We start from the raw sequence: 56212 nt of genomic DNA, 5'->3' as shown, positions 1-56212 counted from the left end.
GGCACATCGATGATGCTCGACTTGAAGTTGTTCGCCACCAGGCGGCCGATCTGGCCGGACTTGAGAATGTTGTCGCGCAGGTCATCCAGGCTTTCGGGGGAGCCGTCGTAGGTCTGGGGAATCACCTCGCCACCGGCGAAGCCCTCCTCGGTGACCTCGGTCCAGCGCACGCTGGGGCTCCACAGCGACTTCATATTGGAACGGTCGACACCATGGATGTAGAAGATTTCGTCATGGATCTGCCGCAGCGTCTCCATGTACTCCTTGGAGAAGATGTCGCCCTCCACCGCTTCCACGGAGATCCGCACGGTGTTGCCGAGGTTGGCCAGGTCATTCTGGTGCTCGAGCATCTTCTGGATGTACGGATGCCCCAGCGGAATCATCTTCTCGAAGCTGGTCTGCGGCCGAACCTGGGCCGCCTGATAGAAGAGGAACGCGCTGATCAGCAGGCAGAGTACGACGACTGCCGGCCGGTTGTTGAAGATCAGGCGCTCGAGGAACGACGCCGGCTTCTGTTGGTGCTTGGTCATGCAGACTCTCCCGGCTTTATTGTTTTGGGGCCAGATCCGCGCCCGATGGCGAGGCGATGCGAACACCACCCTGCCCTACCAGGATCAGGTTGCCTTGGGAATCGGAGGTGACACCCGACAGCGAACGGCGGTCGGGACGATTGAACAGTTTGAAGCTACGGCCCTGATCGTCGCTGGTGAGCACCGCGCCGCCATGGCCGACCACTACGATACGCCCGTCGCGCAACAGGTTGCCGTCGGCCAGCCCGGACTCCAGCATATTGCCGTTACCGTTGGCGAGTTCGATGCCTTCCCAGCTGTCGCCAGAATCGACGGAACGGAACAGGTGGCCGCGCAGGCCGAAGGCGATCACCACGCCTGGCTCAGAACCACTGACCACGCCGAAGAACGAGCCCTGATACGGCGACTCGACGCGCTCCCAGGTTTCGCCCAGATCGGTGGAGCGGAACATGCCGCCCAGTTCGCCGACGACGAACAGACCCGAGCCCTGAATATGGGCGATGGCGTTCAGGTGGTAACCGTCCTCGTTATCGAGACGCTCGCTGATGTCCTCCCAGCTCTGGCCGCCATCGATGGTTTCGAGCAGCGCACCGTAGGCGCCTACCGCGATGCCGTGTTGGGTGTCTTCGAACCAGACGTCCAGCAAGGGGGCTTCGCGCTCGCGATCCTCATACTGCACTGCCCAGCTCTCACCGCCATCGGCGGTAGTCAGGATCAATGCGTCATGGCCGACCGCCCAGCCGTGCTTGTCGTCGACGAAGTCGATGGCCGTCAGCAGCTGACGCGTCGGCACCTTGGCCTGCATCCAGCTGGCGCCATCGTCATCGGAGTAGAGAATGTGGCCTCGATCGCCCGCCGCAACGAGACGTTCGCCGGCCTGAGTGATATCGAGCAGAAGACTGGATACCGCCTTGGCCGACTCTATCGAGTATCGGGTCTGGCCATCGGTAGCGGCTTGGGCGGGTGCCGATGCTGCGAGCAGCAGCAGCGAGAAGGCGCCGCATAGCGAAAGCATGCCGGCAACCGATGAGTGAAAACGCGACGCCCTCGCCTGGTGTGGAACCACGGCGCGGCCGGATAGTGTGCGCCGCTGAACGGGCTCACTCATACATACCCCCTTTATTCTTATTAGGTAAGGCCTGTAAATACAGGCTCGGCCATCCTAGCCAGCTTACGCGGACAGACACAATTGGCCGGACGTTATGAATTGTTAACTCTCACGCAATGATTGACGCATGATCAGCCAGGCTGATTGGGCCAGTGGCCAGTATGGCGGACCGCCTCGTTCGCACGTGCGGTGACGATCCGACGCGAGACGCCAGAAGATGGTCACGACACGCAGGAAGCTTTGATCTTCTGGATAGCGGCTGGGAACAGGCTCTCGTAAAAGAAAGGCCGAGCGCATTGCACGATCGGCCTTGTCGAATCAGGCGAGGCTCTTGCTGACCACTTCGTAGACGTCGCTGGACAGCTCTCCGGACGCTAGGATGCGCTCCAGCTCGCCCTTCATCAGCGCCTGCCGGGCGCTGTCGTATTTGCGCCAGCGGGTCAGCGGTGCCAGCAGGCGCGAGGCGATCTGCGGGTTCAGCGCGTTGAGGGTGATGACTTGGTCGGCGAGGAAGCGGTAGCCGGCACCATCGGCGCGGTGGAAGTTGACCAGGTTCTGGTTGGCGAAGGCTCCGATCAGCGCGCGCACCTTGTTCGGGTTCTTCAGGGTGAATGCCGGGTGCTGCATCAGCGCCTGCACCCGCTCCAGCCCGCCGGGTAACGGATTGCCGGCCTGCACGCTGAACCACTGATCCATGACCAGCGGGTTGTCCTTGAAGTGCTCGGCGAAGGCCTGCAGCGCCTTGTCGCGCTCGGCCTCGAACGGCGAGTTGACCAGCACGGCCAGCGCGGTCAGGCGCTCGGTCATGTTGTCGGACTGCTCGAACTGTTCCAGGCAGGCTTCCACGACTTCCGCTTTCTCGCTCAGCATCAGGTATGACAGGGCGATGTTCTGCAGCGCGCGACGGGCGAAATGTTCGGCCGAGGCAACATAGGACGTGCTGCGCGAGGTTTCGCGATTGGCCTGGTAGCGCTGCCACAGCGGCTCGAACAGCGCGTCGGCGATACGCTTGCGGGCGAACTCGCGCGCGGCATGGATGGCGTCCACATCCGCCACTTCGCTGATTTCGGCCAGATAGGCCTCACCCGGCAGCGAGAGCATCTCGGCGACCATCGCCGCGTCCAGCTCGTCGTTCTGCAGCACGGTGCGCAGCGCCGAGATCAGACGCTCGTCCATCGCCAGCGCCTCACCACGCTGATGCTGGCCGATCAGCTCCTGCAGCACCTGCACCGACAACTGCTGACCCGCTTCCCAGCGGTTGAAGCCATCGGAATCATGCTGCATGAGGAACATCAGCTGGTCGCGGTTGTACGGGTAATCCAGCTTTACCGGCGCGGAAAAACCACGCAACAGCGATGGCTGCGGGCGCTCGGCGACGTCGACGAAGGTGAAGATCTGTTCGGCTTCGGTCACCGCCAGCACGCGGCTGGTGCCCGCAGCTTGCGGCTCGCCTTCCAGGCGCAGCGGCATGTCCGAACCATCGGCGGCGAGCAGGCCCAGCGCCACCGGGATCACGAACGGCTCCTTGGTCGGCTGGCCCGGCGTTGGCGGGCAGCTCTGGCGGAAGGTCAGACGGTAGTTCTTCTCCGCCTCGTCGTATTGCTCGCTGACGGCCAGGCGCGGCGTGCCGGACTGGCTGTACCAGCGCTTGAACTGGGTCAGGTCCGCACCGTTGGCATCCTCCATCGCCTTGACGAAATCGTCGACCGTCACCGCCTGGCCATCATGGCGCTCGAAGTAGAGGTCGCTGCCCTTGCGGAAGCCTTCTTCACCCAGCAGCGTCTGGATCATGCGCACCACTTCGGCGCCCTTCTCGTAGACGGTCAGGGTGTAGAAGTTGGAGATCTCGATAAAGGATTCCGGACGCACCGAATGCGCCATGGGGCCGGCATCCTCGGCGAACTGGTGGGTGCGCAGGTAGGCCACGTCCTCGATGCGCTTGACCGTCGGCGAATTCATGTCGGCGGAAAACTGCGAATCGCGGAAGACGGTGAAGCCCTCTTTCAACGACAGCTGGAACCAGTCGCGGCAGGTCACGCGATTGCCCGACCAGTTGTGGAAGTACTCGTGGGCGACGATCGCCTCGACGCGCTGGTGCGCGGCGTCGGTGGCGGTTTCGGCGCGGGCCAGCACGGCGCTGGAATTGAAGATGTTGAGGCCCTTGTTCTCCATGGCGCCCATGTTGAAGTCGTTGACCGCGACGATCATGAAGATGTCGAGGTCGTACTCGCGGCCGTAGGCCTCTTCGTCCCACTTCATCGACTTCTTCAGGCTGTCCATGGCGTGCTGGCACTTGTCGACGTTCTCCGGCTCGACGTAGATGCGCAGCGCCACGTTGCGCCCGTTCATGGTGGTGAAGCTGTCCTCGATGGCCCAAAGGTCACCGGCCACCAGGGCGAACAGGTAGGCCGGTTTCTTGAACGGGTCTTCCCAGGTCGCCCAGTGGCGGCCATTGTCCTCGCTGCCGCTGGCGATCGGGTTGCCGTTGGAGAGCAGCACCGGATAGGCCTTCTGTTCGGCGCTCACCGTGGTGGTGAACTTACTCATCACATCCGGGCGGTCGAGGTAATAGGTGATCTTGCGGAAGCCCTCGGCCTCGCACTGGGTGCAGAACATGCTGCCGGACTTGTACAGGCCTTCCAGCGCGGTGTTGGCTTCCGGGTGGATCACCACCGAGCTGTCGATGACGAAGCTGTCGCTGTCCGGCTGTAGGGTCAGGCAGTCTTCGCTGATCTGGTAGTCGCCCAGGCCCAGCGCGCGGTCGTTCAGCGCTATGGACAGCAGCTCCAGCTCCTGGCCGTGCAACTCCAGCGGCGGCAGCTTGCCGGCCGGGCGCTCGGGGTTACGGCGCATCACCAGTTGGGCATGCACCAGGGTGCGGTCCTCGTATAGCTCGAAGGTCAGGTGGGTTTCATCGATCAGGTACTCGGGGGCCTGGTAATCCTTCAGATGAATGACTTTCGGTTGTTCGGTGCGCATGGAAACCTCGTCGGCTGAGCTTCAAGCGGCTAGCTTCAAGCGAAATGTGCGATGGATTGCAGCCCCTACGGGCTGCGGATGAGTTCGAGCTTAGCGTCTGTCGCGGAGGACTTGTAGGGTGGAAAACGGCGCAGCCTTTTCCACGCGATTGCCCTGGCCGCTCATCCTTGAGCCCGCCCGCCGTAAGCGGTGGATAAGCGAAGCGTTATCCACCCTACGCCGTAGCGCTGGCGGCGACCTGATAGGCGGTGAACTTGCGGATGTTGATCACGCCGGTGTCGAGAATCAGGTACTGGCCCTTGATGCCCTTGAGCGCGCCCTCGACCACGGGTGTCTTCTCCAGATCGAGGCTGACCACCTTGGTCGGATAAGCCTCTACCGGATAGCGAATCTCCAGCACCTCGGCATCCGCCACCGGCTGGATCGCCTGCAGCCCGTAGCGCTGCTGCAAGTCGCGCACCCCCTCGGCACAGGCATCGAAGATCTGCTCGCGCATTTCGATCAGGTCGATCGGCTCGGCGTCACCTTTGAGCAGCGCCCGCCAGTTGGTGCGATCGGCCACCTGAGTGCGCAGCAGGTCTTCGACCATGCCCGACTGCTGGCGCGTGGCGACCCGCATGATCGGCAACGCCTGGCTGGCGCCCTGGTCCAGCCAGCGCGTCGGCAACTGCGTGGCACGGGTAATGCCCACCTTGATGCCCGACGAGTTGGCCAGGTAGACCACGTGGTCGGTCATGCAGAACTCCATGCCCCACTGCGGATCGCGGCAGGTACCGAAATCGTGATGGCACTTTTCCGGGCTCATGATGCAGACATCGCACTGTGGCAGCTTCTTGAAGCAGGGATAGCAGTATCCCTGGCTGAAGCTCTTGTTGGTTTTGCGCCCGCAATGGGTGCAGTTGATGGCGCCGAGGTATTCCAGCCGCAAGGTCTTGCCGATCAGCGGATTGACCGGCACCAGTTCGTCGTTCAGGCGGAAGGAATACTGCGCCGGTGCGCCGAGCTGAATCGACATCTTGCTCAGCGCACCGCGTCCCAATTCGAGCATCAGTGGCGGGTTCCCGAGGCGGGAGCGAACAGGCTGGTATCGATCGCCGGCTCGGCCTTCTTGCTCTTGGACGCACATTCCTGGCCGCCCATGAAGCCGGTGCGCTGCTCTTCCGGGAGGTTCTTCATCTCCCAGGCGATCACCGCCTGCATGCAGGTTTCCTTCTGCTCGGGGGTCAGTTTGCGGCCGTCAGCCCATTTGCCGAGTTCGAGGGCCTGTTTGAGATTCAGGTAGATTTCGGGGGTGATGTTTTCGGCGGTTTGGATAAAGGTCGACATGGCCAGCTCCGAGGGAAACGAACCGGCATTCTAGCGGAATAAGCAGCCATAAGCCTCAAGCTGCAAGCCACAAGCTTCAAGCTTCAAGCTTCAAGCTTCAAGCTTCAAGCTTCAAGCTTCAAGCTTCAAGCTTCAGAGCATTCGCCCTCACCGCGTTTACTTGCGGCTTGTAGCTTGCCGCTACCCCCTGCGCGCCATCGCCCCGCCGATGATGCCGGTGACGCAGCCGGCGACCAGCCCGCCGACATGCGCCGCGTTGGCGATGGCCAGCGCCCCGAAGCTAAGCACCTCGATGACGCCGCTCAGGCACACCACCAGCCACACCAGCATCAGCACCACCACCCCCGGCGGCAGCCGGTAGGCCTCGCTTGGCGCGAGCTTCTGGTACAGCCAGCAATGCCCGAGCAGCCCGTACAGCACGCCGGAGAGCCCTCCAAAAATGCCCGGACCACCGAACAGATACTGGGCGAAGTTGGACACCAGACCGAACAGCAACGTCAATGCCAGCAACATCCAGGCACGCTGAAGGGCCTCGATGCGCCGCCCCAGTTCCCAGAACCACATGCTGTTCATGGCCAAATGGAGGATGCCGAAGTGCACGAAGATCGGCGTGATCAACCGCCACCATTGCCCGGCAGCTAGCGTCTGCTCCAGTGAGGCGAAGTAGGCGTAGTCGCCATCGACCCGGAAGTCGACGAAATTCAGCCAGCGGATCGTCGCGAAGTTCTCGCCGAGCAGGGTGACGGCCGCTACGACCAGGGTGATGACCAGCACCGCCGCGGTCAGCGGGCTGGCGCGCAGAGCGGCGACGAAACCGCCGCGCCGCCGCGGCTGCTCGATGACGACGCTGTCATCGCCATGGGGATGCCGTGCGTACAGGTCACGAACCTGCTCGACGACTTCAAGCGGTACGCGCAGTACCTGCTGATCGCCCTCCTCCGACACCCGGCACGGCACCCGCAGGCGACGCAGCAAGGCAATGAAACCGCTCAGATCCTCCGACAGTGGCAGGCGCAGGGCCTCGGCAACGGCCACGCTCATCGGAACACCGCCTGCACATCTACCCAGACGAACTTGGCCGGGTCCAGCCGGGTTTCGCCATCCAGCCGATACGCCACCAGCTTGCCGTTCTTCACCGCGCTGTAGTCCAGACAGGCCAGATTGTCGCGAAGCGGTCCCGGACGGCCACGACGCCAGTAGTGACCGACGAACAGCAGCGGCTCGTTCGGGCCGTAGAGGAACAGGCGGCTCTTCTGCTGTTGCGACAAGGGCATGCGCGCCGCGTGATCCGGCAGACCGTCGGGCTGGAACACGACATCACCGTAGGTTTGCGGGTTCTCTTCCCAGAACTTGGTGCGGAAGAAGGTCCGCACGAAGCCTTCCTCGCTGGTCAGGGTCATGCCTTCGGGCAGCGGCATGTCGGTGCCGCGCAGCAGACGATCCAGCGCCTGGCAGATGAAGGTCCCCGGCAGGCCGGCCTCGTGCAGTATCGCCGGATTGATGCAGGCGTCGTTGAGGAACGGGCGCAGGCGCGCGATCACGCGGCTGTCCCAGCAGGCATGCACGACGCGGAAGCGCTCCGTTTCGAGAAACAGCGGCAGGCCGTAGAACCAGTCGCGAAAGGCTTTCCACTCCTCGGGATAGGGTTCGAACTGCTGGAAGGTTTCCTGCAGCAGCCGGGCGAAACGCGGCGAGTGCTCACGGACGAAATCGCGACCGCTGCCCGGCGGCGCCGGCATGTACCAGCCCAAGGCATTGAACTCGTGGTTGCCCATGATGCAGTAGGCCTGGCCACGGTCGACCATGTCATAGACCAGATGCAGTGCCTCACGGATGTGCGGCCCACGGTCGATGATGTCGCCGAGGAAGATCACCTGCCGCCGCGGATGACGCCAGACACCGCCCTGCAGGTGGTAGCCCAGCTGATCCAGCAGCCGCGCCAGCGCATGGCCGCAGCCGTGGATATCGCCTATCAGGTCGTAGCCGCGCTCGGGATCAAGCTGCATCAATCGCCTCCGCCGAGGCGGCTGCCCCAGCCGAGCTTGGTCCGGCAGACCTCATAGTAGTTGTGGTCCAGCGGATGGATCAGGTGCAGCTTCTGCGGCTTCTTGCGCACCGTCACGGTATCGCCCGGCGCGCAGGTGAAGTGGTTCTGGCCGTCGCAGGACACCTGCGGGTAGATCTGCATGTTCGGCGACACCACGATCTTCAGCTCGCTGTTGCCATCGACCACGATCGGGCGGCTCGACAGCGTGTGCGGGTACATGGGCACGACGACGATGGCGTCCAATCGCGGATGCATGATCGGCCCGCCCGCCGACAGCGAATAGGCAGTGGAGCCGGTGGGGGTCGCCACGATCAGACCGTCGGCCTTCTGGCTGCAGACGAACTGGCCGTCGATGTACAACTCGAATTCAATCATGCGCGTGGATTTGCCCGGATGCAGCACCACATCATTGAGCGCGTCGCCCTCGCCGATCGGCTCATCGAAGCGTCGCGCCTGGGCCTCCAGCAGAAAGCGATTTTCCAGGGTGTACTGGCCGTTGAGCACTTCGGCGACTTTCTCTTCCAGCTCATCCGGACGGATGTCGGTGAGAAAGCCGAGGCTGCCACGGTTGATGCCGAGTACCGGCACCCGGTGCTTGGCCATCGCCCGGGCGGCGCCCAGCAGGCTGCCGTCGCCGCCAACCACGATCACCAGGTCGCAGGATTCGCCCAGCCGCTGCCGCGACGAGGTCTGCATGCCGTGTCCCGGCAGCACCTCGGCGATGTTCTCTTCAAGAATCACATGCAGATGGCGTTCGACGAGGAATCGCTTCAGCCGGCGGATGGTATCCAGCACCTGGGAGCTACCCAGGCGGCCGATGATGCCGATATTGCGGAATTGCTCCATTGACGTTCCCTGGTGTGGCTGAGCGGATGGTTGCGGGCAGTCGCAGCGCTCGAAAATAACACGCAGCACGCAGGCGACGACGCCGATACGGATCAGCGATGCGCCTGAATTCCAGCACAGGCGTTAGAGCCCCTGGTCCGCGTGGTGTTCAGCGGCAGCGGATTATCAGCGAAACGCCGGACCATCAGCAAACCGACAGCTATGCTGCATTCATGAGACTGTGCAGTCTTTCCGCCCTCCCCAACCGCCTCCAGCATCCGCAGGTGCGCGATCTCGCCTGGACGATCCTCTCGCCGCCGCTGCTGAGCGAGGCACCGCAGTGTCAGCGTCACCCGCTGTCCGCGAGCTGCTGGAACAGCGACCCGGAGCGGCTGGCCAACTGGTTGCGGCAACAGGATGCCGAGCCATCGATTCTCGAAGCCTGGCTGTCGCTGCACCGCATTCGACGACTGGGCCTGTACTACGAGCGGCTGTGGCAATACGCGCTGTCCCACGCACCCGATATCCAGCTGCTCGCCGCCAATCTGCCGATCCGGCAGAACGGCAGCACCCTCGGCGAGCTGGACCTGCTGTTCTGCGATGACCAGGGCGTGCATCACCTGGAGCTGGCCGTGAAGTTCTACCTGGGGCTCGCGCAGGGCGATGGCAGCCGGCACGCGCATTGGCTTGGTCCCGGCAGTCACGATCGACTCGATCTGAAACTCGACCATATGTGCCAGCGACAGCTGCCGCTGTGTACCCAGCCAGCAACGCTGGCGGTGCTCGCTGAACTTACCGGCCGCCCGGTGCAAAGCAGCTTTTGGCTCAGCGGGTACCTGTTCCGCCCCTGGCCGCAGAGCTGCACGCCGCCACTCGGCGCCAACCCGCACCACCTGCAGGGCAGATGGCTGCGCCAGGCCGACTGGCCGCGCTTCCAGTCCGAGACGCCCGACGCCGTCTGGCAACCCATCGCTCGCTCGGCCTGGCTCGCGCCAGCACGTGTTACGCAAGCCGAACTGTGGACTGCCAACCGGTTCGCCGACTGGCAGGCCGCCAATCCGGCACAGGCGCGGGCGCAGCTGCTGGCGCGGCTCGAACCGGATGCATCGGGCGTCTGGCTGGAGCAGGAACGGCTGTTTCTGGTTGCCGATGATTGGCCCTGCAACGGCGCCGCAGCGCGTCCGCTGTCATCCACCTGACACCTTGAACAGCTAGACTGCCTGCCCGACTCGACCCTACAGATCGATAGCCGACAGACCCGCATGCCCACCGACTCGCAGCATCATTCGACACCCTCCCGACTCGACGCTTGGACCATTTTTCTGGTGTTCCTGCGCCTGGGCCTCACCTCCTTTGGCGGTCCCATCGCGCATCTCGGCTATTTCCGCGAGGAGTTCGTCCAGCGTCGCCGCTGGCTGGACGAGCGCAGCTATGCCGATCTGGTCGCGCTCTGCCAGTTTCTTCCAGGCCCGGCCAGCAGCCAGGTAGGCCTGGCGATCGGTTTGCTGCGCGGCGGTTACCGTGGCTCGCTGGCGGCCTGGGCAGGCTTCACCCTGCCATCGGCGATCGCGCTGACGCTGTTCGCGCTGGGAATCGCCACATGGGGCGACGCGCTGCCTGCTGGCGTCCTTCAGGGTCTGAAGATCGTCGCCGTGGCCGTGGTTGCCCAGGCCGTCTGGGGCATGGCACGAACGCTGTGCACCGACGCGCCGCGAATCGCCATTGCGCTGGCGGCGGCGAGCACCGTGCTGCTGCTCCCGTTCATCTGGAGCCAGGTTGCGGTCATCGCCGCGGCGGGTCTGATCGGGGTGGTTTTCTTTCGCCCTGCCACCACCGAAGCACATGTCGTATTGCCCGTTGCGGTGAAGCGTCGGGCCGCGCTCACAGCACTGGCGCTGTTCTTTGCGCTGCTCATGCTGTTGCCGCTACTCGCCAGCGGCACGGACAACCCGTTGCTGGCGTTGCTCGATGCGTTCTACCGCGCTGGCGCGCTGGTGTTCGGCGGCGGCCACGTGGTGCTGCCGCTGCTGCAGGCCGAAGTGGTGCAGCCAGGCTGGGTAGACCGCGATACGTTCCTCGCTGGCTACGGCGCGGCCCAGGCGGTACCCGGCCCGCTGTTCACCTTTGCAGCGTTTCTCGGCGCCTCGATGAATGAGTCGTCCAGCGGCTTGCTGGGCGCGGCGGTGTGCCTGGTCGCGGTGTTCGTGCCGTCGTTCCTGCTGGTCATCGGCGTGCTGCCGTTCTGGGAGCGTCTGCGCAGCAACCGGCGCACACAGGCAGCCCTGGCGGCGGTCAACGCGGCGGTAGTCGGGTTGCTGCTGGCAGCGCTGTACGATCCGGTATGGACCAGCGGCATCAAGGCACCAGGGCATTTCGCCCTTGCCCTGCTCGCCCTCGCCGCACTGATGTACTGGAAACTACCGCCCTGGCTGGTGGTGATCGGTGGTGCTGTGGGCGGTGGCCTGATCGGCCTGACGGGCTGAACGACTGGCGGGATCGCGCCGATCAGCTTTCCATCGCCAGCAGCACGGCGCTTGCCACCAGAAAAACACTGAACAGCAGTCGCAACAGACGCTCCGGCAAGGCGTGCGCCAGTCGCACGCCCAGGCTGATGCTGAGCAACCCGCCTACCGCCAGCGGCAGGCCCAGCGACCAGTTGACCTGATGATGCAGCGCATAGGTGACCAGGGTGACACCGGTGCTCGGTGCCGCCAGTGCCAGCGACAGGCCTTGGGCGACCACCTGCGAAGTGCCGAATACACTGGTCAGAATCGGCGTGGCGATGACCGCGCCACCGACACCGAACAGCCCTCCCAACGCTCCGGCACCCGCGCCGAGCAGGCCCAGCCATGGCCAGGGATGACGCAGCTGTCCGTCGCCGGTGGCCGGGCGCAGAAACACCCGTAGCAGGGTGTAAGCCGCCAGCGCCAGCAGGAAGCCGACGAACGCCATGCGCATGCGCCCGGCATCCAGCGACACGGCAACGGCCGCACCGGCGATGGCGAACACGAAACTGGCGCTGCCCAGCGCGAGCGCATGCCGCCAGTCGATGCGATTGCGCTGGTGATAGCGCCAGATGGCGAGCAGTACGTTGGGCACGACCATCACCAGCGCGGTGCCTTGCGCCAGTTGCTGATCCAGGCCGAACAGCACGCCCAGCACGGGAATCGCGATCAATCCGCCGCCGATACCGAACAAGCCGCCCAGCGTGCCTAGCGCCAATCCGAGCAGTACGTTCAATCCGATATCCAGCAGCATTCCGACGCTCCAGTTCATGGGGGGCTCATCGTACGCCGCTGCTGCTGGCGCCGGTACGCATAGCCACGCACAATGGCTTTGCGAAAATCGCACAAGCAAGGAATTCGAATGCTGCCCGACGCCCTTTCCGCCCAGCTCAGCCTGTTCATCGATGTGCTCGACGCTGGCAGCTTTTCTGCCGCCGCGCGCCGCCATGGCCTGACACCTTCGGCGGTGGCGCGCCGCATCGATGCACTGGAACAGGCGCTGGGCTGCCAGCTGTTCAGCCGCAGTACCCACGCGGTTCGCCCAATGCCCGCCGCGTTGGCATTCGCCGAACGCGCCCGGCGCATCGTGCAGGAACTGCATCTGGCGCGCGCCGAAGCGACGTCGCTGGACAGCGCACCGGAAGGCCGCATCCGGATCGACGCGCCGGCCCCCTTCGGTCGACGTCACCTGGCGCCGGCCCTGGCCGAATTTCTCCAGGCCTATCCGGGAGTCGATATCCAGCTGCGCCTGATCGACAGCTTCGTCGACCTGCACGGCGAGCATCTGGGTGAGGTCGATCTGGTACTGCGCATCGGCCCGCTGGCCGACACCCGTCTGGTCGCCACACCGCTGGCACCGATGGTACGAGTGGTCTGCGCCAGCCCCGCCTACCTGGAACGTCGCGGCGTGCCGCTGCGACCGGAGGATTTGCCCGACCATGATGGATTGGACTGGGATGCGCTGGCGCCGCCCCATGCGTGGCGTTTCGAGCGCGACGGGCGACCGCAACTGCTGCGCCCGGGCCGCCTGCGCATGGTGGCGAACAATGCCGAAGCGCTGCTGGCCGGGGCTTTGGCGGGACTTGGCATCGCCCACCTGCCGACCTGGCTGATCAGCGACCAGTTGCTGCGTGGCGAACTGCTGCCGCTGTTCTGCGAAGGGGGATTGCCGCAGCCGGAAGCCAGCGGCATCTATGCGCTGCGATTGCGGCGCGAGGCCGACTCGCGGAGCCGCCTATTGCTGGAGTTTCTGAAAAACCGCTTCGGCCCGGTCCCTCCCTGGGACCAGGCACTTCAGAGTGGCTTCAAGCGGGAGTGAGGATAGGACGGTCAGGTGTCCTGACCTTCGATCTCCTGGGTGACGCCCCAGCCATCGAGCACCCCACCGAGGGGTTCGACCAGGTATTCCAGATCCTGCTCGAAATCGCCGATGCCATCGAACGTCGCGTACATCACCTTGCTTACCTGCAGATTCCAGCTTCCGTCCTCACGCGGAAACACCTGGGTATTGATGGTTTCGCCGCGAAAGTTCTGCGCGGCTCTCTGGGCGCGGTCCTGTTCAGGGAATACCGCATAGAAGTCGATTGGATGGACTCGGGCGAAATCGAAACCGCCCTCCTTCATCCGGCGCAGAACGGTGCTGCTGACATCCTCGTGGAAGGTGGTACTCATGAAATCAACCTCCTCTCGAGCGTGGATGGTGGTTGCCGCGTACCCGACGGGAGACCGGCTCCGGCGTCGAGGCATCGGCAGACGGGTCACGACTGCGTGAGTGAAACGGCGCGGGCATCCTCCATGCCCACGATGACAAGCTAGCAGGCCGCCAGCCCGGTTGCACGGACAGGCCGCAAGGCGGCCTCTCAATCCAGATAGAACCCCGGTGCGGCCGGCAGTTCAACCAGCATGCGCCGCAGGTTGCTGCACCATTGCTCGCGGATGTCCTCGTAGTAGGCGTCGCCCTCCTCCACCCGGTAGCCGTCGGGCACCTGCAGGCTGTCCTTGCGGTAGACCAGCACGTCCAGCGGCATGCCCACCGAGAGGTTGCTGCGGATGGTCGAGTCGAAGGAGATCAGCGCGCAGCGCAGGGCCTGCTCCAGCGCCGTCGAGTGGCGCAGCGCGCGGTCGAGGATGGGCTTGCCGTACTTGCTCTCGCCGATCTGGAAATAGGGCGTGTCGACCGTCGCGCAGATGAAGTTGCCCTGGGGATAGAGGTTGTACAGCTGCGGTTCCTCGCCCGCGATCTGCCCGCCGACCAGGAACGAGCTGCTCATGTCGATCCCCGAGGCCATGCTCGGCGAGGCGTCGTGCTCGATCACCTCGCGCAGCGTATCGCCCACCAGGCGCGCCGCGGCGAACATCGTCGGCACGTTGTGCAGGTTCGCGCCCTCGCCCAGCAGGCGATGGCGCAGCAGGCTGACCACGGCCTGGGAGGTGGCCAGGTTGCCGGCCGTCTGCAGTACGATCAGCCGCTCGCCGGGGATGCCGAAGCGGTAGAGCTTGCGAAAGGTGGCGATGTGATCGACGCCGGCGTTGGTTCGCGAATCGGAAACGAACACCAGCCCATCGGCCAGGTTCATGGCGACACAGTAGGTCATGGTTCGTGTGGCTCTAGTGGATGAGGAGCTGCCGCAGGCGGCGCGCGGATGGTAACCCAACCGCCGTCCGTCGCAAGCCCGGACGGCACGCGATCATTGCTGGCCCATCTGCATCGGCATGACCTGCACCCGGGCGTGCATCGATTCGCCGCCACCGCCGCGGCGCATGCCGCGCACCGGGCAGGCATCGAGGTAGTCCAGGCCCACCGCCAGCTTCAGGTGGCGGTCCGGCCGCAGCAGCCGGTTGGAGACGTCGAAGCTGTACCACTGCCCGTCGATCCAGGCCTCGACCCAGGCATGGCTGGCCAGGTGGTCGCTGTCGTCGGTCAGCAGGTAGCCGGAGACGTAGCGCGCCGGGATGCCCAGGCTGCGGGCGCAGGCGATGAAGGCATGGCTGTGGTCCTGGCAGACCCCGGCGCCGCCGGCGAAGGCCTGCGCCGCGGTGCTTTCCACCCGGGTCGCGCCGGGGGTATAGAGCATGTGGTCGGCCAGCGCGTGCATCAGTTCGGCCAGGCCGTCGCGTGTGCGCCGGCTGCCGCACTGGCAGCGGGCGAACTCGGCCAGGGGCTCGTCGGCCTGGGTCAACGGGCTGGAACGCAGGAACGGCAAAGGCGAGCCGTCCTCGGCCTCGCATTCGCAGGTTTCGTCGATTTCCACCTGGCCGCGGGCACGGATGACGATCTCGTCGTGCGGTTCGTCCAGGGTCAGCACGTGCAGCACGTTGCCGTAGGGGTCGCGCTGCGCCCGCGCCGGGCGCGGCAGCTCCAGCTCCCAGCTGAACACGCGCTGGCGCTGGCTCTGCTGGGGCGTCAGGCGCAGGTACTGGATGCTCGCGCGCACCTGGTCCTGGTAGCGGTAGCTGGTGTCGTGGCTGATGGATAGCTTCATGCGGCCTCCAGGTAGGCAGAGTGAATGGCGTTGCCCAGCCGGCCGACCTGCTCGACGTAGGCGGTGATCCAGTCGTGCAGGCCGATTTCCAGCACTTCGTCGATGCTGGTGTAGCGCAGGCCCGCCTCCAGCTCGGAGGCCAGGCGCTGCGCCGGGCGGCCGTTGTCCCCCGGCAGGCTGGCGAGGATCAGTTGCAGCTCCACCAGGCAGGCGCGCAGCGAGCGCGGCACGTCGGCGCGCAACAGCAGCAGCTCGGCGACCTTGGCCGTGCGCGGCGAGCCGCGGTAGATCTCGGCGAAGGCCTCGAACGAGGACAGCGCCCGCAGCAGCGCGCTCCACTGGTAGTAGGCGCGCGCCGAGCGGTCGTCGAGGTTCTCGCTTTCCTCGCCGAGCAGCTCGTGGCGGGCGTCGAGCAGGCGCAGGGTGTTGTCGGCGCGTTCGATGAAGGTGCCCAGGCGGATGAAGCGGTAGGCGTCGCTGCGCATGATGGTGCCGACGGTGGCGCCGCGGAACAGGTGCGAACGCTCCTTGACCCATTCGCAGAAACGGCTGATGCCATAGCGCCCCAGGCCCTGCTCGGCGATGCCGCGCATCTCCAGCCAGGCGGCGTTGATGTTCTCCCACATGTCCGAGGTGATGCGCCCGCGCACCGCGTGGGCGTTGCTGCGCGCCAGGCGCAGGCAGTTGAACAGGCTGGCCGGGTTGCCTTCGTCGAGGGCGAAGAAATGCAGCATGCGCTCGGCGTTGAGCTGGCCATGGCACACCAGGTAATCGTCCAGCGTGCCGGTGATCAGCAGCGGCATGGCCAGTTCGTCGAGGCCGTCGCCACGGCCGTCCTGCGGCATCAGCGACAGCGAATAGCTGACGTCCAGCATGCGTGCCATGTTCTCGGCGCGCTCCAGGTAGCGGGACATCCAGTACAGATCGGCCGCGGTTCTACTCAGCATTCAGCAATCCTCCACGATCCAGGTGTCCTTGGTGCCGCCGCCCTGCGACGAGTTGACCACCAGCGAGCCCTCGCGCAGCGCCACGCGGGTCAGCCCGCCGGGCATCAGGCGGGTTTCCCGGCCGCTGAGCACGAACGGCCGCAGGTCGATATGGCGCGGGGCGATGCCGTTCTCGACGAAGGTCGGGCAGGTCGACAGGCTCAGGGTCGGCTGGGCGATATAGGCGCCGGGATTGGCCTTCAGCCGCGCGCGGAAGGCCTCGATCTCCTTCGCGCTGGCCGCCGGGCCGACCAGCATGCCGTAGCCGCCGGAGCCCTGGGTTTCCTTGACCACCAGCTGCGGCAGGTGCGCCAGCACGTGGGACAGTTCCTCCGGCTTGCGGCATTGCCAGGTTGGCACGTTGGCGAGGACCGGCTCCTCGTCCAGGTAGAAGCGGATCATGTCCGGCACGAACGGATAGATCGACTTGTCGTCGGCCACGCCGGTGCCGATGGCATTGGCCAGCACCAGGTTGCCCGCCCGGTAGGCCGACAGCAGGCCGGGTACGCCCAGCGCCGACTCCGGGTTGAACGCCAGCGGGTCGAGGAAGGCGTCGTCGAGCCGGCGGTAGATCACGTCGACCTGGCGCGCGCCGGCGGTGGTGCGCATGTAGACGCGCTCGTCGCGCACGAACAGGTCCGCGCCCTCGACCAGTTCCACGCCCATTTCGCGGGCGAGAAAGGCGTGCTCGAAGAAGGCGCTGTTGAAACGTCCCGGCGTCATCACCACCACGCAGGGATTGTCCAGCGGGCTGGAATGCTTGAGCGTTTCCAGCAACAGGTTGGGATAGTGATTGATCGGCGCGATGCGCTGCGCGGCGAACAGCTCGGGGAACAGCCGCATCATCATCTTGCGGTCCTCGAGCATGTAGCTGACGCCGCTGGGCGTGCGCAGGTTGTCCTCGAGCACGTAGTAGGTGCCATCGCCATCGCGCACCAGGTCGACCCCGGCGATGTGCGCATAGGTATCGCGGTGCAGGTCCAGCCCCTGCATCGCCGGCTGGTAGCCTTCGTTGGTCAGCACCCGCTCCGGCGGGATGACGCCGGCCTTGAGGATGCGCTGCCCGTGGTAGAGATCGGCGAGGAACAGGTTGAGCGCCTGTACCCGCTGGATGCAGCCGCGTTCCACCATCCGCCATTCGCTCATCGGGATGGCGCGCGGGATGGTGTCGAAGGGAATCAGCCGTTCGGTGCCCTGCTCGTCGCCGTACAGGGTGAAGGTGATGCCGGCGCGGTGGAACAGCAGATCCGCCTCGCGCCGACGTTGCGCCAGCACGTCGGATGGCGTATCGGAAAGCCAAGCCGAAAAGGCCCGGTAGTGCGGGCGGCATGCGCCGTGCGCGTCGTGCATCTCATCGTAGAAAACGCGGTCCATGCGGAGCCCTCGGACAGAAACCTGCCCAACGACAGTGCAAAGCTCGCGCCACGCCGGATAACCCTTGTAGAACAAGGCGTTGGAGATGAAACGAAAGCGGCCCGCACCGTTTCCGGGCGGGCCGCGAGGCCTGGTTCGTCTGAATGCCCCGTTATGAGACAGCCATCACAGGCGGATCAGTCGTTGCTGGGCTTGGCGATCGCATGCAACACGTATTGCGGCAGTGCGAAGGCGCCAAGGTGCACATGCGGGTTGTAATACCGAGTAACGATGCCGCTGCCGGCGAAGCGCTGCATCAGGGTTTCCAGCGGCAGCTTGCGGCTCTCCACGCTGCACGCGCCCCAGGCGAAGGACATGGCACCACCGATATAGGTCGGCACAGCCGCCTGGTAGAAATGCCAGTCGGCGAACAGCCCCTGCATGCGTCTGGCAGTGGTCTGCAGTTCGCCCAGTTGCATGAACGGCGTACCGTTCTGCGCGACGAGGATCCCGCCTTCATTCAGACAGCGGCGACAGGCCTGGTAGAAGTTCTCAGAGAACAACACTTCACCCGGGCCGATGGGATCGGTGGAGTCGGAGATGATGACGTCGAACTTCTCTTCAGTGGTCGCCACGAAGCGCATGCCGTCGTCGATCACCAGATTCAGCCGCGGATCCTCGAAGGTGCCGGCGGAATGGTTCGGCAGGAACTCCCTGCACATTTCCACCACCGTGGCATCGATCTCGACCATGGTGATGCTCTCGATATCGCGGTGGCGCGCCACTTCACGAAGGATGCCGCCGTCGCCGCCACCGATGATCAGCACGCGACGCGCCAGTCCATGGGCCAGGATCGGTACGTGGGCAAGCATTTCGTGGTAGATGAATTCGTCGGCTTCGCTGGTCTGGACCACGCCGTCCAGGGCCATGACCCGGCCCATGCGCGGGTTCTCGAAGATCACCAGATGCTGATGCGCGGTGCGCACCTCGTGCAGCAGCTTGTCGACCTGGAACCGCTGCCCGTATCCCTCGTAGAGAGTTTCCTGAAAGTCGCTCATGGGGTATCTCCCTTGACCGGCGACGAAGCAGCGCTCCGCCGCATGATGGCAATCTGGCTTGACGGGCGATGCAGCCTGCCCACCGAAAAGAGGCGCATTCTACGTTGGCCAAGATGACAGCGGAAACCGCAGGCAGCAAAAGCACACTTCGGGACGACAAGGCCATCGGGAGATCCTAGAGTCGGGTCATGAGCGAAATCATCCAATTGCCCTACCTCGAACCCTGGGAATGGCAGCAGTTTCACCACCACTTCGCCCTGCGTCTGTTACCCGGCGTGGAACTGCTGGACACTGACGGCTACTCGCGCACGCTGCGCGTTGGCGAAGCCAGCGGCTGGCTCCGCGTGCGCGCGCAGGCCGACCGCCCGGCGCTCGAACTGATGCTCAGCGACTCTTTGCAACATGCCACCCAGCCACTCGTCGGACAGGTTCGCAAGATGTTCGATCTGGATGCCGATCCGCAGGCCATCGCCACGCATTTCGCTAGCGATCCCGCACTCGGGCCGCTGATCGCCGCGCACCCCGGCCTGCGCCTGCCGGCCGCCTACGACCCGTTCGAACAGGCGGTGCGGGCGGTGGTCGGCCAGCAGGTCACGGTCAAGGCGGCGGTGACCATTACGCGGCGCCTGGTGGAACGCCTCGGCGAGACGCTGCGGGACGCCCCGCCGGGGCTGGAGCGGCTCTTCCCTAGCGCACAGGCCATCGCCGATGACCCGCTGGAGAACATCGGCATGCCATCCAAGCGAGCCCAGGCGCTGCGCCGCCTCGCGACCGCGGTGGCCGAAGGCGCGCTGCTGCTGCACGTGGAAGATGGTGCCGATGCGCTGGTGCGACGACTCTGCGAATTGCCGGGGATAGGTCCCTGGACAGCCGAATACATCGCGCTACGGGGCTTCGGCGTCGCGGACGCCTTTCCCGCTGCCGATCTGGGATTACTGAAAGCGCCACTGTGGGGTGCAGACGGCATCAGCGCCAAGGCGCTGGCCGAACGCGCCGAACCCTGGCGTCCGTGGCGCGCCTATGCGGCCATCCATATCTGGGACAACTATTCCAAAACGGCCAAGGGTGGCTAAGGCGGCGCGATGCGCGTTAGCACCCTGGGCGGACTCGTTAGCGGGCGCTCCAGAATCAATCCCTCGCCCGACTGCGGGAAGATGCCCGTCAGTGCGGTGATGTTGACCTGGTGAGTGACCAGCACCGCTATCTCACCGACCGGCAATTGCTCGACGGCCTCGCGCAAGGCGTCGGTATGCCACTGCTCGTTTGCCGGCGATGTGAAAAACGAATCCAGCGCAGGCAGTGGCTCCACCGGGCCCAGCGCCATGTGCTCGGCGGTCTCCAGCGCGCGGCACCAGCGACTGCTGAACAAGCGCACTTCATTCAGCCCCGCTTCGCGCAGCCGCGCGCCCCAGCGCCGGGCCTCATCCCGGCCGCGCTGATTCAGATTTCGCTGGGTTTTGCAGTCTTCGAGAACGAAGCCTTCGGGATCACCGAAGCCAGGCGCGCTGGCGTGACGCATGACAAGTACCGCCCGCCCCTCGCGCAATGCCTGCCAGGCCACCGCGTCGTCAGCCAGGAGCGGCTCAACAGCAAAGGCCAGCAGACCGATCAGCAGGCCGCAGCGCCACATGTGTCACAACCGCGCCTTGCCGAACGGCCCGGCCGCTACCGCCCACATGATCAGACCGACCACGGGCAGCAGCAGGATCACACATGACCAGACAACCTTGCGCCCGACCTCGATGCGACTGCGCCAGACATAAGCGATGGCGAGGATGTCGAGCACGAGCACCGCGATGGCCAGCGGGCCGCTGAGGCTTTCCATCGACGGCTACCGATGTGGCCCGCGCGCGTCGGGACGATTGCCGCGCGGCCCCATGATTCCCCAGATGATCAAGCCGAGCACTGGCAGCAGAACGATCAGAAGCACCCAGAGCACCTTCTTGCCGCCGGTGCTGTCGCTGCGAACAATGCTGATGATCGCCCAGATATCCAGTATCAGGATGAGCAGGCCGAAAATACCGCCGAAGGCATCTCCCATGGGTTCGCTCCTGTTTGGGTGAGTACCTAAACTAGGATGCCAGCGCGGCGGCAGGGTTCAGTAATCGCCTGGCGGCTCAGTAACGCCGCGGGTCGATCTGCGCAAAGCTGGCGACGGTTTCATGCTCACCGAGCGCACCGCCATCGCGGCCCAGCCCGCAGACGTGCATGCCGGCCTGCTGCGCGGCATCGAGTTCTTCGACCACGTCGGAGAGGAACAGCACCTCGGCGGCCGGCACGCCGATGGCTTCGGCGATGCGCTGGTAGGAGGCCACCTCGCGCTTGTGCCCGCTGGTGGTATCGAAATAACCGGAGAACAGCGGCGTCAGGTCGCCGGCCTCGGAACAGCCGAAGATCAGCTGCTGCGCCTGGATCGAGCCGGAGGAATACACATACAGCGTATAACCCTGCGCCTTCCACTCCCGTAGCGCGGCTACTGCGTCCGGGTAGACGTGGCCCTTGAGCTGACCGGCTCGATAGCCCTGGGCCCAGATCATGCCTTGCAGCGCCTTGAGCGAGGTAGCCTTGCGATCACTGGCGATCCAGCCGAGCAGTATCTCGATGACGCGCTCGATATCCGCATCGGCCTCACCGCTTTCGCTACGCACCGCCTCGAGCTGCGCGGCGACCGCAGGCTCGTCGGCGTGGCTGCGGATGTAAGCCGGCAAATGCTCGCGGGCATAGGGGAACAGCACGTCGAAGACGAAGGCGACGGCGCTGGTGGTGCCTTCGATGTCGGTGAGGATCGCCTTGATCGGCATCTCAGTCGTCCAGCCGCGGGAACTGATCGGCGATGCTTTCGCCAGTGAATTCCGCGACCCAGCCGTCCGGATTGTTGAACAGGCGGATGGCGACGAAGTGCGGCTCTTCGCCCATGTCGAACCAGTGGCGCGTGCCGGCGGGCACGGAGATCAGGTCGTTCTTTTCGCACAATACGGCGTAGACCATGTCGTCGATATGCAGGGTAAACAGCCCGCGCCCGGCAACGAAGAAGCGCACTTCGTCCTCGGCGTGGCGATGCTCATCAAGAAACTTCGCGCGCAGCTCGTCCTTCTGCGGGTGATCGCGGGTCAGGCTGATCACATCCACCGTGACGTAGCCACGCTCGGTCATCAGCTTGTCGATCTGCGGCCGATAGGCGGCGATCACCTCTTCCTGGCTGGCTCCGGCGGCGATTGGTGCGCTGGCCTCCCAGCGCTCCAGCTGCACACCGACCTTGGCCAGCGTCGGGGCGATGTCTTCGAGGTGGGTCAGCACCTTGAGCGGTTGGTCGGGGCGGGACTCGTGATAGACGCTGAGGACACTCATGTTCGGCTCTCCGAAAAGGTCGTCTGACCGGTCGCTACCGGGCAGGCTGGAATTTATCTGGGCTGCAGGGCACGCATCTTCAGGTCGCATTCGAACAGAAATTCGAACGCCTCGATCTGCCGCAGCGCATCGCTCATCGCCTCGCCCCAGGTGTACAGGCCGTGACCGCGAATCAGGTAGCCGACGCAATCGGGATGCTCGTCGAGCCACGGCTGCACCCTGGCGGCCAGGGCGGCGATGTCCTGATCGTTGTCGAAGATCGGCACCAGCACCTGCGATTCATGGCTGGAGATACCGCTGAAGGCCTTTTGCAGCTCGTAATCGGCGAACACCAGCGAATCGGCCAGGGCGACGCGGGACAGCACCGTGGCATTGACCGAATGGGTGTGCAGCACCGCGCCGATCTCCGGCTTCCAGCGATACAGCTGGGTATGCAGCAGCGTTTCCGCCGACGGCCTCTTGCCCTCTTCCAGGCTGTTGCCGTGCATGTCCACTGCCAGCAGGTCATCGGCAGTCAGCGCGCCCTTGTGCCGGCCGGAAACGGTCAGCAGCAGTTCGGCGCTGGTCAGGCGCGCCGAGTAGTTGCTACTGGTCGCCGGCGACCAGCCACGGCCATACAAGAAGCGGCCGGCGTCGATGATCGCCTGGCTCAGGTGCTGACGTGTGGCAGTCATGCGCGATCCTCCTGCAAACGGAAGGCAATGATAGCGGCTGCGGCCAGCGCCGCCAGACTGGCGATGGCGAACGACCAGGCCGGCCCCAGGCCGGACCAGGCATAGCCGGCGTAGAGTGCACCCAGCGCTCCACCGATGCCGGACAGGCTGGCATACAGCGCCTGACCCTGGCCCTGCTGGCGGTGGCCGAAACTGCGCTGGACGAAGTGGATGGCGGCCACATGGAAACTGCCGAAGGTCGCCGCGTGCATCAGCTGCGCGATCAGCAGCACGGCGAGGTGCTCGGCGAACTGCCCGAGCAATACCCAGCGCAGCGCGGCAATCAGGAAGCTGGCCAGCAGCACCTGACGCAGCGAGAAACGCTCGAGCAAACGCGCCATCACCAGGAACAGCAGGATTTCCGCGACCACGCCCAGCGCCCACATCAGCCCGATAAAGCTGCGGCTGTAGCCCAGTGCTTCCAGGTGAATGCTGAAGAAGGTGTAGTACGGCCCATGGGCCAGCTGCATCAACGCCACGCAGCCGTAGAAGGCCAGTACGCCAGGTCGGTGCAGTTGGGTGAGGAACCCGCCCTGCCCGGCCGTCTCGGCGCGTTGCCGCGGCTGAGCGTTGGGCACCCAGACGCTGCTCAGCACGATGCCGACCATCACGAAGGCCACTGCAGTCGGGTAAAGATCGAGGCTCAGCTGCTGGAACAGCAGCCCGAGCCCCACCACCGCGAAGATGAAACCGATGCTGCCCCACAGCCTGACCTGACTGTAGCGCTCGGTCTGCTCGTGCAGATGCGCCAGGGTGATGACTTCGAACTGCGGCAACACCGCGTGCCAGAAGAACGCATGCAACGCCATCACCAGCGCCAGCCAGGCAAAGCTCTTGTCGAAGAAGATCAGCCCGAAGGAGAGCAAGGTGCACAGCGCACCGAGACGGACGATTTCCAGCCGGCGACCGGTTGCATCGCCCAACCAGCCCCAGAGGTTCGGCGCCACGCAGCGCATCAGCATGGGAATGGCGATCAGCTCGCCGATCCGCTCCGGAGAGAAACCCAGATGATCGAAGTACAGGCCGAGAAACGGCGCGGTCGCCCCCAGCAGGGCGAAATAGAAGAAGTAGAAGCCGGAGAGGCGCCAGTATGGCAAAGAAACAGTCATAAGCTACAAGCAGAAGCATCTGGTAGGTTGGGTTGAGCGCAGCGAAGCCCAACGTTCCCGGATCAGCCATTAAGCAGGCCGAACCCTTGCTCGTTGGGCTTCGTCGCTGCGCTCCTCAACCCAACCTACGACTTCAAGCTCATCGTTGCCCCAACACCGGCGTGCTCACGCGTACGTCGGCATTCTGCGCGCGGTGGCGCAGCAGGTGGTCGAGCAGCACGATGGCCATCATCGCCTCGGCGATCGGCGTGGCGCGGATACCGACGCAGGGGTCATGGCGCCCCTTGGTGATGACCTCGACCGGCGCGCCATTCACATCGATCGACTGCCCTGGCGTGGTGATGCTGGACGTAGCCTTGAGCGCCAGGTGGGCAATGATCGGCTGTCCCGAGGAGATGCCACCGAGAATGCCGCCGGCATTGTTGGAGAGGAACCCCTGCGGCGTCAGCTCGTCACGGTGTTCGGTGCCGCGCTGGGCCACCGAGGCGAAACCGGCACCGATTTCCACGCCCTTGACCGCATTGATGCTCATCAGCGCGTGGGCCAGCTCGGCGTCCAGACGGTCGAAGATCGGCTCGCCAAGGCCCGGCGGTACGCCATCGGCAACCACGGTGATCTTCGCGCCCACCGAATCCTGGTCGCGGCGCAGCTGATCCATGTAGGCCTCGAGTTCCGGCACCTTGTCCGGGTCGGGGCTGAAGAAGGCGTTCTGCTCGACGCTGTCCCAGGTCTTGAACGGGATCTCGATCGGCCCGAGCTGGCTCATGTAGCCACGCACCTGGATGCCCAGGGTCGCCAGATATTTCTTGGCGATGGCACCGGCGGCGACGCGCATGGCGGTCTCACGCGCCGAGGAACGGCCACCGCCGCGGTAGTCGCGCAGGCCGTACTTGTGGTGGTAGCTGTAGTCGGCGTGAGCCGGACGGAACAGGTCCTTGATCGCCGAGTAGTCCTTGGACTTCTGGTCGGTGTTGCGGATCAGCAGGCCGATCGGGCAACCGGTGGTCCTGCCTTCGAACACGCCGGAGAGGATTTCCACCTCGTCGGCTTCCTGGCGCTGCGTGGTGTGCCGGCTGGTGCCCGGCTTGCGACGGTCGAGGTCGCGCTGCAGATCGTCCAGCGACAGCTCCAGCCCGGGCGGACAGCCGTCGACGATGGCCACCAGCGCAGGACCATGGCTTTCGCCGGCAGTGGTGACGGTGAACAGCTTGCCGTAGGTATTGCCGGACATGCAGGACGCTCCGCGATCGACCGAAAAACAGGGGCCGGAAGTATACCTGAGGCCGCTACGCTGTCATCGCTCCTGTTGCCGGCGCATACTGACCTTTGCGTCGATTGCCGCGTCCAACCTGCTCCGTGACCAACGAAATCCTTCCATGCGTGCCCTGCTGATACTGCTGCTACTGACCATGTCCCCTTCTTTCCTGCAGGCGCAGACCCTGCTCAATCAGACCCTGAACCTGGACACCGGCAGTGGCGTGCTGCAGGGCAGTCTGTTGCTGCCCAAAAGCGACCAGCCGGTACCGGTAGCGCTGCTGATCGCAGGTTCCGGCCCGACCGACCGCAACGGCAACAACCCGGCCGGACGCAACGACAGCCTCAAGCGCCTGGCCCAGGGCCTGGCCAAACTGGGCGTGGCCAGCCTGCGCTACGACAAGCGCGGCGTCGGCGCCAGCCTGGCGGCCGCAGCGGACGAGCGCGACCTCAGCGTCGAGGCCTATGTCAGCGATGCGCAGGCCTGGAGCACGAAGCTCAAGGATGACCCCCGTTTCAGCCAGCTGATCCTCGTTGGCCACAGCGAAGGCGCGCTGATCGCCAGTCTCGCCGCGCCGAAGTCGGACGCCGCGGCGCTGATCAGCATCGCCGGCAGCGGCCGGCCGATCGACGAGGTGCTGCGCGAGCAACTGCAGGGGCGCCTGCCGCCGGCACTGCTCGCCACCAGTCATTTTCTGATCGATGAGCTCAAGGCCGGCCAAACCCACGCCGAAGTGCCGGAGCCGTTGCAGGTGCTGTTCCGCCCCAGCGTGCAGCCGTACCTGATTTCACTGTTCGCCTACGACCCCGCCGAGGCCTTCGCAGCCGTCGAGACTCCCGCACTGATCATCCAGGGCCGCCACGACATCCAGGTCGGCATCGAGGACGCCGAAGCCCTGCAGCGTGCCAAGCCCGACGCCGAGCTGGCGCTGATCGATGGCATGAACCATGTGCTGCGCATCGTGCCGGCGGATGCGCGACAGCTGGCCTCCTATGACGACCCCGATCTGCCGCTCGCCTGGGGCTTGCAGGAGCGTATCCGGCACTTTCTGCAGGCCAATGGCATCCTGCCAGCCTCCAGTTAGGCGCCGCGCTGCCGATAGCCCGCTTGACGAGGGCCCGATCGGCTCCTGAACGAGCCGCCGCGCAGGCCCAGGAACGCGCAGATGACCGACAGCGAAACCACCCAGAGCACTGAAAAAGACCAGCCGGCAGTAGCGAAGCATCCGTGGGCAGAGCTCAAGCCCGACCGTTTCCGCCTGCTGCGCCTGGCGCAACAGCCCACTGAGCGCGACGGCGGCGCGCGCCCGCTGCGTTTCGTCGAACTTGCGCAACTGGAACGGCATACCCCGGAGCAGAGCCTGCTGCGAATGTTCATCAACATTCCCGGCCAGGTGCGCTCGCGCAAGAACAACGTGCTGGAGGTCTGGGCGGACCACCGCAGCAAGGAGCTACGCCTCGGGCCGGATTCGGGCCTGCGGCTGGAGCCAAGCAATCGCGGACTTGGCCGCTTTCTGTTGGCGCAGGGCGCGGCATGGGCCCAACGGCGTTGGGGCCATTATCTGGTCGAGGGCGGATCGCTGCCCAAGGACGTGTCGAGCGACGACCAGCGCTTGCGCCGTGACCATTGCCTGCGCACCCAGGGCTTCGACATCGACTACCCGAAGGATCAGGCGGCCAAGCCAACCTATGGCGCACCGAGGGTCAGCGCCCTGCGAGCGGACTGGAACAGCGAGAAGGTGCAGGTGGTGGAACTGCAGGAGGCGGCGGCGATGCTGGAACAGGCCGACCGCAACCTGCAGGCGCAGGAAAACCAGATCCGCGACCTGCAGGAGCGCATCGCCCGCTTCCGCCGTGAGGACGGTGCGCTGCGCTTCACCATCGTCTGTTTGATTGCGCTGGCGCTGTTCCAGGCCGGCCTGCTGATCTGGATGGCGACGCGCTAGCCGGTCACCACCAATGTTCGACCTGCACGCCGAAGTTCAAACCATGGCGGGCATTGCCGAACGCACCGGTGTCCGACAGCGCCGTGCCTTCGGCCATCAGGTTGGCCGCACGCTGCGCCGCCTCGTTCCAGCTGGCATAGGTGTAGTACAGACGGAACTCCGGCCGCGCCCAGAAGCCAGGGCCAGCGGGTGACCAGGTCGGCGCGATGGTGAACTTCGTCAGTTTGCGCGTGCCGTCGGTGGCGTCGATCTGGTCGTGGCCGACCTCGGCGACGAGCTTGAACTGCTCGCTGAACGCATAGACCGGGCGGGCCCCCACCGACCACCAGTCCTGATCGCCGCCGTCGGCGCGCTTGTCCTTCTGATAGACCAGCTGGGCCTGGCCGCCGAAGCGCGGCGTCACCTGCCAGTCGAAGTACTCCACCACCCGCCAGCTCTTGGCGCTGTCATCCAGGGTCACGTCGCCGGTGTAGCCGAGGCCGGTGCCCGGCCCTTCGCCGTACTGCAGCGCCAGGGTGTTCTTGCCGCCGAGAAAGTCGGACTGCACGTGCTGCACCGTCACCGCCCAACCGCTGTTGGCGTCATCGCGACTGGGTTTGTCGAGATAGCTCAGGCCGAGCTCCAGCTCACCGCCCGGGTTGCTGTCGAAGCCACCGACGTTGAAGTCATGGCGGGTGACGTAGTCCTTCTGGAACACGTTGTCCTTGCGCGAGAAGGCGTAGCTGTACTTCAGCCCGCCGATCTCGATGTCCTCGACACCGGCGCCGGTGGCGCTCTGGTTCCAGTAGTAGAAGTCGGAGATGTGGATGTCGTTACGCTTGTAGAAACGGCGGCCCGCCCACAGCGAGCCGTTATTCAGCGCCGGCACCTTGCTCCATTCGGCATAGGCCTGGACCATTCGCGCCCAACCGTGGTCGCCGGTGAATTCCGGGGTGTGGTTGTACTGGTTGTACAGCGCTGCCATGCCTTCCAGGCTCAGTACCGAGCCATCGGCGAAGGTGTAGAGGTCCTGGCGCAGGTCGAGCTCGGCGTATTGCTCGCACTCGTTACCCAGGCGGTACTTGCTCGGCGCACCGGGCAATTGGAAGCAGGACTGCGAATCGCTGTTGACCGATTCGCCGACCCCGCTGCGCATGTAACCGGTGAACTCCAGGGCATGGGCGCCGAGAGGCAGGCTCAGACCCGCAATGGCGCTGGCAACGCCCAGGGCTGTCAGTGTTTTGTTCATATCCACTCCGCTTTTGTTGTTATTGATCGCTGGATCGAGCCGAGACGGCTCTGTTCATTCCTGTAACCATCCACTTTCATCGACCGCCTGCTGGCAAGGCAGGCGGCTGTTCACTGCGCTGTGCCCGTTCCGTTGGAAACCAGCCGGGTGACCTTGCTCTCGCGCACCGGCTCCGGCTGCACGACGCCAAGCCGCTCGCCGGTCTGGGCATCGAAGAGCAGCGCCTTGCGCGGGTCGAACTGCAGATTGAGCGTCTCCCCCACTCGCGGAGCCTGGTCCGGTGTCAACCGGCAACAGGCCTTGACCTGATTCAGCGTGAACACCACCAAGGTGTCTGGCCCGGTGGGTTCCACCACTTCGATGTCGACCGCCAGCGAAAAATCAGCTGTTCCGACTTCGGCGAGGCCGATCTGTTCAGGGCGAATGCCGAGGATGAGTTCGCGATCACGCAGGCCGTCGTCGCTGGTGATCGGCAGCGGCAGTTCGCAGCTGCCCTGTTCGCTGTTGAGCACCCCGACCCAGCGCCCGTCGCGCTGGCGGATGCGCAGCGGTACGAAGTTCATCGGCGGCGAGCCGATGAAGCTGGCGACGAACAGGTTGGCCGGGTCGTTGTAGATCTCGTGCGGCGTACCGAACTGCTGGATCACGCCGTCCTTCATCACCGCGACCTTGTCGCCGAGGGTCATCGCCTCGATCTGGTCATGGGTGACATATACCGTGGTGGTCTTCAGGCGCTGGTGCATCAGCTTGATTTCGGTGCGCATCTCCACCCGCAGCTTGGCGTCGAGGTTCGACAGCGGCTCATCGAACAGGTAGATCTTCGGCCGCCGCGCCAGCGCCCGGCCCATGGCCACGCGCTGCTGCTGGCCGCCGGAGAGCTGCGCCGGCTTGCGCTCGAGCAGTGGCTCGATCTGCAGCAGCTTGGCCACCCGCGCCACTTCCTCCTCGATCTTCGCCGCCGGCACCTTGCGCATCTTCAGGCCGAAGGCGATGTTGTCGCGCACGCTCATGGTCGGATACAGCGCGTAGGACTGGAACACCATGGCGATGTCGCGATCCTTCGGGCTGGCCTGACTGATGTCCTCGCCGTCGACGAGAATCTCGCCGCCGGTGATGTTCTCCAGCCCGGCGATGCAGTTCATCAGCGTGGATTTACCGCAGCCTGAGGGGCCGACGAGGATCAGGAACTCACCGGCGTCGATCTTCAGCGCGATCTCCTTGAGCGTTGCGATCTGGCTGTTGCCATAACTCTTTTGAACGTTGCGCAGTTCCAGGGAAGCCATCGTTGTTCTCCTCAACCCTTGACGGCGCCGGCAGTCAGCCCGCGCAGGAAATATTTGCCGGCGACCACGTAGACCACCAGCGTGGGCAGGCCGGCGATCATCGCTGCGGCCATGTCGACGTTGTATTGCTTGGCGCCAGTGCTGGTGTTGACCAGGTTGTTCAGCGCCACGGTGACCGGCTGGGTATCGCCACTGGCGAACACCACGCCGAAGAGGAAATCGTTCCAGATCTGGGTGAACTGCCAGATCAGGCAGACCATGATGATCGGCACCGACATCGGCAGCAGGATGCGTCCGAAAATGGTGAAGAAGCCGGCGCCGTCCAGCCGCGCCGCGCGAACCAGTGCATCTGGCACACTGACGTAGAAGTTGCGGAAGAACAGCGTGGTGAAGGCCAGCCCGTAGACCACGTGGACCAGCACCAGACCGGTGGTGGTGTTGGCCAGGCCGAGCTTGCCGAGGGTGAAGGACGCCGGCAGCAGGATCACCTGGAATGGCAGGAAGCAGCCGAACAGCAGCAGGCCGAAGAACAGCTGCGAGCCGCGGAAGCGCCACATCGACAGCACGTAGCCATTGATCGCCCCCAGCGCAGTGGAGATCAGCACAGCCGGGATGACGATCTTCACCGAGTTCCAGAAGTAGCCGCCGATGCTGTCCCAGGCCGTCAGCCAGCCCATGGCGCTGAACGCTTCCGGCCAGCTCAGCAGATTGCCGGTACGGATGTCTTCCGGGGTCTTGAAGCTGGTCAGCAGCATCACGATCAGCGGCACCAGGTAGACGGCGCAGGCCAGCAACAGGGTGGCATGGATGGTCAGGCGCCCGAGGGTCAGGCGCGGTTGCGCGAAGTCAGACATGGCGCTTGTTCCTCAGCTCGGAATACAGGTACGGCACGATGATCGCCATCACCGCGCCGAGCATCAGCATGGCGCTCGCCGCCCCCAACCCCATCTGGCCGCGGGTGAAGGTGTGGGCGTACATGAACATCGCCGGCAGGTCGCTGGAGTAGCCGGGGCCGCCAGCCGTCATCGCCGCCACCAGGTCGAAGCTCTTGATCGCGATGTGCGCGAGGATCATCAGCGCGCTGAAGAACACCGGGCGCAGGCTCGGCAGCACGATGCGCAGGTAGATGGTCGGCAGGCTGGCGCCGTCGACCTGGGCGGCGCGGATGATCGACTGATCGACGCTGCGCAGACCCGCCAGGAACAGCGCCATGACGAAGCCCGAGGCCTGCCACACGGCGGCGATCACCAGGCAGTAGATGACCCGGTCCGGGTCCACCAGCCAGTCGAAGCGAAAACCTTCCCAGCCCCAGTCGCGCAGCAGCTTGTCCAGGCCCAGGCCGGGATTGAGCAACCACTGCCAGGCGGTGCCGGTGACGATCATCGACAGCGCCATGGGGTACAGGTAGATGGTGCGGATCAGCCCCTCGCGACGGATGCGCTGGTCCAGCAGTACGGCAAGCACCACACCGATCACCAGGCTGATGACGATGAACAGGCCGCCGAAGACCACCAGGTTCTGGCTGGCGACCCACCAGCGGTCGTTGTCCCACAGGCGCTCGTACTGTTGCAGGCCGGCCCACTTGTAGCTGGGCATGAAGCGTGAGTTGGTGAACGAGAGCAGGAAGGTCCAGCCGATGTAGGCGTAGAAGCCGACCAGCACGATCAGCATGCTCGGCGCCAGCACCAGCTTGGGCAGCCAGCGCTGCAGGGCGTCGAGCGGCGAGGCCTTGGCGGGCCTGGCTTGAAGCGCGATGGAACTCATGGATGTGATCCCTCGTGGAAATCCGGGATGTCGTTGCCCGCAGCACATGCCGAGGCATGTACCGGGACGCACGTTTCGGGAACCGGGCGGAGCGGTCCGCCCTTGGCGTTACTGCACGGCCTGGATCGCCGCCGCCAGTTGCTTGGCCGCCTTTTGCGGGTCGGCCTTGGGGTCGTTGAAGAAGTTGGTGACGACGTCGAACACCGCGCCCTGCACATAGCTCGAAGCGGCCATGCCATGGGTCAGGCTGGGTTGCAGGCCGCTGCCCTTGGCGGCCTCCTTGAAGTCGGTCATCGACTGCTGGGCGCAGGCGTCGAACTCGCTCATGTCCTGGTCCTGGCGAACCGGAATCGAGCCCTTGTTCTGGTTGAAGAAGGTCTGGAATTCCGGCTCCAGCACCGTGCGCGCCAGGTCTTCCTGGGCCTTACGGTTGTCATCGTCGCTGAGCTTGAACATCGCCAGGGAGTCGATGTTGTAGGCGAAGCTGCCCTGGGTGCCGGGGAACGGCAGGCACTGGTAATCCTCGCCAGCCACCTTGTTGGCAGCGGTGAACTCGCTCTTGGCCCAGTCGCCCATGATCTGCATGCCGGCCTTGCCGTCGATAACCATGCCGGTAGCACGGTTCCACTCCCGGCCAGCGGCGTCGGCGTCGATGTAGTCGCGCAGCTTCTTCAGGGCAGTGAAAGCCTGGACCATCTTGTCGCCGGTCAGGGTGTCGTTATCCAGCTCGACGAAGGCCTTGTGGTAGTCGTCCGGGCCGAGAATGCTCAGCACGAAGCCCTCGAACACGGTGCCGTCCTGCCAGGGCTGGCCACCGTGGGCAACCGGGATTAAGCCGGCGGCCTTGAGCTTGTCGGCCGCGGCGAAGAATTCGTCGAGGGTCTTCGGCGGCGTGGCGCCAGCCTTCTCGAATACCTCCGGGTTGATCCACAGCCAGTTGACCCGATGCACGTTGACCGGCACCGCGACGTAGGAGCCGTCGTACTGCATGATCTTGCGCACCTGCTCGGGCAGCAGCTCGTCCCAGCGCTCGGCCTTGGCGGTGTCATCGAGGTTGGCGAGCAGACCGAGTTCGCCCCACTCCTGGATGTCCGGGCCCTTGATCTGCGCGGCGGACGGCGGGTTGCCGGAAACCGCGCGAGTCTTCAGTACGGTCATGGCAGCCTCGCCGCCACCACCGGCGACGGCGAAGTCCTTCCAGGTATGGCCTTTCTGCTCGACCAGCTTCTGCAGGGTGTCGGCGGCGCGCTTCTCGCCACCCGAGGTCCACCAGTGCAGAACTTCGACCTCGCCGGCATGGGCGAACATTGGCAGGGCAAGGGAGACGGAAAGAGCGAGACGATGGATCGCTTTCATGTAGAGGCACCTTCTTGTTTTTATCCGGCAAGTCGAGGTCGCTTGCGATGGATCGAGTCTATGCGCAGGAAAATGGACACTGGGTAACGAAGGGATGGGCGATGGTCACAAGGCCGTTACAAAGTCGCAGCGATGGTAACGAGGCACGCTGAGCCGGATCAGCGCGGTAGCGTCAGGGTCACCCTCAGCCCTCCCTGCTGCAGGTTGCGTATGCTCAGCTCGCCGCCGTGGGCATGGGCGATGTTGCGCGCGATACCCAGGCCCAGCCCGTAGCCCTGCTGCTGGCCGGAGAGCCGCACGTGGGGTTCGAAGACCTGCTCCAGGCGCTGCTCGGGCACGCCTGGGCCCTCGTCATCGACGTGCAGCACCAGCGCTTGCTTGCCATCCTCGACATGCAGGTGGGCGCGCTCGCCGTATTTGAGGGCATTGTCCAGCAGGTTACCGATGCAGCGCTTGAGCGCCAGCGGCTTGCCGGGGTAGGTCGCCAGCGCGCGCCCATCCAGGGTCACGCGGGTCTGGTCGCAGGCCTGGTAGGGCTCGACGATGTGCTCGATGAGCAGATTGAGGTCCACCGCCTCGATGTTCTCGTGGATGTCGGTGTCCTTCACGCATTGCAGCGCGCCCTTGACCAGCAGCTCCAGCTCGTCGAGGTCGCGGGTGAACTTGATCTGCTGCGCTTCGTCTTCCAGCAGCTCGACACGCAGACGCAGGCGCGTGATGGGCGTGCGCAGGTCATGGGAAATCGCGCTGAACAGCTGGCCGCGTTCGGTCAGATAGCGGCTGATGCGCTGGCGCATGTTGTTGAAGGCTCGGCTCACCTCGACGATCTCGCTGGCACCGGCCTCGGTCAGCGGCTGCATCTCGGCGCCCAGCGACAACTCTCGTGCCGCCTTGGCCAAGCGCTTCAGCGGCCGGCTCTGCCAGCGCACCAGCAGGCCGATGAACAGCAACAGAAAGGCGCTGGTGAGCACGATGAACCACAGCTGCTGGGTCGGCAGTCCCTCGTCCTCCAGGCTGACGTAGGGTGCCGGCATCAGCGAGGCCAGATAGAGCCATTCCTGCGGTGCAATCTGGATCTGCGTCACCAGCACCGGCGGTGACAGCGGTTCGAGGCCCAGCGCGTAGTGCGCCCAGGAACGCGGCAACTCATCGAGCTTGATGCCGCTGTTGAAGATACGCAGGTCGTCCGGGCTGACGAACTCGATGGTCAGGTCCACCGCGCCGCCCAGACGCTGGCGCAATACCTGCTCCACTTCGTGCAGCACCGCACGCTTGCGCGGCGTCTCCGGGAGGATTTCCATGTCCAGCGGCTTGTCGTTGAGCGACACGAAGAAACGTGTACCGCCCATGCTGCGCAACTGATCGAGCACCAGCGGGCGATAGCCCAGCGGCAACGAGCGGAAGTAGCTGACGCTGGCCGCCATCGACTGCGCCAGGCTGCGGGCGCTGGTGAGCAAGCCTTCCATCTGGCTGGCACGCAGCTGAGACAGCCAGATCAGGCTCGACAAGCCCTGGGCCAACAACACCGCCAGCAGGGTCAACAACAGCATGCGCCCGAGCAGCGAACGCGGCACCAGCCGCAGGCGCCGCTCAGTGCGCAGGTTCATGGTGCGGCGTTACCTGGGTTGCCAATAAGTAACCGCTGCCACGTACCGTGCGGATCAGCCGCGGCGACTTGCCGGTGTCGCGCAGACGCTGGCGCAGGCGACTGACCGCCATGTCGACGATGCGCTCCAGCGGCATCACCTCGCGGCCACGGGTGGCATTGGCGATGGTGTCACGGTCGAGGATCTGCTGCGGATAGTCGAGGAACAGCTTGAGCAGGGCGAAATCGGCGCCGGAGAGAAAGACCTCCTCGCCGTCGACGTGGAACAGGCGATGGCTGATCATGTCCAGCCGCCAATCATCGAAGGCCAGCACATCGCTGCCGCGTTCCTGGGCGAAGCTGACCCGCCGCAGCAGTGCCTTGATCCGCGCCAGCAACTCGCGCGGGCTGAACGGCTTGCCCAGGTAATCGTCGGCGCCCAGCTCCAGCCCGACCACCCGATCGGCTTCGTCGGAACTGGCGGTGAGCATGATGATCGGCATCGAAGCCAGCCGCTCGTGCTGGCGAATCCAGCGGCACAGGCTGAAGCCGTCCTCGTCGGGCAGCATCACGTCAAGAATCACCAGATCGGCCGGCTCGGCGCACAGCGCCGCGCGAAACTGCCCGCCGTCCGGCACGCCGCGCACATGAAAGCCCGAGCGGCTGAGGTAGGCCTGCAACAGTTCGCGGATTTCCTGATCGTCGTCGACCAGAAGGATGTTCTTACCTGCTTGGCTCACGTCACGTCCCTTTTTCTTGTTGTTATCCGATCGCCCGTCGCCTTTCCCTGCCAGCCGGCTAGACGCCCTCCAGCAGCGATTGCAACGCCACACCGGCGCCTTCCAGGCCCGGGTAAGGTGCGGTCACCAGCCATATCGGCAAGCGATCGAAATAGTCGCTCATCTGGCCCTTCTCGCACAGGGCATCACGAAAGCCGCTGTGCATGAAGAACTCGACGAAGCGCGGTACCACCCCACCGACGATATATACCCCGCCGCGTGCGCCGAGGGTCAGCACGTTGTCGCCGACGATGCGTCCCAGCCAACGGCAGAACTGTTCCAGCACCGCCGTGGCATAGGGCTCGCCGGCCAGCGCAGCCTTGGTTATTTCCGCTGGCGAGTCGAGCGTGGCCGATCGGCCATCCAGCACGCAACAGGCGCGATAGAGCGTCAACAAACCCGGCCCGCTGAGCACGGCCTCGGCCTTCACATGGCCCTGTGCGCGATGCAGGTGTGTCCAGATCGCCGCTTCGCGCTCGCTGCCGATCGGCAGGCAGATATGCCCGCCCTCACCCGGCAAGGCGCGCCAGCCGCCACCAGACAGCGGTAGCAACCCCGCGACTCCCAGCCCGGTGCCGGGGCCTATGACCAGGCGTGGCCGACCGGGTTCAGGCGCGCCCTCACGGATCGTGATGCGCTCGTCATCGCGCAGCCGGGTCATGCCGAGGGCCATCGCAGTGAAGTCGTTGATCAGCAGCAGGTCCTTGAGGCCCAGTTCGTGGCAGAACGCCTGCCGGCTAAGCTGCCAGTGGTTGTTGGTGAAGCGGAAGTGATCGCCGCTCACCGGCCCGGCGCAGGCCAGGCACACCGCTTCCAGTGCATCCAGCGGCTGGCCCACCTCGTCGAGGTAGGCACGGATTGCCAGTTCTGGCCGCGCATGGTCTGCCGTGGGCAGCACACGGATCTGCTCGATCCGCTGGTCGCGCCACAGCGCGAAACGTGCATTGGTACCGCCGATGTCGCCAACCAGCGCCGTCTTCACTTGAGCGCCTCCAGACTCTCGGTAAATGCACTGGCGCCCTGCTCTGCCGTGCTGAACGAGGCGCGCATGAAGGCGAACAGTTCGCGGCCACAACCGATGCCCATGTCTTCAGGGCGAATCGCCGGTTCCCGCGCGTCCCACTCGGCCGGTTCGACAAGCGCCCGCAACTCGCCGGTCTCACCATCGACGCGGATGATATCGCCATCGCGCACCCGCGCCAGCGGGCCACCATCCAGCGCCTCGGGGCAGACATGGATCGCCGCCGGCACCTTGCCGGAGGCGCCGGACATGCGCCCGTCGGTGACCAGCGCCACCTTGTAGCCACGGTCCTGCAGCACACCGAGGAAGGGCGTGAGCTTGTGCAGCTCAGGCATGCCATTGGCTTTCGGCCCCTGAAAACGCACCACGGCGATGAAGTCGCGCTCCAGCTCGCCGGCCTTGAACGCCGCCGCCAGCTCGCTCTGATCGATGAATACCCGCGCCGGCGCCTCGACCACGCGGTGCTCGGGTGCCACGGCGGAAATCTTGGTCACGCCGCGGCCGAGGTTGCCCTCCAGCACGCGCAGCCCGCCTTCCGGCGAGAACGGCCGCTCGGCCGGACGCAGGATGGCTTCGTCCAGGCTCTGCGTCGGGCCGTCGCGCCAGACCAGCTTGTCACCGTCGAGAAACGGCTCCTGGATGTAGCGGCGCAAGCCCTTGCCGGCGACGGTATGCACGTCCTCGTGCAACAGCCCGGCGTCGAGCAACGTGCGCACCATGAACGGCACTCCGCCACAGGCGTGGAAATGGTTCACATCGGCCTGGCCGTTGGGGTAGACCTTGGCCAGCGTCGGCACCACCTCGGAAAGATCGGCCATGTCCTGCCAGGTCAGCTGGATACCGGCGGCGCGGGCGAACGCAGGGATGTGCAGGGTGTGGTTGGTCGAACCGCCCGTGGCATTGAGTGCGACCACCGAGTTGACGATGGATTTCTCGTCGACCACCTGACACAGCGGCGTGTAGTTGCCGGCCTGATGGGTCAGGCGCGTGACCTGGTGCGCAGCCTCCCGGGTCAGCGCATCGCGCAACGGCGTGTAAGGGTTGACGAACGATGAGCCCGGCAGGTGCAAGCCCATGATTTCCATCACCACCTGATTGGTGTTGGCGGTGCCGTAGAAGGTGCAGGTACCGGGGCTGTGATAGGACTTCATCTCCGATTCCAGCAGCTCCTCGCGGCTGGCCTTGCCTTCGGCGTAACGCTGGCGCACCTCGGCCTTCGCCTTGTTCGGAATCCCCGAGGGCATCGGTCCACCCGGTACGAAGATGGTCGGCAGATGGCCGAAACGCAGCGCGCCGATCATCAGCCCCGGCACGATCTTGTCGCAGATGCCGAGCATCAGCGCGGCGTCGAACATGTTGTGCGACAGCGCGACCGCCGTGCTCATGGCGATCACTTCGCGGCTGGCCAGGCTCATTTCCATGCCCGCCTCGCCCTGGGTCACGCCGTCGCACATCGCCGGAACGCCGCCGGCAACCTGGCCGACCGAGCCGATCTCGCGCAGCGCCTGGCGAATCATTTCCGGGAAGTGCTCGTAAGGCTGATGCGCCGAGAGCATGTCGTTGTACGCCGAGACGATGGCCACATTGGCCGAGTTCATCAGGCGCAGGCTCTGCTTGTCCTCGCCGGAATTGCAGCCGGCGACACCGTGGGCGAAGTTGGCACATTGCAGCTTGCCCCGCTGCGGACCCTCACTGGCGGCGGCGGCCATCATCGCCAGATAGCGCTCGCGGGTCTTGCGGCTACGCTCGACCAGGCGCTCGGTGACTTCTAGAACTCGCGGATGCATGCCTCACTCCTGCTACAAAATTCAACTGTAAAGTTGAAAGCTCAACGTTTGGTTGAAAGCTCAGACAACCATAAACCATCCAGGGTCGGTTGGCGTTCGGACACGACACGATGCCGGCATGAAGGCGGCGACCCAGGCGCCTGTGGTTTGGCCGGCTGGGAGCAGGCTTGGCGCTTACTGCGCGGGCTCGTCTCCGCGCGGCTCGTCCGCCGATGTTTCTTCTTCAGCTTCCAGCAGGTCGTCGAAGTCGGTCTTCAGGCCCTGCTCCATACCATCGAGCTCGGCCAGCAGGCTGCGGAAGCTGGTCTGCTCACGCAGCGGCGCCTGCGGCTCGTCTGCAACTTCATCAGCCCGCGCCTGCAAGGCGGCAGGTACGGCGGCATCCTCGTCGTCGAGCACCGGGCGCAGCTCGGGCTCCATCTCGCGCAATACGGCGAGCGGCGGCAGTTCGTCGAGGTTCTTCAGGTTGAAATGGTCGAGGAACTGGCGGGTGGTGGCGAACATTGCCGGGCGTCCGGGCACGTCGCGATGGCCGACCACGCGAATCCACTCACGCTCCTGCAGCGTCTTGACGATCTGGCTGTTGACCGCGACGCCGCGGATGTCCTCGATCTCGCCACGGGTGATCGGCTGGCGGTAGGCGATCAGCGCCAGGGTTTCCAGCAGCGCTCGCGAGTAGCGCTGCGGCCGCTCTTCCCAAAGCCGGCCGACCCACGGCGAAAACCGCTGGCGTACCTGCAGACGGTAACCGCTGGCCACCTCCTTGAGTTCGAAGGCGCGGCCCTTGCAGGACTTTTCCAGCACTTCGAGAGCCTTCTTCAGCTGCGCCGACGACGGCCGCTCGCCTTCCTCGAAGAGTTCGCCGAGGCGCTCCAGCGAGAGTGGCTTGCCGGATGCGAGCAGAAAGGCTTCGAGCAGCGAAGCGAGGTCCTTGGGATCGGAAAGGTCCACGGTTGACTCCTGCAATTGGCTATTCGGTACGGCTGCGCACATGGATAGGCGCGAACGGCTCGTTCTGCACCAGCTCGACCAGCGATTCCTTGATCAGCTCGAGCACCGCCATGAAGGTCACCACCACGCCGAGGCGCCCCTCCTCGACGTGGAACAGCGCGACGAACGGGACGAAGCCGCCGCCCTTGAGGCGTTCGAGCACCTCGCTCATGCGCTCGCGGGTCGACAGCGCCTCGCGGGTCACCTGGTGGCTCTCGAACATGTCGGCGCGGCGCAGCACTTCGGCCATCGACACCAGCAGCTCCTCCAGGCTGACATCCGGCAGCAGCTTGCGCGCCCTGGCATCCGGGGCATCGATGCGCGGCACCTGCAGGTCACGACCGACCCGCGGCAGTTCGTCCAGATCCTCGGCGGCGGCCTTGAAACGCTCGTACTCCTGCAGGCGGCGGATCAGCTCGGCGCGCGGGTCCTCCTCCTCTTCGGCGGCTTCGGCCGAGCGCGGCAGCAGCATGCGCGACTTGATCTCGGCGAGCATGGCGGCCATCACCAGGTACTCGGCGGCCAGCTCCAGGCGTACCGATTTCATCAACTCGACGTAGCCCATGTACTGCCGGGTGATTTCCGCCACCGGGATGTCGAGAATGTCGATGTTCTGCTTGCGGATCAGGTAGAGCAGCAGGTCCAGCGGGCCTTCGAAGGCTTCGAGAAAGACTTCCAGCGCATCCGGCGGGATATACAGGTCCAGCGGCAGTTCGGTCACCGCCTCGCCATAGACCAGCGCCAGGCGCAGCTGCTCGCCGGGCTGAGTCGATTCGGGGCTCTGGAGTTCGGTCTGCATGGTCATCCTCGAAGGCGGCGGGACGCCTCAGCGGTAATTCAGGCCCATCGCCTGGCGAACTTCGATCAGCGTCTCACGGGCTTCGTCACGGGCGTGTTCCGCACCTTCGGCAAGGATGCTGCGGACCAGATCGGGATTCTGCTCGTAGTCCAGCGCACGCTCCTGCAAGGGTGTCAGATCAGCCTTGATCGAGTCGATCAGCGGCGCCTTGCACTCCAGGCAACCGATGCCGGCACTCCGGCAACCCTGCTCCGCCCACTGGCAGACGGCCTCCTCGGAGTGCACCAGATGCATCTGCCAGACCGGGCAACGCGTCGGCTCACCGGGATCGCTGCGATGCACACGCGCAGGGTCGGTGGGCATGCGGCGGATCTTTTCCTCGATCTCGTGCGGCGTATCGCGCAGATAGATGGCATTGCTGTTGGACTTGGCCATCTTGCCGCCGTCGAGCCCGGAAATCTTCGGTTGCTCGCCGAGCAGCGCCTGCGGTTCCGGCAGCAGCAGCTTGCCGCAGCCTTCCAGGTAGCCGTACAGCCGCTCCTGATCGCCGATGGTGATGGTCTGCTGTTCCTTGATGACCGCACGGGCGGTATTCAGCGCCTCGACGTCGCCCTGCTCCTGATAGCTCTTGCGCAGGCTGACGTACAGTTTGGAGGTCTTCTTGCCGAGCTTGCGGATCGCCGCTTCGGCCTTGTCCTCGAAATCCGCTTCGCGGCCATAGAGGTGATTGAAGCGCCGCGCCACGTCGCGGGCGAATTCGATATGCGGCAGCTGGTCGGCACCGACCGGCACCAGCCCGGCACGATAGATCAGGATGTCCGCCGCCTGCAGCAGCGGATAACCGAGAAAACCATAGGTATCCAGGTCCTTGTGCTGCAGATTCTGCTGCAGCTCCTTGTAGGACGGCACCCGCTCCAGCCAGCCCAGCGGACAGATCATCGACAGCAAGAGATGCAGCTCGGCGTGCTCCGGCACCTGCGACTGGATGAACAGCGTCGCTGAACTGGGACTGACGCCGGCAGCCAGCCAGTCCACCGCCATATCCATGATGTTCTGCGAGATTTCGCCGGAGCTTTCGTAGTCGGTGGTCAGTGCATGCCAGTCGACGATGCAGAAGAAACACTCGTACTCATGCTGCAGCCTGACCCAGTTCTTCAATACGCCACTGTAGTGACCGAGATGTAGCCGGCCGCTGGGACGCATGCCGGAAACCACGCGCCGCTGTGAATCCATGGAGCTCAAAAGGGTGTCCTTGATTAATTGGCCTGTTTGGTAGGTTCAGTTGGTCAATTTCGGCATCCGAACTTGCCTCAACCCGCTCACGGCACAGGCCAGATGTTGTACGGGCACGCTCGCCATCCAGGTTCAAGCCATGAAGGGTTCGGGATCGCCGCAACCGACTCGCACCACTTCAGGCCGATCGTCGACCAGGCTGACCACCGTCGATGCTTCGAGGCCACCGTACCCGCCATCGATGATCAGGTCTACCTGATGCTCCAGCACGTCACGCATCTCGTACGGATCGCTCATCGGCAGATCTTCACCGGGAAGGATCAGGCTGACGCTCATCAGTGGCTCACCGAGTTCCTCCAGCAGCGCCTGAGCGATCGGCTGCGCGGGCACACGCAGGCCGATCGTACGGCGCTTGGGGTGCAGCAACATGCGCGGCACTTCGCGGGTGGCCGAGAGGATGATCGTGTAGGGACCGGGCAGATGAGCCTTGAGCAGGCGGAAGGCGGCGGTATCGACCTTGGCGAACAGGCCCAGCTGCGACAGATCGCGGCAGGCCAGGGTGAAGTTGTGCTTGTCATCGAGCTGGCGCAGCCGGCGGATGCGTTCGATGCCGGCCTTGTTACCCATCGAGCAGCCGACGGCATAACTGGAGTCGGTGGGATAGACCACCACCCCACCCTTGCGAATGATTTCCACGGCCTGTTTGATCAGGCGCGGTTGCGGGTTGTCCGGGTGGATCTGAAAGAACTGGCTCATGGAAACTCCCTGTTCAGCTGGCAGCAGGTAGGCGGCGCTCATGATCGAAATGTCTCCAAAGTGGTGACAGATCCTCCGGCAGGCTGCGGTACAGCCCCAGCTCCGACCAGTCGCCAGGCGCATGGAAATCGCTGCCCACTGTGGCCATCAGGCCCAACTCACGTACCAGGATCGACAGACCGCCGACCTGCTCCAGCGGCTGCATGCCGTTGACCACCTCCAGCGCGTGGCCGCCGGCCTGGGCGAAATCGATCACCAACCGGCGCCGCTTGCTGCGGGTGAAATCGTACTGCCACGGATGCGCCAGGCTGATCCAGGCACCTGAGTCACGTAAGGTCTGGACCGTCTGCTCCAGGCTCGGCCAATGCTGCTTGACGTCGCCGAGCTTGCCCGAACCCAGCCATTTGCGAAACGCTTCGGCACGGTCGCGCACATGACCGGCACGCACGAGAAAATCGGCGAAATGCGGCCGCGCCGGTGCGTTGCCACTGTCGCCGAGTTCCTGCTGAAGCGCCCGTGCACCTTCCAGCGCACCCGGCATCCCCTTCGCTTCGAGGCGTTGGCCGATCAGCTCGGCGCGGCGCCAGCGTCCCTCGTGCAGTTGTGCGATCGCCTGCTGCAGGGCAGGCGCATCCGCGTCGAAGGCGTAGCCCAATACATGAATGGTAGCCCCGTTCCACAGGCAGGAAAGCTCGATGCCATTGACCAGCTGCATGCCCAGCGCCTGCGCAGTCGTCCGTGCCTCGGCCAGTCCGTCGATCGTGTCGTGGTCGGTGAGCGCCAGCATCTGGATGCCGCGCGCATGGGCTCGCTCCACCAGCTTGGCGGGCGCCAGCGCGCCGTCCGAGGCGGTGCTGTGGCAATGCAGATCGACAATCATCTGGTAACGCGCTCCAGTGAGGTGCAGACACCTCGATAAGAATCCGTAAGCCTGCGGCGGCAAGCCTTCACCGGCCCGAAAGAAGGGGTACACCGGCGCAAACGGCCGGCTAGTCTAACGCCGCACCGGCGCTTTGGCTCGTGTCGTCACAGTCATTACACCGGCCAGCGCTGCAGGCGCCGCAAACCGCTCTTGCTTCGACCGCCAATACCGTCCTGCGTGCCATCAACCGCTGCACGGGGATCAAGCGCAGCGCTTCCGTCGCAAGCGCCGTTTGCTATGATGCCGCGCTGCACGGCAGGGCTCGCCGTAGCGCCTCGACCGGCGCGACGAGCAGGCTGCGCCGGCAGTGTCATCATGCATATCCCGGGCTTTCTGTACTTTTCATATACGCCCCTACGCGAACGAGGATCGACCATGCTGTACGCCGTTATCGCCACCGACGCACCGAATTCCCTGCAGGACCGCCTCGCCACTCGCCCAGCCCACCTGGCGCGCCTGGAGCAGCTGAAGAACGAAGGCCGCCTGGTTCTCGCCGGTCCGCACCCGGCCATCGACAGCAACGATCCGGGCGAAGCCGGCTTCAGCGGCAGCCTGGTAGTCGCCGAGTTCGATTCCCTGGAAGCCGCACAGCAGTGGGCCGACGCCGATCCGTACAAGGCCGCCGGCGTATATGTGAACGTGGTGGTCAAGCCCTTCAAGAAAGTATTGCCCTGAGCCGACACAGCAGGGAATAGCCCGGCCGCGGGCAGTCCACGGCCTCGTAAGGAAATAGGAGTTCCGATGCGTCAACGACCGCTTGCCCTGCTGTTCGCCCTGACCCTGCTCGCCCCGGCGCTGTATGCCGAAGAAGGGTTACCGGAACCTGCCGTTCCGGAGATCGAGCCTGGTGCCCCCGTCGAGTACGACGAGCTGGATGCCGTAGCCGAGCCCGAGCCTGCCGGCCCGAGCGCCGACACCACCGAGGCCTTACTGCTGCGTCTGCGCGAGGAAAATCGCCGCTTGCGCCTGCAGTTGCAGGCGGAGCAGACGAAAGAGCTGCCCGCGATGCTGAACGAACAGCAGCAGTGGTTCGCCGTCGGTGGTGCTGTCGGAGTCATCAGTTTCACCCTGGGCCTGCTGGTCACGCGCGGACGCCGCCGACGCCAGTGGCTCAACTGAGTACCAGAGCCGACATGAGTGAATTGCTGCTTATCGACGATGACGAAGAACTCTGCGAGCTGCTGATCAGCTGGCTCGCTCAGGAAGGCTTCGTCGCCCATGCCTGCCACGATGGCAACAGCGCGCGTCAGGCGCTGGCGCAGCACCAACCGGCAGCAGTGGTCCTGGACGTGATGCTGCCTGACGGAAGCGGCCTGGAGCTGCTCAAGCAGCTACGCAGTGAACATCCCGATCTACCGGTGCTGATGCTGTCGGGTCGTGGCGAACCACTGGATCGCATTCTCGGCCTCGAGCTCGGCGCAGACGATTACCTGGCCAAACCCTGCGACCCGCGCGAGCTCACCGCACGCCTGCGTGCCGTGCTGCGCCGTACCCAGCCGACCGCAACGCCCAGCCAGGTCGAGCTCGGCGATCTCTGCTACAGCCCGGCACGCGGCGTGGCCAGCGTCGGCGGTCATGACGTCAGCCTGACGCTCTCCGAAGGCCGCATCCTCGAAACGCTGCTAGCACAACCGGGCGAGCCGATCGACAAGCAGACCCTGGCCCAACACGCCCTGGGACGCAAGCTCACTCTCTATGACCGCAGCCTCGACATGCACGTCAGCAACCTGCGCCGCAAGCTTGGCCCGCACGCCGATGGCAGCCCGCGAATCGTCGCCCTGCGCAGCCGCGGCTATCTGTACGCAGTCTGATCGTCTTTACCGAGGCTTTACCCTGGGCTGACCGCCCTTGACCTTGCCCTGCGTAGACTGAACTCATCCGGTCACAGACCTGCCGCCAATGAGCGACGCGGCGGGACGGCCGGTTTCCCTACATAGGAGAGTTTTCAACATGCGCAAATCACTCGTAGCCCTGCTGTTCGCCGCTGCCGTTCCGACCCTCGCCTTCGCCATGCCCGGCGGCATGCACGATGGTCGTCATGCTGGCAAGCATGCCCCGCACATGTTTCAGGATCTGGACCTGACTAAGGAACAGCAGCGCGAAATGCGCAAGCTGATGGGCGAGCAGATGCGGCAGCGCCAGGAAATTACCCAGCGCTACCTCGACAAGCTGCCCGAAGCCGAGCGCAAGGCCATGCAGAACGATCTCGACGCCAGTCGCGAGAAGACCCACCAGAGCATGCGCGCGCTGCTCAAACCCGAACAGCACAAGGCCTTCGACGAAGGCATGAAGAAGATGGAAGAAAAGCGCGCCGAACGTGCAGAGTTCCTCAAATGGAAAGCGGACCGCGATCAGAAGAACTGATCTGCTCCCGTTCTGAAAACCCGCCCGACAACTTCCGCCACGCGTTCAGAGCGCCGGTGGAAGCTGCCGGGCTTTGCCGTGGAGAGACCCAGTGCGATCACTGTTCTGGCGCATACTCGCAACCTTCTGGCTGGCCATTGCACTGGTTGCCGGCCTGGCCATGCTGCTCGGCCATGCGCTGAATCAGGACGCCTGGATTCTCGGCCGCCACCCGGCACTGCAAGGTCTTGCCGAAACCTGGACCGAGGTCTACGAGCGCCAGGGCCCGCAGGCTGCGCAGCGCTTGCTGGAACAGCACCGGCATCGTGCGCGGGTCGATGTACAGGTGCTGGCGGAAAACGGCCAACCGATCGTCCGCGGCACTTTCTCCGCCCGCGCCGCCGCGTTCGAGGCACGCCATCAGGATCGCGAACGCCCACTGCCTTGGCGACGCTTGACCGCCGATTACACCAGTCCGACCAGCGGTGAAACCTACCTGTTCATCTACCGCATTCCTTATCCCGAACTGCAGGCCTGGCATCGCGGCAGTCTGGCCTGGCCGCTCAGCGCGTTGGGCATCGCACTGGTGGTACTCACCGGCTTCAGCCTGCTGCTGACGCTATCCATCACTCGCCCATTGGATCGCCTGCGCCGTGCCGTGCACGACCTAGGGCAGACCAGCTATCAGCAGCAGTCCCTCGCCCGTCTGGCAACACGGCGCGACGAGCTCGGTGTGCTGGCGAGCGATTTCAACCGCATGGGCGCACGGCTGCAGGCGCTGATCGGCAGTCAGCGCCAGCTGCTGCGCGACGTATCCCACGAACTGCGCTCACCGCTGGCGCGCCTGCGCATTGCCCAGGCACTGGCCGAGCGCGCCAGCCCGAGCGAACGCGAAGTGATCTGGCCGCGACTGGCCAAGGAATGCGATCGACTGGAAGCGCTGATCAGCGAAATCCTCGAGCTATCCCGCCTGGATGCGGAACCCGGCACGGCAACGGCCGTCGACCTGCCAGCAATGTTCGAGCAACTGAAGGACAACGCCCGCATCATCGCGCCCGCTCAACGTATCGACGGTCGGGTCGAGCCTGGCCTGGCATTCACAGGTTGGACGGAAATGCTCGAACGCGCACTGGACAATCTGTTGCGCAACGCCCTGCGCTTCAACCCCGAGGGCGTGCCCGTGGAGCTGCGCGCGCAGCGCGACGGTGACGAGCTGGTACTGAGTGTGCGCGACCACGGGCCAGGAGTCGCCGACGAACACCTGCCGCAACTGAGCCAACCCTTCTTCCGAGCGCCAGGACAAACGGCCGCCGGACATGGCCTCGGATTGGCCATCGCACGCCGTGCGGCCGAGCGCCACGGTGGCCAGCTGCAGCTGGTCAACCACCCCGATGGCGGCTTCATCGCGAGCCTGCGTCTGCCGTTGGCAAACGCTGTAGGCACGGTGTCAGAGATTCAGAGCCATCACTGACCGTTCCAGCCGTTGACGAAAGCCTCGGGCTCGAGCACCGGGGCGCTACGGATGCGGCCCTCCGGCGTGCCCAGGTACAGGAAGCCCAGCAGACGTTCCTGCTCGGCCAGGCCCAGCCCCTTCATTACATGCGGGTCATAGGCGAACTCACCGGTGCGCCACACCGCGCCAATCCCCTGGGCATGGGCGGCCAACAGCAGACCATGCGCCGCGCAGCCGGCAGCCAGTAACTGTTCGCCTTCCGGGACTTTCGGGTGCGCCTTCGGACTGGCGATCACCACGATCAGCATCGGCGCACGCAGCGGCATGTTGCGCGCCTTCTGCAGCGCTTCGTCCGAGGCATCGGTCTGCCGGGCCTGCAGAGCGTCGGCAAACAGCTCACCGAGCTTGCCGCGCGCATCGCCCTCGACGGTCAGGAAGCGCCAGGGGTGCAACTGGCCGTGATCCGGCGCACGCAAGGCTGCACGAAAAAGCAGATCGAGTTGATCGGCATCGGGTGCCGGCTCGCATAGGCGAGTGACAGATACGCGGTTGAGCAACAGGTCCAGAGCGTCCATCCATTACCTCCTGAAAGGGTCGGACATTCTAGAGGGTGTTGGCGACGTACCGCGAGTGATGGCCGGCCGACAGCGCAAACAACGCGCCGGCCGGCGCTGGTGGCCCGTGCAGTGAGTTGGCTGAGGCAAGTTCCGATGAACATGGCTCCGAGACAAGGCGCTGCGACGAGTCATGGCGGGGCTCATGGCAAGGAGCAGCAACACAGTATCGGGGCCATGGTCGCCGCAATTGACCAACCGAACTTACCAAACAGCCCACCAGGTCAAGCCACCCGATCCGGCGAGAGCTGCGGCTGCAGCGGCGGCACCAGCGGTGGCAGGCCGTGTGCCGCCCGCGCCGCGTCGCAATGCGCATTGTGCTCGCCGTTCTCCCAGGACGCCTCGAATTCGCGGCAGGTGCTCGAACGCTGCTCGTACATGCTGCAGCGCACGCCGCAACCGACATCGCCCAGCAGTCCGACGCAGCGCGCAGGTTTGCTCTCGGTCCCGAGCATGGCCACATGGAACGGCGAAACCTGAACTGTCAGCTGGTCCGGCACCGCACCGCCGGCAGAAACGCATTCACCAAAATAGAAGGACACACGAAAGTACGCGCAGCAGGCGCCGCACGTGAGGCAGGGATTGTCGATTGACATGGAAGGTGAACACCCAGAGACCGGAAATGGGCCGGCGCCCGGGCGGCTATTCTATTCATGGCGCTGCGCTTGGGAAGAGGCTCCACGGCTGCCGAGAAAACATTTTTCTACCAGCCGTCGGGCGGTTTACTGGCGGAGCGACGCGAGTAGAATGTCCGCCCTCTTTCACCGTGCCGAGCACCCTCTACATGGCCCTGCCGACCTTACGCATCATCGGTTTTATCCTCGGCATTTTCCTGATCACCCTGGCCGTCAGCATGATCATTCCGATGCTGACCCTGCTGGCATTCGAACGCACCGATGACCTGCAGGCATTCATCTGGGGCAGCCTGATCACCTTCTCCTGCGGCTTCGCCCTTGTCGCACCGGGTAGACCAGCCAACACCAACCTGCGGCCGCGCGACATGTACTTCCTGACCACGATCAGCTGGGTGGTGGTCTGCTGTTTCGCCGCCTTGCCGCTGATGCTGATTCAGCACATCAGCTATTCGGACGCCTTCTTCGAAACTATGTCCGGTATCACCACCACTGGCGCCACCGTGCTCTCGGGACTGGATAGAGCATCGCCCGGGCTGCTGATGTGGCGCTCGCTGCTGCACTGGCTGGGTGGCATCGGCTTCATCGGCATGGCGATCGCGATTCTGCCGCTGCTGCGAGTCGGTGGCATGAGGCTGTTCCAGACCGAGTCCTCGGACTGGTCGGAGAAGGTGATGCCGCGCTCGCACGTGGCCGGGCAGTACCTGCTGGTCATCTACGTGACGTTTACCGTCGCCGCGTTTCTGGCCTTCCTGTTGACCGGCATGAGCATGTTCGATGCCATAAACCATGCGATGTCGACCGTCGCCACTGGCGGCTTTTCCACCTCCGATGCATCGATGGGCAAGTTCGGGCCGTCCGCGCACTGGGTCGCAGTATTCTTCATGCTGCTCGGCAGTCTGCCGTTCACCCTTTACGTGATGACGCTGCGAGGCCATCGCACGGCGCTGCTCAAGGATCAGCAGGTGCGAGGCTTCGTCCTGATGCTCACCATCACCAGCGTGCTGTTCAGCGGCTGGTATTGGCTGAACAATGACATTCCGGCGCTGGATGCACTGCGCATCGTGACCTTCAGCGTGGTTTCCGTGGTTACCACGACCGGTTTCGCGGTGGATGACTACACCCAGTGGGGCGGTTTCGCCGTCATGGCATTCTTCTACCTGACCTTCGTCGGCGGCTGCTCGGGCTCGACGTCAGGCGGGCTGAAGATGTTCCGCTTCCAGGTGGCCTACTCGCTGCTACGCGCCAACTTCAAGCAGCTGATTCACCCCCGCGCGGTAATCCGCCAGCAGTACAACGGGCACAACCTGGACGAAGAAATCGTTCGCTCGATCCTGACCTTTTCCTTCTTCATCACCATGACCATCGGCGTGCTGGCGCTGTGCCTGGCGCTCCTCGGCCTCGACCCGATCACCGCGCTCACGGGCGCGGCGACCGCGGTCTGCAACGTCGGCCCGGGGCTGGGCGAGATCATCGGGCCAGCCGGCAACTTCTCCACACTGCCCGACACGGCAAAATGGCTGCTGTCGATCGGCATGCTACTGGGACGCCTGGAGATCATCACGGTGCTGGTGCTGCTGACCCCGGCCTTCTGGCGCCACTGACTCAGGCCGCGGCGCCGGAGCCGCGCTTGAACAGCCGGCCGCCAAGCGTAACCAACGCCAATACCACGCCGCCGGCGACGATGCCGAATGCGGCGTCGAGCAGCGTCGGCAACAGGCCGCCGAGTACCGCTCCGATATAGGGCAGTCCGAGCGCTTCGTGGGTGCTGTTCTCGATGAAATGATGCACGGCGCGAATGCCGTGGGTGAGGATGCCGCCGCCCACCATGAACATCGCCGCGGTGCCGATGACCGACAGCGACTTCATCAGCCACGGCGCGACGCTCAGAATGCCTCGCCCGATGGCGCTGGCCACACCGCTGGCCCGCTTGCTCAGGGCCAGACCAAGATCGTCGAGCTTGACGATGGCGGCTACCAGCCCATAGACGCCTATCGTCATCAGGATGGCGATGCCCACCAGAACCATGACCTGCTGACTGAACGACGCGGCCGCGACCGTGCCGAGGGTGATGGCGATGATTTCGGCGGAGAGGATGAAGTCAGTACGCACCGCGCCGCTGATCTTTTTCTTCTCGAACGCCACCATGTCCACGGACGGGTCGGCGAGCGCCTTCACCGTCTCCGCGTGATCGCTGTCATCGCTATGAAGAAAGCGGTGCGCCAGCTTCTCGAACCCCTCGTAACAGAGAAAGGCGCCGCCGAGCATCAACAGCGGTGTGATTGCCCAGGGCAGAAAGGCACTGATCAGCAGCGCAGCGGGGACCAGGATCGCCTTGTTGCGAAACGAGCCCTTGGCCACTGCCCACACCACAGGCAGTTCCCGGTCGGCATTCACCCCGGTCACCTGCTGCGCATTGAGTGCCAGGTCGTCGCCCAGTACGCCAGCGGTCTTCTTGGCCGCCACCTTGGTCATGAGCGAGACGTCGTCGAGTACGGTCGCAATATCGTCTATTAACGCGAGCAGGCTGGTGGCCAATTGGGTCACTCCATCATGGAAAGGCGCATATAAGTAACCGATCTGCTCTAGCTAAGGCTATGTGGGCTTTCACAGGTTCCTACTGGCGTGAGCGCGCGGCCAGACGGTATTCGCCGGGCGTGACGCCGAACCAGCGCTTGAACGCCCGGTAAAAATTGCTCGGATCGGCAAAGCCAAGCAGATAGGCGATTTCCAGCGGCGCCAGGTCCGGCTGGGCGAGGTGCTGCACCGCCAGATCGCGACGCGTATCGTCGAGCAATTGCTGGAAGCTGCTGCCCTCCTCCTGCAGACGCCGCTGCAGGGTGCGCTCCGACAGGCACAGCGCCTGCGCCACGACTTCGCGCCTGGGCTCGCCCTGCGGCAGCAATCGACAGAGTATCTGCCGCGCGCGATGCATAACTTTGCTGTCGGAGAAGCGCGAGAGGTACTCACCGGCGAAACGATCATGCAATTGCGCCAGCGCTTCATTGGCGGTCGGCAACGGCATTTCCACATCCTCTTCGCGAAACAGCAACGCGTAGCGACGCGCGTCGAAGCGCAAAGGTGCCTGGAACAGCTGCCGATAGGGCTCCAGATCATCCGGCGGTTGGCCCTGAAAGCTGACTTCCAGCGGCAGCAACGGCGTTCCGGTGAGCCAGCGGCAGAATGTCAGGCAGCCTGCCAGGGAGCCTTCGGCACTTTGCCTAGCTGGCGGCAAGCGGTCGCCGATTATCGTCAGACTCAACCGATAGCCCTGTGCGCAGGGCTGGAAATCCAGATCGGCACCCTCGGCGATGATCCGCTGGTAGCGCACCAATCTGGCGAAGCCTTCCTTGAGATTGCGGCTGGACATCAGTGCATAACCGACCACGTTCAGTGCAGCCGGCCGCGCCTGGCGCGCCATGTTCAGGCCAATGGCGGGGTCACCGGAAACCGCCACCGCGCGTTGCCAAAGGCGCGTCATGTCATCCTGGGCAAAGCGCGCGTCGGGGTCGTCCAGAGCGGCATAGTCCAGATGCAGCTCAATGAACAACTGGCGGCAATCGATCCCGGCGGATTCCAGAGCCTGGACGATACTCAGCGCCCAGCTCGAGGAAGTGGTGCGTTCGGTCATGGGGTTTTCTTGTTCTTCGATAGGTGGGGCAGCTGCGCCTAAGGCTACTAAACTGGCCCTGATTGTCACTGACACGCAAGGTTAGCGATGACTAGTCTGTGCGCGACAATAACAGGAGGTACGCCATGAGTACGCAAACCGCCGAACGCTTCAGCCGCTTTGCCGATTTCTATCCGTTCTATCTCGCCGAGCACAGCAACCCCACCTGCCGTCGCCTGCACTTCGTCGGTAGCCTGCTGGTGCTTGGCATACTTGGCTACGCACTCCTTACCCAGCAGTGGCTCTGGTTGCTGGCGATGCCGGTGGCCGGTTATGGCTTCGCCTGGGTCGGCCACTTCATCTTCGAGAAGAACCGGCCGGCAACATTCCAGTATCCGCTCTACAGCTTTCTCGGCGACTGGGTGATGTTCAAGGACATGCTGACGGGCCGGATTCGCTTCTGAGCCTGATGACAGCGGCTATCCGACCGGTGCCATCATTGTTTTCATCCTCTGGTTTGGCGATGCGGCGTTGCTTGGTTATGATCTGACGGCTTTCGCGCGGGCCGGCCATCGCCGAGCTGGCCCCGTGATCGCGAGGCTGTCGCTGATGTGCTCGAAAGCTGTCGCCTTCGCAGGGTGACCCGTCGATCGAGCCTGGCGTCAGTCTGCAAGGCGCGAGAGAACGGCGTCGAAAAAACTACCAGGGATCGTACGCACACATGACTTCCACTCCGGTTGAGCGCCGCAATGGCCTCGCCACTCGCCCGTTGCGCGAGTACTACTCCCGCGTGCTCGCCTACCTGATCTGCGCCGCCACGCTTGCAGCTGGTACCTACACCCAGTATTTCTCGATGGACCTGCTGTGGATGGTGCCGTACGCCCTGCTCTATCCGCACCTGGCCTATCACCTGAGCTATCGCTTCAAGCGCGATCATCCCGAGCGCACAGCGCAGGTTCTGCTCTGCCTGGATGCCTTGAACGCCGGTGGCGGCATATTGCTGCTCGGTTTTTCGATCGTGCCCAGCCTGATGTTTCTGCTGACACTCAGCTTCAGCGCGCTGGTGAGCGGCAGCCTGCGCAACCTCGCCATCTCGCTGATCTGCGTGGGTGTCGGGGTCGGCCTGGCATCTCTCGTCGTGCCCCTGAGCTACCGCGGTACCACACCGCCACTGGTTTCTCTGGTGAGCATCCTGTTCACGACCTTTTACATATGCGCCACCGCCTACTTCGTGCACCAGCAGGGCCAGCGCCTCGCCCAGGCGCGCAAGGAGATCGAAACGGAGCAGGCCAAGGCCGCGCGTCTGGCACGCAACCTCGCCAAGTACCTCTCGCCCCAGGTGTGGGAGTCGATCTTCACCGGCAAGCGCAGCGTTCGCCTGGAAACCCAGCGCAAGCGGCTCACCGTGTTCTTCTCCGACATCAAGGGATTCACCGAGCTGGCCGAGGAACTGGAGGCTGAGGCCCTTACCGACCTGCTCAACAACTACCTAAACGAGATGTCGAAGATTGCCCTGAAGTACGGTGGCACCATCGACAAGTTCGTCGGCGACTGCGTGATGGTGTTCTTCGGTGACCCTTCTAGCCAGGGTGCCAAGAAAGACGCGGTGGCAGCGGTTTCCATGGCCATCGCCATGCGCAAACACATGAAGGTGCTGCGCCAGCAATGGCGCGCACAGGGCATTACCAAACCCATGGAAATCCGCATGGGCATCAACACCGGTTATTGCACGGTGGGCAACTTCGGCGCCGATACGCGCATGGATTACACCATCATCGGGCGCGAAGTGAACCTGGCCAGCCGTCTTGAAAGCGCCGCCGAGGCCAGCGAGATCCTGATCTCCCACGAAACCTATTCGCTGATCAAGGACGTCATCATGTGCCGCGACAAGGGCCAGATCGCGGTCAAGGGTTTCTCCCGCCCGGTGCAGATCTACCAGGTGGTGGACTTCCGCCGCGACCTTGGCGCCACCTGCAGTTTCGTCGAGCACGAACTCCCCGGCTTCTCCATGTACCTGGATACCAACGGCGTGCAGAACTTCGACAAGGAGCGCGTGATTCAGGCACTGCAGCAAGCGGCCGAGAAACTTCGCGACAAGGTCATCCTCTGATTCTCTGACCGCTGGCGGCCAGCCGTCGACTAACCGAATCTGGCCAAGTGGTCTGTTCGGTAAGTTCAGTTAGTCAATTTCGGCGCCCAAGGCCCCAATACGGTGTTGCAGCATTGTCTTCGAGCCATGTTCACCCGAACTTGCCTCAACCAACTCACCGCACAGACCACTGGTCAGCGGGCCTGCTTCGGGACAGCCGCCAGATGCTATCGCTGCGCAACTATCACCACCTCATCGCCCATAGCCACGAACATCCGCAACTGGTATTCGGCTTGAAAGGGCTGCTGGAGTTCGAGATTGCCGGGCGCGGCAGCCGCGTCGGCGAGCAGAGTCTCGCGGTAATTCCGTCCGCCACTCACCATGCCTGTGCCAGTGTCACCGGCAGTCACTGCCTGGTGCTCGATCTCCCGTCGGAGAGCTGGGTTCGTCAGCGCTTGGGCCACCACACCGAACCCAGCCTGCGTCTGATCGATCGACCGGATACCGTGCGCCTGAACGCAAGCCAGCAGCGCCTGGTCGCCTGGCTGGCGCACAGCCCGATCAATGATCCATTGATTGCCGAACAGGGCGCCGTACTCCTGCTCGCCAGTCTGGCCAGTGGGCAACATATCCACCATGACCAGCACGCACTGCCGGTCGCCGCTATCGACGCCTTCATCGATCAGCATCTATCCCACCCGCTTCAGGTTGCCGACCTGGCCCGTATCGCCGGGTTGTCGGTGGCCGGTCTGCACGCGCGCTTTCTTCGCGAGACGGGCCGAACGCCGATGGAACACGTACGCCAGCGCCGCTTGCAGCATGCCGAGGCGCTGTTGCACGACACCCGCCTGCCAATCGGCGAGATCGCCGCGCAGGTGGGCTATGCCTCGCAAAGCGCCTTCACCGCCGCACTGGTTCGCGCACGAGGCTGCACACCGCGCGCACTGCGACGCGAGCTGCGCGACAAAAGCGGTGACTGACGCGACAGACACACTCCAAGCCACGGCCTAGCATGGTCCTGATTCGCAAGGTTCAGGTAGCCATGACCCCACTCTTTTTTTTCCCCGCCACTTCACGCACACACCACTCGCTCGAGTGGATCGTTCCATGACGCCGCGCAACGCGCTGTTGGCCATCCATCTCGGCGCGCTGATGTTCGGCCTGTCCGGCGTGCTCGGAAAACTGGCCGAAAGCTCGGCGCTGATCATCACCTTTGGTCGTGCACTGTTCGCCGTGTTGGCCCTGCTGCTGGTGGCGCAGTTGCTGCGACCCAGCGGGGCGCCGCCAAACTGGCGGCAGCGTGGCGGTCTGGCCTTGGGCGGGCTGTTGCTGGGTGCGCACTGGTTGACGTTCTTCATCGCAGTGAAGATCGCTGGCGTCGGCATTGCAACCCTGGGCTTTGCCAGCTTCCCTGCCTTCACCGTGCTGCTCGAAGGCCTGCTGTTCCGCGAACGCACCCGCGCCATCGAGTTCGCCATGGTCGGGCTGGTCTGTGCCGGCCTGCTGCTTGTCGCGCCGGCGTTCGATCTGAGCAGCGGACCGACTGCCGGATTGCTCTACGGTGTGCTTTCCGGCCTGCTGTTCGCGCTCCTGTCGCTGCTCAACCGTGCCGTCACCCGCGGCCTCGATCCGGTTCGCTCGGCGCTCTGGCAGAACCTGGCGATCCTCGCAGCCCTGCTGCCATTCTGCTGGTCGGCGATACCTGCGATACCCGCGCAGGACTGGCTCTGGCTTGCTCTGCTCGGCGTGCTCTGCACCGGACTCGCACACAGCCTGTTCGTCGCTAGCCTGCGGGTCCTGAAGGCGCGCACGACGTCGGTGATCTTCGCTCTCGAACCGGTCTACGGCATCGCCTTCGCCTGGTGGCTGTTCGGCGAGCAGCCGACGCTACGCATGCTGCTCGGCGGCGCCTTGATCATCATCGCCAGCGTGGTTACCAGCCGCTTGAAAAGCCCGCCGAGTGTCGTTCCGAAACTGGCCAGCTGACGCTCAGCGGTCGTTATGCCCCAACGAGCGCTGCGGGTCGATGCGATCACGCACGCGCTGCTTGAGCTCCTTCGCCTCGGGAAAACCGCCGTCGAGCTTGCGCTCCCAGATCTGCACGCCATCGCAGCTGATATGGAAGGTTCCGCCTGTGGCGGGCACCAGACACACGCGGCCCAGGTCATCGGCAAAGGTCGACAGCAGCTCCTGTGCGAGCCAGGCAGCACGCAGCAGCCACTGACACTGGGTGCAATACGTAATGACGATTTCCGGTTTGCTTGCGGTCATTCAGGACAGCTCCGAAGGGAGATACGGCAGCCTATAATAGCCGCCTCTCCACCCTTCCCCGGTTCAGCCATGCTCCGCCTGTTCGTTTCCCTGCTGATGCTGTTAACCCTGCCGCCGCTGTTCGCCGAGCCGGCTCAGCCGAAGACCGGGCTCGTCCTGTCTGGCGGTGCGGCGCGCGGGCTGGCTCATGTCGGCGTGCTCAAGGCGCTGGAAGAGCAAGGCGTACGCATCGACGCCATCGCCGGCACCAGCATGGGCGCGGTCGTCGGCGGGTTATACGCAGCAGGCTACAGCGTTGCCGAACTCGAGCGCCTGGCATTGACCCTCGACTGGCAGCAAGTGCTGTCCGACGATCCGCCGCGCCAGGACATCCCCTACCGCCGCAAGCAGGACGACCGTGATTTCCTCATCAAGCAGAAGCTCAGCTTCCGCGACGACGGCAGCCTCGGCCTGCCGCTGGGCGTGATTCAAGGGCAGAACCTCGCGCTATTGCTCGAGCGCCTGCTGGTGCACGCCAGCGACACCCGCGACTTCGACCAGCTGCCGATCCCCTTCCGTGCGGTGGCCACGGATATTGCCAACGATGAAAAGGTGGTCTTCCACAGCGGCCACCTGCCCCAGGTGATTC

The 56212-nt window shown here is 64.5% G+C and carries 59 protein-coding genes (2 of these 59 only partly in view); 17 read left to right on the top strand and 42 right to left on the bottom strand.

The window, feature by feature from the left end; genetic code table 11:
• From P5704_023345 to P5704_023310, 8 genes are all read right to left on the bottom strand, one after another.
• Positions 1-530: the 5' end (the start) of an RND family transporter gene (locus P5704_023345; protein WOF78889.1), read on the bottom strand. The gene continues 1825 nt to the left of window position 1, outside the view; only the first 530 of its 2355 coding nucleotides appear in the window; its start codon is at positions 528-530; its stop codon lies off the left edge, out of view.
• Positions 531-546: 16 nt separating this feature from the next.
• On the bottom strand, positions 547-1545 hold the full coding sequence (locus tag P5704_023340; protein WOF81319.1) for a YCF48-related protein: 999 nt from the start codon (positions 1543-1545) through the stop codon (positions 547-549).
• 411 nt (positions 1546-1956) lie between these two features.
• Entirely contained in the window at positions 1957-4617 is a 2661-nt protein-coding gene (gene pepN / locus P5704_023335; protein ID WOF78888.1) for an aminopeptidase N, read from the bottom strand.
• 214 nt (positions 4618-4831) lie between these two features.
• Positions 4832-5665 (bottom strand): DUF2797 domain-containing protein, encoded by an 834-nt coding sequence (locus P5704_023330; GenBank protein WOF78887.1) that lies wholly within the window; start codon positions 5663-5665, stop codon positions 4832-4834.
• Positions 5665-5943, bottom strand: a complete 279-nt coding sequence (locus P5704_023325; GenBank protein ID WOF78886.1) for a DUF1315 family protein — start codon at positions 5941-5943, stop codon at positions 5665-5667. The genes P5704_023330 and P5704_023325 overlap by 1 nt, the downstream gene beginning before the upstream one ends.
• Before the next feature lie 180 nt (positions 5944-6123).
• On the bottom strand, positions 6124-6984 hold the full coding sequence (locus tag P5704_023320) for a rhomboid family intramembrane serine protease (protein WOF78885.1): 861 nt from the start codon (positions 6982-6984) through the stop codon (positions 6124-6126).
• Positions 6981-7949, bottom strand: coding sequence for a metallophosphoesterase (locus P5704_023315; protein ID WOF78884.1), 969 nt, complete (start codon positions 7947-7949; stop codon positions 6981-6983). Before P5704_023315 ends, P5704_023320 begins: the two co-directional genes overlap by 4 nt.
• The gene (locus P5704_023310; protein ID WOF78883.1) at positions 7949-8836 is read right to left on the bottom strand and encodes an NAD(+) kinase; all 888 of its coding nucleotides are present in this window, start codon (positions 8834-8836) and stop codon (positions 7949-7951) included. Before P5704_023310 ends, P5704_023315 begins: the two co-directional genes overlap by 1 nt.
• Positions 8837-9048: 212 nt before the next feature.
• On the opposite strand from P5704_023310, the gene P5704_023305 reads away from it, so the two are divergent.
• Both P5704_023305 and chrA read left to right on the top strand, forming a co-directional pair.
• Positions 9049-10014 carry a DUF1853 family protein gene (locus tag P5704_023305; protein ID WOF78882.1) on the top strand — a complete coding sequence of 322 codons (966 nt, stop codon included), beginning with the start codon at positions 9049-9051 and terminating at the stop codon, positions 10012-10014.
• Positions 10015-10077: 63 nt separating this feature from the next.
• Positions 10078-11298, top strand: a complete 1221-nt coding sequence (gene chrA / locus P5704_023300; GenBank protein ID WOF78881.1) for a chromate efflux transporter — start codon at positions 10078-10080, stop codon at positions 11296-11298.
• 22 nt (positions 11299-11320) lie between these two features.
• Here the strand turns inward: chrA and P5704_023295 are convergent, their stop codons facing one another.
• Positions 11321-12073: a sulfite exporter TauE/SafE family protein gene (locus P5704_023295; protein ID WOF81318.1), complete on the bottom strand. Its 753-nt coding sequence runs from the start codon at positions 12071-12073 to the stop codon at positions 11321-11323.
• A gap of 108 nt (positions 12074-12181) precedes the next feature.
• On the opposite strand from P5704_023295, the gene P5704_023290 reads away from it, so the two are divergent.
• On the top strand, positions 12182-13138 hold the full coding sequence (locus P5704_023290) for a LysR family transcriptional regulator (protein WOF78880.1): 957 nt from the start codon (positions 12182-12184) through the stop codon (positions 13136-13138).
• Positions 13139-13149: 11 nt separating this feature from the next.
• Here the strand turns inward: P5704_023290 and P5704_023285 are convergent, their stop codons facing one another.
• From P5704_023285 to speE, 6 genes are all read right to left on the bottom strand, one after another.
• Entirely contained in the window at positions 13150-13491 is a 342-nt protein-coding gene (locus P5704_023285; protein ID WOF78879.1) for a ribonuclease E inhibitor RraB, read from the bottom strand.
• Between the two features lie 188 nt (positions 13492-13679).
• The gene (locus tag P5704_023280; GenBank protein ID WOF78878.1) at positions 13680-14414 is read right to left on the bottom strand and encodes a proteasome-type protease; all 735 of its coding nucleotides are present in this window, start codon (positions 14412-14414) and stop codon (positions 13680-13682) included.
• A gap of 93 nt (positions 14415-14507) precedes the next feature.
• Positions 14508-15302, bottom strand: coding sequence for a transglutaminase family protein (locus P5704_023275; protein WOF78877.1), 795 nt, complete (start codon positions 15300-15302; stop codon positions 14508-14510).
• Positions 15299-16249 carry an alpha-E domain-containing protein gene (locus P5704_023270; protein ID WOF78876.1) on the bottom strand — a complete coding sequence of 317 codons (951 nt, stop codon included), beginning with the start codon at positions 16247-16249 and terminating at the stop codon, positions 15299-15301. The genes P5704_023275 and P5704_023270 overlap by 4 nt, the downstream gene beginning before the upstream one ends.
• Positions 16250-17662, bottom strand: coding sequence for a circularly permuted type 2 ATP-grasp protein (locus tag P5704_023265; protein ID WOF78875.1), 1413 nt, complete (start codon positions 17660-17662; stop codon positions 16250-16252).
• A gap of 176 nt (positions 17663-17838) precedes the next feature.
• Complete coding sequence (gene speE / locus P5704_023260) at positions 17839-18699, bottom strand: polyamine aminopropyltransferase (GenBank protein WOF78874.1); 861 nt, start codon at positions 18697-18699, stop codon at positions 17839-17841.
• A 188-nt stretch (positions 18700-18887) separates the two neighbouring features.
• On the opposite strand from speE, the gene P5704_023255 reads away from it, so the two are divergent.
• Positions 18888-19772 carry a DNA-3-methyladenine glycosylase gene (locus tag P5704_023255; GenBank protein ID WOF78873.1) on the top strand — a complete coding sequence of 295 codons (885 nt, stop codon included), beginning with the start codon at positions 18888-18890 and terminating at the stop codon, positions 19770-19772.
• On the opposite strand, the gene P5704_023250 is transcribed toward P5704_023255, so the two are convergent.
• From P5704_023250 to aroC, 8 genes are all read right to left on the bottom strand, one after another.
• On the bottom strand, positions 19769-20329 hold the full coding sequence (locus tag P5704_023250; GenBank protein ID WOF78872.1) for a histidine phosphatase family protein: 561 nt from the start codon (positions 20327-20329) through the stop codon (positions 19769-19771). The two genes, P5704_023255 and P5704_023250, sit on opposite strands and share 4 nt — an antisense overlap.
• A 3-nt stretch (positions 20330-20332) precedes the next feature.
• Positions 20333-20524 carry a PLD nuclease N-terminal domain-containing protein gene (locus P5704_023245; GenBank protein WOF78871.1) on the bottom strand — a complete coding sequence of 64 codons (192 nt, stop codon included), beginning with the start codon at positions 20522-20524 and terminating at the stop codon, positions 20333-20335.
• Between the two features lie 6 nt (positions 20525-20530).
• Positions 20531-20740, bottom strand: coding sequence for a PLDc N-terminal domain-containing protein (locus tag P5704_023240; GenBank protein WOF78870.1), 210 nt, complete (start codon positions 20738-20740; stop codon positions 20531-20533).
• A 76-nt stretch (positions 20741-20816) separates the two neighbouring features.
• Entirely contained in the window at positions 20817-21500 is a 684-nt protein-coding gene (gene mtnC / locus P5704_023235; GenBank protein ID WOF78869.1) for an acireductone synthase, read from the bottom strand.
• Between the two features lies 1 nt (position 21501).
• Positions 21502-22047 carry an acireductone dioxygenase gene (locus P5704_023230; protein ID WOF78868.1) on the bottom strand — a complete coding sequence of 182 codons (546 nt, stop codon included), beginning with the start codon at positions 22045-22047 and terminating at the stop codon, positions 21502-21504.
• Positions 22048-22100: 53 nt separating this feature from the next.
• On the bottom strand, positions 22101-22721 hold the full coding sequence (locus P5704_023225; GenBank protein WOF78867.1) for a methylthioribulose 1-phosphate dehydratase: 621 nt from the start codon (positions 22719-22721) through the stop codon (positions 22101-22103).
• Positions 22718-23869: an MFS transporter gene (locus P5704_023220; GenBank protein WOF78866.1), complete on the bottom strand. Its 1152-nt coding sequence runs from the start codon at positions 23867-23869 to the stop codon at positions 22718-22720. The genes P5704_023225 and P5704_023220 overlap by 4 nt, the downstream gene beginning before the upstream one ends.
• A 139-nt stretch (positions 23870-24008) precedes the next feature.
• A complete protein-coding gene (aroC, locus tag P5704_023215; protein WOF78865.1) occupies positions 24009-25100 on the bottom strand; it encodes a chorismate synthase in 1092 nt (363 codons plus the stop codon).
• Positions 25101-25245: 145 nt separating this feature from the next.
• Here aroC and P5704_023210 point away from each other — a divergent pair, with 145 nt between their 5' ends.
• On the top strand, positions 25246-26208 hold the full coding sequence (locus P5704_023210; GenBank protein WOF78864.1) for an alpha/beta fold hydrolase: 963 nt from the start codon (positions 25246-25248) through the stop codon (positions 26206-26208).
• Between the two features lie 81 nt (positions 26209-26289).
• Positions 26290-27069: a hypothetical protein gene (locus P5704_023205; GenBank protein WOF78863.1), complete on the top strand. Its 780-nt coding sequence runs from the start codon at positions 26290-26292 to the stop codon at positions 27067-27069.
• Positions 27070-27073: 4 nt separating this feature from the next.
• Here P5704_023205 and P5704_023200 read toward each other — a convergent pair whose 3' ends face one another.
• From P5704_023200 to P5704_023135, 14 genes are all read right to left on the bottom strand, one after another.
• A complete protein-coding gene (locus P5704_023200; protein ID WOF78862.1) occupies positions 27074-28297 on the bottom strand; it encodes a carbohydrate porin in 1224 nt (407 codons plus the stop codon).
• A gap of 110 nt (positions 28298-28407) precedes the next feature.
• Positions 28408-29580 (bottom strand): sn-glycerol-3-phosphate ABC transporter ATP-binding protein UgpC, encoded by a 1173-nt coding sequence (gene ugpC / locus P5704_023195; GenBank protein WOF78861.1) that lies wholly within the window; start codon positions 29578-29580, stop codon positions 28408-28410.
• Between the two features lie 11 nt (positions 29581-29591).
• The gene (locus tag P5704_023190) at positions 29592-30434 is read right to left on the bottom strand and encodes a carbohydrate ABC transporter permease (protein ID WOF78860.1); all 843 of its coding nucleotides are present in this window, start codon (positions 30432-30434) and stop codon (positions 29592-29594) included.
• Entirely contained in the window at positions 30427-31344 is a 918-nt protein-coding gene (locus tag P5704_023185) for a sugar ABC transporter permease (protein WOF78859.1), read from the bottom strand. Before P5704_023185 ends, P5704_023190 begins: the two co-directional genes overlap by 8 nt.
• 108 nt (positions 31345-31452) lie before the next feature.
• Positions 31453-32700, bottom strand: a complete 1248-nt coding sequence (locus tag P5704_023180) for an ABC transporter substrate-binding protein (protein ID WOF78858.1) — start codon at positions 32698-32700, stop codon at positions 31453-31455.
• Positions 32701-32858: 158 nt separating this feature from the next.
• Positions 32859-34274, bottom strand: a complete 1416-nt coding sequence (locus P5704_023175; GenBank protein ID WOF81317.1) for an ATP-binding protein — start codon at positions 34272-34274, stop codon at positions 32859-32861.
• Positions 34275-34290: 16 nt separating this feature from the next.
• Entirely contained in the window at positions 34291-35025 is a 735-nt protein-coding gene (locus P5704_023170) for a response regulator transcription factor (protein ID WOF78857.1), read from the bottom strand.
• Between the two features lie 58 nt (positions 35026-35083).
• Positions 35084-36046 carry a glucokinase gene (locus P5704_023165; GenBank protein ID WOF78856.1) on the bottom strand — a complete coding sequence of 321 codons (963 nt, stop codon included), beginning with the start codon at positions 36044-36046 and terminating at the stop codon, positions 35084-35086.
• The gene (gene edd / locus P5704_023160) at positions 36043-37872 is read right to left on the bottom strand and encodes a phosphogluconate dehydratase (protein WOF78855.1); all 1830 of its coding nucleotides are present in this window, start codon (positions 37870-37872) and stop codon (positions 36043-36045) included. Before edd ends, P5704_023165 begins: the two co-directional genes overlap by 4 nt.
• Before the next feature lie 174 nt (positions 37873-38046).
• Positions 38047-38823, bottom strand: coding sequence for an SMC-Scp complex subunit ScpB (scpB, locus tag P5704_023155; protein ID WOF78854.1), 777 nt, complete (start codon positions 38821-38823; stop codon positions 38047-38049).
• Between the two features lie 19 nt (positions 38824-38842).
• A complete protein-coding gene (locus P5704_023150) occupies positions 38843-39541 on the bottom strand; it encodes a ScpA family protein (protein WOF81316.1) in 699 nt (232 codons plus the stop codon).
• Positions 39542-39688: 147 nt separating this feature from the next.
• Positions 39689-40864, bottom strand: coding sequence for a tryptophan--tRNA ligase (locus P5704_023145; GenBank protein ID WOF81315.1), 1176 nt, complete (start codon positions 40862-40864; stop codon positions 39689-39691).
• Positions 40865-41026: 162 nt separating this feature from the next.
• Positions 41027-41650, bottom strand: a complete 624-nt coding sequence (locus P5704_023140; protein ID WOF78853.1) for an L-threonylcarbamoyladenylate synthase — start codon at positions 41648-41650, stop codon at positions 41027-41029.
• Between the two features lie 13 nt (positions 41651-41663).
• Entirely contained in the window at positions 41664-42530 is an 867-nt protein-coding gene (locus P5704_023135; GenBank protein ID WOF78852.1) for a PHP domain-containing protein, read from the bottom strand.
• A gap of 417 nt (positions 42531-42947) precedes the next feature.
• On the opposite strand from P5704_023135, the gene P5704_023130 reads away from it, so the two are divergent.
• The 5 genes from P5704_023130 to P5704_023110 all read left to right on the top strand — a co-directional run bounded on the left by P5704_023130 (position 42948) and on the right by P5704_023110 (position 46386).
• Positions 42948-43247: a YciI family protein gene (locus tag P5704_023130; GenBank protein ID WOF78851.1), complete on the top strand. Its 300-nt coding sequence runs from the start codon at positions 42948-42950 to the stop codon at positions 43245-43247.
• A 66-nt stretch (positions 43248-43313) separates the two neighbouring features.
• A complete protein-coding gene (locus tag P5704_023125) occupies positions 43314-43691 on the top strand; it encodes a hypothetical protein (GenBank protein WOF78850.1) in 378 nt (125 codons plus the stop codon).
• 14 nt (positions 43692-43705) lie between these two features.
• A complete protein-coding gene (locus P5704_023120) occupies positions 43706-44383 on the top strand; it encodes a response regulator transcription factor (protein WOF78849.1) in 678 nt (225 codons plus the stop codon).
• Positions 44384-44522: 139 nt separating this feature from the next.
• Positions 44523-44936, top strand: coding sequence for a P pilus assembly/Cpx signaling pathway, periplasmic inhibitor/zinc-resistance associated protein (locus tag P5704_023115; GenBank protein WOF78848.1), 414 nt, complete (start codon positions 44523-44525; stop codon positions 44934-44936).
• 91 nt (positions 44937-45027) lie between these two features.
• Positions 45028-46386: a HAMP domain-containing sensor histidine kinase gene (locus P5704_023110; GenBank protein ID WOF78847.1), complete on the top strand. Its 1359-nt coding sequence runs from the start codon at positions 45028-45030 to the stop codon at positions 46384-46386.
• Here the strand turns inward: P5704_023110 and P5704_023105 are convergent.
• Together P5704_023105 and P5704_023100 are read right to left on the bottom strand one after the other, a co-directional pair.
• Positions 46380-46943 (bottom strand): NAD(P)H nitroreductase, encoded by a 564-nt coding sequence (locus tag P5704_023105; GenBank protein ID WOF78846.1) that lies wholly within the window; start codon positions 46941-46943, stop codon positions 46380-46382. The genes P5704_023110 and P5704_023105 overlap by 7 nt on opposite strands.
• 263 nt (positions 46944-47206) lie before the next feature.
• Positions 47207-47578, bottom strand: a complete 372-nt coding sequence (locus P5704_023100; GenBank protein WOF78845.1) for a YkgJ family cysteine cluster protein — start codon at positions 47576-47578, stop codon at positions 47207-47209.
• 188 nt (positions 47579-47766) lie between these two features.
• Here P5704_023100 and P5704_023095 point away from each other — a divergent pair, with 188 nt between their 5' ends.
• Positions 47767-49218, top strand: a complete 1452-nt coding sequence (locus tag P5704_023095; GenBank protein WOF78844.1) for a TrkH family potassium uptake protein — start codon at positions 47767-47769, stop codon at positions 49216-49218.
• Between the two features lies 1 nt (position 49219).
• Here the strand turns inward: P5704_023095 and P5704_023090 are convergent, their stop codons facing one another.
• Positions 49220-50152 carry a DUF808 domain-containing protein gene (locus tag P5704_023090; protein ID WOF78843.1) on the bottom strand — a complete coding sequence of 311 codons (933 nt, stop codon included), beginning with the start codon at positions 50150-50152 and terminating at the stop codon, positions 49220-49222.
• 79 nt (positions 50153-50231) lie between these two features.
• Complete coding sequence (locus tag P5704_023085; GenBank protein ID WOF78842.1) at positions 50232-51245, bottom strand: AraC family transcriptional regulator; 1014 nt, start codon at positions 51243-51245, stop codon at positions 50232-50234.
• A 125-nt stretch (positions 51246-51370) separates the two neighbouring features.
• Here P5704_023085 and P5704_023080 point away from each other — a divergent pair, with 125 nt between their 5' ends.
• The 4 genes from P5704_023080 (at position 51371) to P5704_023065 (ending at position 55299) form a co-directional block, all read left to right on the top strand.
• The gene (locus tag P5704_023080; GenBank protein WOF78841.1) at positions 51371-51688 is read left to right on the top strand and encodes an Mpo1-like protein; all 318 of its coding nucleotides are present in this window, start codon (positions 51371-51373) and stop codon (positions 51686-51688) included.
• Between the two features lie 257 nt (positions 51689-51945).
• Positions 51946-53334 (top strand): adenylate/guanylate cyclase domain-containing protein, encoded by a 1389-nt coding sequence (locus P5704_023075; GenBank protein ID WOF78840.1) that lies wholly within the window; start codon positions 51946-51948, stop codon positions 53332-53334.
• Between the two features lie 203 nt (positions 53335-53537).
• On the top strand, positions 53538-54293 hold the full coding sequence (locus P5704_023070; protein WOF78839.1) for an AraC family transcriptional regulator: 756 nt from the start codon (positions 53538-53540) through the stop codon (positions 54291-54293).
• 127 nt (positions 54294-54420) lie between these two features.
• Positions 54421-55299 carry a DMT family transporter gene (locus P5704_023065; GenBank protein WOF78838.1) on the top strand — a complete coding sequence of 293 codons (879 nt, stop codon included), beginning with the start codon at positions 54421-54423 and terminating at the stop codon, positions 55297-55299.
• Between the two features lie 3 nt (positions 55300-55302).
• Here P5704_023065 and P5704_023060 read toward each other — a convergent pair whose 3' ends face one another.
• Positions 55303-55584 (bottom strand): SelT/SelW/SelH family protein, encoded by a 282-nt coding sequence (locus tag P5704_023060; protein WOF78837.1) that lies wholly within the window; start codon positions 55582-55584, stop codon positions 55303-55305.
• A gap of 69 nt (positions 55585-55653) precedes the next feature.
• Here P5704_023060 and P5704_023055 point away from each other — a divergent pair, with 69 nt between their 5' ends.
• A protein-coding gene (locus tag P5704_023055) for a patatin-like phospholipase family protein (GenBank protein ID WOF78836.1) crosses the window boundary here: on the top strand, positions 55654-56212 show its 5' end (the start). The gene runs 1628 nt beyond the window's last position; only the first 559 of its 2187 coding nucleotides appear in the window; its start codon is at positions 55654-55656; its stop codon lies beyond the right edge, outside the window.

Origin of the sequence: Pseudomonas sp. FeN3W (assembly GCA_030263805.2) — a bacterium.
Lineage (GTDB): Bacteria > Pseudomonadota > Gammaproteobacteria > Pseudomonadales > Pseudomonadaceae > Stutzerimonas > Stutzerimonas stutzeri_G.
The sequence above is the reverse complement of the archived record's forward strand: the minus strand, read 5'-3'. Positions and strand labels throughout refer to the sequence as shown.

Excerpts from the sequence above, each read along its gene's own strand:
- P5704_023325 (WOF78886.1), bottom strand. The coding sequence starts at position 5,943 with ATGTCGACCTTTATCCAAACCGCCGAAAACATCACCCCCGAAATCTAC.
- P5704_023230 (WOF78868.1), bottom strand. The coding sequence starts at position 22,047 with ATGAGTGTCCTCAGCGTCTATCACGAGTCCCGCCCCGACCAACCGCTC.
- pepN (WOF78888.1), bottom strand. The coding sequence starts at position 4,617 with ATGCGCACCGAACAACCGAAAGTCATTCATCTGAAGGATTACCAGGCC.
- P5704_023315 (WOF78884.1), bottom strand. The coding sequence starts at position 7,949 with ATGCAGCTTGATCCCGAGCGCGGCTACGACCTGATAGGCGATATCCAC.
- P5704_023180 (WOF78858.1), bottom strand. The coding sequence starts at position 32,700 with ATGAAAGCGATCCATCGTCTCGCTCTTTCCGTCTCCCTTGCCCTGCCA.
- P5704_023275 (WOF78877.1), bottom strand. The coding sequence starts at position 15,302 with ATGAAGCTATCCATCAGCCACGACACCAGCTACCGCTACCAGGACCAG.
- P5704_023065 (WOF78838.1), top strand. The coding sequence starts at position 54,421 with ATGACGCCGCGCAACGCGCTGTTGGCCATCCATCTCGGCGCGCTGATG.
- P5704_023205 (WOF78863.1), top strand. The coding sequence starts at position 26,290 with ATGACCGACAGCGAAACCACCCAGAGCACTGAAAAAGACCAGCCGGCA.
- P5704_023225 (WOF78867.1), bottom strand. The coding sequence starts at position 22,721 with ATGACTGCCACACGTCAGCACCTGAGCCAGGCGATCATCGACGCCGGC.
- P5704_023295 (WOF81318.1), bottom strand. The coding sequence starts at position 12,073 with ATGCTGCTGGATATCGGATTGAACGTACTGCTCGGATTGGCGCTAGGC.
- P5704_023080 (WOF78841.1), top strand. The coding sequence starts at position 51,371 with ATGAGTACGCAAACCGCCGAACGCTTCAGCCGCTTTGCCGATTTCTAT.
- ugpC (WOF78861.1), bottom strand. The coding sequence starts at position 29,580 with ATGGCTTCCCTGGAACTGCGCAACGTTCAAAAGAGTTATGGCAACAGC.
- mtnC (WOF78869.1), bottom strand. The coding sequence starts at position 21,500 with ATGCCGATCAAGGCGATCCTCACCGACATCGAAGGCACCACCAGCGCC.
- P5704_023320 (WOF78885.1), bottom strand. The coding sequence starts at position 6,984 with ATGAGCGTGGCCGTTGCCGAGGCCCTGCGCCTGCCACTGTCGGAGGAT.
- P5704_023280 (WOF78878.1), bottom strand. The coding sequence starts at position 14,414 with ATGACCTACTGTGTCGCCATGAACCTGGCCGATGGGCTGGTGTTCGTT.
- P5704_023120 (WOF78849.1), top strand. The coding sequence starts at position 43,706 with ATGAGTGAATTGCTGCTTATCGACGATGACGAAGAACTCTGCGAGCTG.
- P5704_023265 (WOF78875.1), bottom strand. The coding sequence starts at position 17,662 with ATGGACCGCGTTTTCTACGATGAGATGCACGACGCGCACGGCGCATGC.
- P5704_023085 (WOF78842.1), bottom strand. The coding sequence starts at position 51,245 with ATGACCGAACGCACCACTTCCTCGAGCTGGGCGCTGAGTATCGTCCAG.
- P5704_023135 (WOF78852.1), bottom strand. The coding sequence starts at position 42,530 with ATGATTGTCGATCTGCATTGCCACAGCACCGCCTCGGACGGCGCGCTG.
- P5704_023105 (WOF78846.1), bottom strand. The coding sequence starts at position 46,943 with ATGGACGCTCTGGACCTGTTGCTCAACCGCGTATCTGTCACTCGCCTA.
- P5704_023310 (WOF78883.1), bottom strand. The coding sequence starts at position 8,836 with ATGGAGCAATTCCGCAATATCGGCATCATCGGCCGCCTGGGTAGCTCC.
- aroC (WOF78865.1), bottom strand. The coding sequence starts at position 25,100 with ATGTCCGGCAATACCTACGGCAAGCTGTTCACCGTCACCACTGCCGGC.
- chrA (WOF78881.1), top strand. The coding sequence starts at position 10,078 with ATGCCCACCGACTCGCAGCATCATTCGACACCCTCCCGACTCGACGCT.
- edd (WOF78855.1), bottom strand. The coding sequence starts at position 37,872 with ATGCATCCGCGAGTTCTAGAAGTCACCGAGCGCCTGGTCGAGCGTAGC.
- P5704_023140 (WOF78853.1), bottom strand. The coding sequence starts at position 41,650 with ATGAGCCAGTTCTTTCAGATCCACCCGGACAACCCGCAACCGCGCCTG.
- speE (WOF78874.1), bottom strand. The coding sequence starts at position 18,699 with ATGAGCGACTTTCAGGAAACTCTCTACGAGGGATACGGGCAGCGGTTC.
- P5704_023220 (WOF78866.1), bottom strand. The coding sequence starts at position 23,869 with ATGACTGTTTCTTTGCCATACTGGCGCCTCTCCGGCTTCTACTTCTTC.
- P5704_023075 (WOF78840.1), top strand. The coding sequence starts at position 51,946 with ATGACTTCCACTCCGGTTGAGCGCCGCAATGGCCTCGCCACTCGCCCG.
- P5704_023145 (WOF81315.1), bottom strand. The coding sequence starts at position 40,864 with ATGCGTCCCAGCGGCCGGCTACATCTCGGTCACTACAGTGGCGTATTG.
- P5704_023340 (WOF81319.1), bottom strand. The coding sequence starts at position 1,545 with ATGCTTTCGCTATGCGGCGCCTTCTCGCTGCTGCTGCTCGCAGCATCG.
- P5704_023115 (WOF78848.1), top strand. The coding sequence starts at position 44,523 with ATGCGCAAATCACTCGTAGCCCTGCTGTTCGCCGCTGCCGTTCCGACC.
- P5704_023060 (WOF78837.1), bottom strand. The coding sequence starts at position 55,584 with ATGACCGCAAGCAAACCGGAAATCGTCATTACGTATTGCACCCAGTGT.
- P5704_023095 (WOF78844.1), top strand. The coding sequence starts at position 47,767 with ATGGCCCTGCCGACCTTACGCATCATCGGTTTTATCCTCGGCATTTTC.
- P5704_023285 (WOF78879.1), bottom strand. The coding sequence starts at position 13,491 with ATGAGTACCACCTTCCACGAGGATGTCAGCAGCACCGTTCTGCGCCGG.
- P5704_023245 (WOF78871.1), bottom strand. The coding sequence starts at position 20,524 with ATGGAAAGCCTCAGCGGCCCGCTGGCCATCGCGGTGCTCGTGCTCGAC.
- P5704_023270 (WOF78876.1), bottom strand. The coding sequence starts at position 16,249 with ATGCTGAGTAGAACCGCGGCCGATCTGTACTGGATGTCCCGCTACCTG.
- P5704_023250 (WOF78872.1), bottom strand. The coding sequence starts at position 20,329 with ATGTGGCGCTGCGGCCTGCTGATCGGTCTGCTGGCCTTTGCTGTTGAG.
- P5704_023190 (WOF78860.1), bottom strand. The coding sequence starts at position 30,434 with ATGTCTGACTTCGCGCAACCGCGCCTGACCCTCGGGCGCCTGACCATC.
- P5704_023125 (WOF78850.1), top strand. The coding sequence starts at position 43,314 with ATGCGTCAACGACCGCTTGCCCTGCTGTTCGCCCTGACCCTGCTCGCC.
- P5704_023100 (WOF78845.1), bottom strand. The coding sequence starts at position 47,578 with ATGTCAATCGACAATCCCTGCCTCACGTGCGGCGCCTGCTGCGCGTAC.
- P5704_023185 (WOF78859.1), bottom strand. The coding sequence starts at position 31,344 with ATGAGTTCCATCGCGCTTCAAGCCAGGCCCGCCAAGGCCTCGCCGCTC.
- P5704_023290 (WOF78880.1), top strand. The coding sequence starts at position 12,182 with ATGCTGCCCGACGCCCTTTCCGCCCAGCTCAGCCTGTTCATCGATGTG.
- P5704_023240 (WOF78870.1), bottom strand. The coding sequence starts at position 20,740 with ATGGGAGATGCCTTCGGCGGTATTTTCGGCCTGCTCATCCTGATACTG.
- P5704_023210 (WOF78864.1), top strand. The coding sequence starts at position 25,246 with ATGCGTGCCCTGCTGATACTGCTGCTACTGACCATGTCCCCTTCTTTC.
- P5704_023070 (WOF78839.1), top strand. The coding sequence starts at position 53,538 with ATGCTATCGCTGCGCAACTATCACCACCTCATCGCCCATAGCCACGAA.
- P5704_023200 (WOF78862.1), bottom strand. The coding sequence starts at position 28,297 with ATGAACAAAACACTGACAGCCCTGGGCGTTGCCAGCGCCATTGCGGGT.
- P5704_023255 (WOF78873.1), top strand. The coding sequence starts at position 18,888 with ATGAGCGAAATCATCCAATTGCCCTACCTCGAACCCTGGGAATGGCAG.
- P5704_023305 (WOF78882.1), top strand. The coding sequence starts at position 9,049 with ATGAGACTGTGCAGTCTTTCCGCCCTCCCCAACCGCCTCCAGCATCCG.
- P5704_023330 (WOF78887.1), bottom strand. The coding sequence starts at position 5,665 with ATGCTCGAATTGGGACGCGGTGCGCTGAGCAAGATGTCGATTCAGCTC.
- P5704_023130 (WOF78851.1), top strand. The coding sequence starts at position 42,948 with ATGCTGTACGCCGTTATCGCCACCGACGCACCGAATTCCCTGCAGGAC.